This window comes from Streptomyces amakusaensis (assembly GCF_039532665.1).
Taxonomy (GTDB): domain Bacteria; phylum Actinomycetota; class Actinomycetes; order Streptomycetales; family Streptomycetaceae; genus Streptomyces; species Streptomyces amakusaensis.
In genome coordinates this window covers 338,078-382,405 of sequence record NZ_BAAASB010000007.1, presented here as the reverse complement: position 1 = coordinate 382,405, position 44,328 = coordinate 338,078, and the positions used below count along the sequence as shown (strand labels likewise).

Annotated in this window: 45 protein-coding genes (1 of these 45 running past the window's edge); 21 read left to right on the top strand and 24 right to left on the bottom strand. The window is 70.7% G+C overall.

The annotated features are described in order from the left end of the window. The first annotated feature begins 335 nt into the window (after window positions 1-335). From ABD371_RS15815 to ABD371_RS15730, 18 genes are all read left to right on the top strand, one after another. Window positions 336-1,076 carry a DUF2786 domain-containing protein gene (locus ABD371_RS15815; protein ID WP_344477215.1) on the top strand — a complete coding sequence of 247 codons (741 nt, stop codon included), beginning with the start codon at window positions 336-338 and terminating at the stop codon, window positions 1,074-1,076. Window positions 1,077-1,132: 56 nt separating this feature from the next. Next, entirely contained in the window at window positions 1,133-1,621 is a 489-nt protein-coding gene (locus tag ABD371_RS15810; RefSeq protein WP_344477213.1) for a DUF6197 family protein, read from the top strand. A gap of 99 nt (window positions 1,622-1,720) precedes the next feature. Then, window positions 1,721-3,640 (top strand): ParB N-terminal domain-containing protein, encoded by a 1,920-nt coding sequence (locus ABD371_RS15805; protein ID WP_344477211.1) that lies wholly within the window; start codon window positions 1,721-1,723, stop codon window positions 3,638-3,640. A 67-nt stretch (window positions 3,641-3,707) separates the two neighbouring features. Next, window positions 3,708-4,130 carry a hypothetical protein gene (locus ABD371_RS15800; RefSeq protein WP_344477209.1) on the top strand — a complete coding sequence of 141 codons (423 nt, stop codon included), beginning with the start codon at window positions 3,708-3,710 and terminating at the stop codon, window positions 4,128-4,130. A 140-nt stretch (window positions 4,131-4,270) separates the two neighbouring features. Then, complete coding sequence (locus ABD371_RS15795; protein WP_344477207.1) at window positions 4,271-5,488, top strand: hypothetical protein; 1,218 nt, start codon at window positions 4,271-4,273, stop codon at window positions 5,486-5,488. Between the two features lie 372 nt (window positions 5,489-5,860). Continuing rightward, window positions 5,861-6,964 carry a hypothetical protein gene (locus ABD371_RS15790; protein WP_344477206.1) on the top strand — a complete coding sequence of 368 codons (1,104 nt, stop codon included), beginning with the start codon at window positions 5,861-5,863 and terminating at the stop codon, window positions 6,962-6,964. A gap of 459 nt (window positions 6,965-7,423) precedes the next feature. Further along, on the top strand, window positions 7,424-8,056 hold the full coding sequence (locus ABD371_RS15785) for a hypothetical protein (protein ID WP_344477204.1): 633 nt from the start codon (window positions 7,424-7,426) through the stop codon (window positions 8,054-8,056). Between the two features lie 67 nt (window positions 8,057-8,123). Continuing rightward, on the top strand, window positions 8,124-8,483 hold the full coding sequence (locus ABD371_RS15780) for a hypothetical protein (protein WP_344477202.1): 360 nt from the start codon (window positions 8,124-8,126) through the stop codon (window positions 8,481-8,483). Between the two features lie 125 nt (window positions 8,484-8,608). Beyond that, window positions 8,609-9,475 (top strand): hypothetical protein, encoded by an 867-nt coding sequence (locus tag ABD371_RS15775; protein WP_344477200.1) that lies wholly within the window; start codon window positions 8,609-8,611, stop codon window positions 9,473-9,475. Window positions 9,476-9,595: 120 nt separating this feature from the next. Further along, window positions 9,596-10,009 (top strand): DUF6409 family protein, encoded by a 414-nt coding sequence (locus ABD371_RS15770; RefSeq protein ID WP_344477198.1) that lies wholly within the window; start codon window positions 9,596-9,598, stop codon window positions 10,007-10,009. Between the two features lie 327 nt (window positions 10,010-10,336). Further along, complete coding sequence (locus tag ABD371_RS15765; protein ID WP_344477195.1) at window positions 10,337-11,350, top strand: DUF3560 domain-containing protein; 1,014 nt, start codon at window positions 10,337-10,339, stop codon at window positions 11,348-11,350. A 71-nt stretch (window positions 11,351-11,421) separates the two neighbouring features. After that, window positions 11,422-12,066, top strand: a complete 645-nt coding sequence (locus ABD371_RS15760; protein ID WP_344477191.1) for a hypothetical protein — start codon at window positions 11,422-11,424, stop codon at window positions 12,064-12,066. A gap of 56 nt (window positions 12,067-12,122) precedes the next feature. Continuing rightward, a complete protein-coding gene (locus ABD371_RS15755) occupies window positions 12,123-12,551 on the top strand; it encodes a DUF6197 family protein (RefSeq protein WP_344477189.1) in 429 nt (142 codons plus the stop codon). A 40-nt stretch (window positions 12,552-12,591) separates the two neighbouring features. Continuing rightward, a complete protein-coding gene (locus ABD371_RS15750; RefSeq protein WP_344477188.1) occupies window positions 12,592-12,993 on the top strand; it encodes a DUF6181 family protein in 402 nt (133 codons plus the stop codon). Next, on the top strand, window positions 12,990-13,595 hold the full coding sequence (locus ABD371_RS15745) for a DUF6349 family protein (RefSeq protein ID WP_344477187.1): 606 nt from the start codon (window positions 12,990-12,992) through the stop codon (window positions 13,593-13,595). Before ABD371_RS15750 ends, ABD371_RS15745 begins: the two co-directional genes overlap by 4 nt. A 202-nt stretch (window positions 13,596-13,797) precedes the next feature. Next, window positions 13,798-14,076 (top strand): DUF6211 family protein, encoded by a 279-nt coding sequence (locus tag ABD371_RS15740; protein WP_344477185.1) that lies wholly within the window; start codon window positions 13,798-13,800, stop codon window positions 14,074-14,076. Window positions 14,077-14,114: 38 nt separating this feature from the next. Next, window positions 14,115-14,771 (top strand): hypothetical protein, encoded by a 657-nt coding sequence (locus ABD371_RS15735; protein ID WP_344477183.1) that lies wholly within the window; start codon window positions 14,115-14,117, stop codon window positions 14,769-14,771. 3 nt (window positions 14,772-14,774) lie between these two features. Beyond that, on the top strand, window positions 14,775-14,951 hold the full coding sequence (locus ABD371_RS15730) for a hypothetical protein (protein WP_344477182.1): 177 nt from the start codon (window positions 14,775-14,777) through the stop codon (window positions 14,949-14,951). 75 nt (window positions 14,952-15,026) lie between these two features. On the opposite strand, the gene ABD371_RS15725 is transcribed toward ABD371_RS15730, so the two are convergent. After that, the gene (locus ABD371_RS15725) at window positions 15,027-16,235 is read right to left on the bottom strand and encodes a Shedu anti-phage system protein SduA domain-containing protein (RefSeq protein ID WP_344477180.1); all 1,209 of its coding nucleotides are present in this window, start codon (window positions 16,233-16,235) and stop codon (window positions 15,027-15,029) included. 309 nt (window positions 16,236-16,544) lie between these two features. Here ABD371_RS15725 and mobF point away from each other — a divergent pair, with 309 nt between their 5' ends. After that, entirely contained in the window at window positions 16,545-20,897 is a 4,353-nt protein-coding gene (gene mobF, locus ABD371_RS15720; RefSeq protein WP_344477179.1) for a MobF family relaxase, read from the top strand. Here mobF and ABD371_RS15715 read toward each other — a convergent pair. The 13 genes from ABD371_RS15715 to ABD371_RS15655 form a co-directional block, all read right to left on the bottom strand. Beyond that, the gene (locus tag ABD371_RS15715; RefSeq protein WP_344477176.1) at window positions 20,894-22,009 is read right to left on the bottom strand and encodes a hypothetical protein; all 1,116 of its coding nucleotides are present in this window, start codon (window positions 22,007-22,009) and stop codon (window positions 20,894-20,896) included. The genes mobF and ABD371_RS15715 overlap by 4 nt on opposite strands. Before the next feature lie 31 nt (window positions 22,010-22,040). Beyond that, window positions 22,041-22,898, bottom strand: coding sequence for a thiopeptide-type bacteriocin biosynthesis protein (locus tag ABD371_RS15710; protein WP_344477174.1), 858 nt, complete (start codon window positions 22,896-22,898; stop codon window positions 22,041-22,043). A 16-nt stretch (window positions 22,899-22,914) separates the two neighbouring features. Next, window positions 22,915-24,144: a lanthionine synthetase C family protein gene (locus tag ABD371_RS15705; RefSeq protein WP_344477172.1), complete on the bottom strand. Its 1,230-nt coding sequence runs from the start codon at window positions 24,142-24,144 to the stop codon at window positions 22,915-22,917. Further along, window positions 24,141-27,194 (bottom strand): lantibiotic dehydratase, encoded by a 3,054-nt coding sequence (locus ABD371_RS15700; RefSeq protein WP_344477240.1) that lies wholly within the window; start codon window positions 27,192-27,194, stop codon window positions 24,141-24,143. Before ABD371_RS15700 ends, ABD371_RS15705 begins: the two co-directional genes overlap by 4 nt. A gap of 78 nt (window positions 27,195-27,272) precedes the next feature. Continuing rightward, on the bottom strand, window positions 27,273-27,464 hold the full coding sequence (locus tag ABD371_RS15695) for an FxLD family lanthipeptide (RefSeq protein ID WP_344477170.1): 192 nt from the start codon (window positions 27,462-27,464) through the stop codon (window positions 27,273-27,275). Window positions 27,465-27,535: 71 nt separating this feature from the next. Further along, complete coding sequence (gene fxlM / locus ABD371_RS15690; protein WP_344477168.1) at window positions 27,536-28,756, bottom strand: methyltransferase, FxLD system; 1,221 nt, start codon at window positions 28,754-28,756, stop codon at window positions 27,536-27,538. A 48-nt stretch (window positions 28,757-28,804) separates the two neighbouring features. Further along, complete coding sequence (locus tag ABD371_RS15685; protein WP_344477166.1) at window positions 28,805-29,311, bottom strand: NUDIX hydrolase; 507 nt, start codon at window positions 29,309-29,311, stop codon at window positions 28,805-28,807. Between the two features lie 11 nt (window positions 29,312-29,322). Beyond that, a complete protein-coding gene (locus ABD371_RS15680; protein ID WP_344477164.1) occupies window positions 29,323-30,243 on the bottom strand; it encodes an endonuclease/exonuclease/phosphatase family protein in 921 nt (306 codons plus the stop codon). Between the two features lie 104 nt (window positions 30,244-30,347). Beyond that, entirely contained in the window at window positions 30,348-31,196 is an 849-nt protein-coding gene (locus tag ABD371_RS15675; RefSeq protein WP_344477162.1) for an SAM-dependent methyltransferase, read from the bottom strand. Continuing rightward, entirely contained in the window at window positions 31,193-31,786 is a 594-nt protein-coding gene (locus ABD371_RS15670) for a DUF6624 domain-containing protein (RefSeq protein WP_344477160.1), read from the bottom strand. Before ABD371_RS15670 ends, ABD371_RS15675 begins: the two co-directional genes overlap by 4 nt. Next, window positions 31,783-32,361 carry a type 1 periplasmic-binding domain-containing protein gene (locus tag ABD371_RS15665; RefSeq protein WP_344477158.1) on the bottom strand — a complete coding sequence of 193 codons (579 nt, stop codon included), beginning with the start codon at window positions 32,359-32,361 and terminating at the stop codon, window positions 31,783-31,785. Before ABD371_RS15665 ends, ABD371_RS15670 begins: the two co-directional genes overlap by 4 nt. Before the next feature lie 63 nt (window positions 32,362-32,424). Continuing rightward, window positions 32,425-32,949: a DUF6415 family natural product biosynthesis protein gene (locus tag ABD371_RS15660; RefSeq protein ID WP_344477156.1), complete on the bottom strand. Its 525-nt coding sequence runs from the start codon at window positions 32,947-32,949 to the stop codon at window positions 32,425-32,427. Beyond that, entirely contained in the window at window positions 32,946-33,458 is a 513-nt protein-coding gene (locus tag ABD371_RS15655) for an ATP-binding protein (protein WP_344477154.1), read from the bottom strand. Before ABD371_RS15655 ends, ABD371_RS15660 begins: the two co-directional genes overlap by 4 nt. Before the next feature lie 302 nt (window positions 33,459-33,760). Between ABD371_RS15655 and ABD371_RS15650 the strand changes: the two genes are divergently transcribed. Continuing rightward, entirely contained in the window at window positions 33,761-34,573 is an 813-nt protein-coding gene (locus ABD371_RS15650) for a DUF5753 domain-containing protein (RefSeq protein WP_344477152.1), read from the top strand. After that, a complete protein-coding gene (locus ABD371_RS15645; RefSeq protein WP_344477151.1) occupies window positions 34,570-34,791 on the top strand; it encodes a DUF397 domain-containing protein in 222 nt (73 codons plus the stop codon). Before ABD371_RS15650 ends, ABD371_RS15645 begins: the two co-directional genes overlap by 4 nt. Before the next feature lie 125 nt (window positions 34,792-34,916). Here ABD371_RS15645 and ABD371_RS15640 read toward each other — a convergent pair whose 3' ends face one another. From ABD371_RS15640 to ABD371_RS15595, 10 genes are all read right to left on the bottom strand, one after another. After that, a complete protein-coding gene (locus ABD371_RS15640; protein WP_344477149.1) occupies window positions 34,917-35,366 on the bottom strand; it encodes a hypothetical protein in 450 nt (149 codons plus the stop codon). Then, window positions 35,363-36,805, bottom strand: a complete 1,443-nt coding sequence (locus tag ABD371_RS15635) for a type IV secretory system conjugative DNA transfer family protein (protein WP_344477147.1) — start codon at window positions 36,803-36,805, stop codon at window positions 35,363-35,365. Before ABD371_RS15635 ends, ABD371_RS15640 begins: the two co-directional genes overlap by 4 nt. A 31-nt stretch (window positions 36,806-36,836) precedes the next feature. Further along, window positions 36,837-37,097 carry a hypothetical protein gene (locus tag ABD371_RS15630; protein WP_344477145.1) on the bottom strand — a complete coding sequence of 87 codons (261 nt, stop codon included), beginning with the start codon at window positions 37,095-37,097 and terminating at the stop codon, window positions 36,837-36,839. Further along, window positions 37,097-37,411: a DUF6238 family protein gene (locus ABD371_RS15625; RefSeq protein ID WP_344477143.1), complete on the bottom strand. Its 315-nt coding sequence runs from the start codon at window positions 37,409-37,411 to the stop codon at window positions 37,097-37,099. Before ABD371_RS15625 ends, ABD371_RS15630 begins: the two co-directional genes overlap by 1 nt. A gap of 61 nt (window positions 37,412-37,472) precedes the next feature. After that, a complete protein-coding gene (locus ABD371_RS15620; protein ID WP_344477141.1) occupies window positions 37,473-38,909 on the bottom strand; it encodes an ATP/GTP-binding protein in 1,437 nt (478 codons plus the stop codon). Further along, window positions 38,906-40,432 carry an SCO6880 family protein gene (locus ABD371_RS15615; RefSeq protein WP_344477139.1) on the bottom strand — a complete coding sequence of 509 codons (1,527 nt, stop codon included), beginning with the start codon at window positions 40,430-40,432 and terminating at the stop codon, window positions 38,906-38,908. Before ABD371_RS15615 ends, ABD371_RS15620 begins: the two co-directional genes overlap by 4 nt. Before the next feature lie 3 nt (window positions 40,433-40,435). Beyond that, complete coding sequence (locus tag ABD371_RS15610; protein ID WP_344477137.1) at window positions 40,436-42,265, bottom strand: hypothetical protein; 1,830 nt, start codon at window positions 42,263-42,265, stop codon at window positions 40,436-40,438. Next, a complete protein-coding gene (locus ABD371_RS15605; protein WP_344477135.1) occupies window positions 42,246-43,322 on the bottom strand; it encodes a DUF8175 domain-containg protein in 1,077 nt (358 codons plus the stop codon). The genes ABD371_RS15610 and ABD371_RS15605 overlap by 20 nt, the downstream gene beginning before the upstream one ends. A 237-nt stretch (window positions 43,323-43,559) precedes the next feature. Further along, the gene (locus ABD371_RS15600; RefSeq protein WP_344477133.1) at window positions 43,560-43,898 is read right to left on the bottom strand and encodes a hypothetical protein; all 339 of its coding nucleotides are present in this window, start codon (window positions 43,896-43,898) and stop codon (window positions 43,560-43,562) included. Between the two features lie 48 nt (window positions 43,899-43,946). Then, window positions 43,947-44,328, bottom strand: the 3' end of a protein-coding gene (locus tag ABD371_RS15595; RefSeq protein WP_344477131.1) for a bifunctional lytic transglycosylase/C40 family peptidase. The gene runs 596 nt beyond the window's last position; 382 of the gene's 978 nt are visible here — the last part of the coding sequence; its start codon lies beyond the right edge, outside the window; the stop codon is at window positions 43,947-43,949.

The following is a 44,328-nucleotide window of genomic DNA, read 5'->3' as shown; positions in this document are numbered from 1 at the left end:
CGGCCGGACACCCGGGGGGCGTGCCAGGAACCCGGGTGGGGTGTCCAGGCCGGGCCGCTTCGCGGTCGCTGCGCGAGCCTGGACACCCCACCCGGAACCCTGAAACGGCGGAGCTGTCCGACCGAGGAGGGAACCCCGCCCGGGGTGTGTTGTGGCCGGGCCCGGCCGGGCGGGTGCGGGTTGGCGGGGTGGGAAAAGTGCAGGTCAGGGGGTTGTCTGGCTTGACCCGACCTCTAGAACATGGTTTAATTAGTCATGTCGGAAGGGGAGGGCAACGCCCCAGCCGGCCGGAGGGCCGACCGGCCCCCGACACCACCTCTCACCAGGAGAACCAGATGACCGGCACCAAGGCACCCCGCAAGCTCGAAACGATCCGGGCCCTTCTCGCCAAGGCTGAGGACCCCCGCACCCCCGAGGCGGAGGCCGAGCTGTCCCGGAAGCGGGCGTTCGAGATGATGGCGAAGTACGGCGTCGAGCAGGCGATGCTCAGTGACGGGGACCCGTCGAGCGACGCCCCCGCCGACCGCAAGATCGTCATCGGCAACCCGTGGGCGATGGAGCGGGTGCGGCTGATCAACCGCATAGCCCTCGCCATGGGCTGCCAGCTCATCCACCTTGGACGCGACGGGGACGGCCCCGCCCGCCGGGTGCACGTCTTCGGCTATGCCAGCGACCTTGAGCGCGTCGATGTGCTGTACACCTCCCTCCTGCTCCAGATGGACAGCGGACTCAGTGCCCAGACCGTGCCCGTGCGCGACGGCGTGCGCGCCTGGCGGCGGTCCTGGCTTCTGGGCTTCATCAGTCGTGTCGGTGACCGGATCGAGGAGGCCGAGCGCCGGGCGCGCGACGAGGCCAGCGCCGAGGTCACGGCCATGGGCCGCAGCGCCGCCCTGGTGCTGGCGGACCGCAAGTCCGTCGTTGAGCGCAACTACCGCCAGGCGTACCCGCGAGCCCGCAGCGGCGGCCGGACGACCATGGCGGGCAGCGGGTTCGGGGCGGGTTGGGCCGCCGGAAGCCGCGCGGACATCGGCGGCACGCGGATCGGCCGCGCCGGGGTGGGCGCGATCGCGGCGTAGCCGCAGCGGCCGGGGCGGCAGCTCGTCGCCCCGGCCGCGCGCCAGAACAGGACTTCTTGACCGTCGACGCCCAGGAGAACGCCGTGCCCTGGAAGCCCCGCGCCACCCCCGCCCGCATCCTCACCGCCGCCGCCGACCACATCGAACGCGTCGGCCTGTACCAGGGTGACCACCTCTGGCAGCCCGGCCGGATGGGCAACACCGCCCCGTGCAACCTCCTGCACGCATGGGGGCGCGGCGTCCGCGCCGCCCGGCCCCGCTGGTCCGAGCGCGGCGAAGCGTGGGACGTCTTCCAGCGAGCCCTGTTCGACTCCCTCGTGGTGCTCAGCAACGAGGCCAACGGCCGCCCCGTGTCGCCCGCCCGATGGCGGACGCTGGGGCTTGACGAAGACGCCTACCGTCGCACCATGCTGTGGTGCTGGACCGACACCCCCGGGCGGACCACCGCCGAGGCCGCCGCCCTGATCCGCACCGCCGCATCCCTCTGCCGGAGTGACGCCGATCACGTCACCCCGGGTTGCCCTACTCTTCAGAACATGGTTTAATTAATGATGTCGGAAGGGGGAGGGCAACGCCCCCGACCGACACCCCCCGCCGGGGCCGACCGGCCCCGGTGGAACCTCTCACCAGAAAGCACCACGACGATGACCACCAAGACCCAGGCCGGCGTCCAGACCGCACCCGCCCCGTGGCCGACCATCGCCACCGCCGAACTCCTCGCGCACTCCGGCAACGTCCGCTCCATCGAGGCCCCGGCCGAGCTGCTGGCCGACGTGACGGCCAACGGCATCCAGGAGCCGCTGTACATCGTGAGCACCCATGGCGGGGTGCCCCAGGTCATCGACGGGTTCCAGCGTCTGGCCGCCGCCGTTGACGCCGGGTTGGAGTCCCTGCCGTTCACGCCCCGTCCGGTGATCCGGATCGACGCGCTCACCCCGCACCCGGAGAACGCCCGCGAGGATCTCGACATCAACGCGCGGTTCGTGGAGAGCTTCCGCATCGAGGGCTGCCGCATCCCCGTCAAGATCCAGCGGCTTGAGGGCGGGATCATCCAGGTCAACGACGGGCACCGCCGTTTCTGGGGAGCGCAGGACGCGGGTCTCACCCACCTGCCGTACGAGTGGGACGACGAGGACCGCGACGCCGCCGGGCAGTTCCTCGACATGATCACCACTTCCCAGCAGCGCAAGGGCCTGACGACGCGCGAGATCAACCAGGCCATGTTCAGCGCCGCCGAGGCGGGCGCGCAGGTCGGCCGGATCGCCAAGGCGGCGGGGGTGCGGCAGAAGGACGTGCGCACGCTCGTCAAGGTCCGCAACGACGAGAAGCTCAGCGCCGCCGTCAGCGCCGCGAGCGGCTACGTGTGGACGTTCGAGCACATGGCCGCCCTCTCGGAGTTCGCCGACAGCCCGGAGGCGCTCGCCGCGATCACCGAGGCCGCAGCCGCCAGGGGGGCGGACGAGTCGAAGGTTCAGTGGGCGATCGAGGTCGAGCGGGTCAAGCGGGACAAGGCGGCGAAGGCGGCGGCCCACCGCGCGGAGTTGGAGGCCGCCGGGCAGAAGATCCGCGACGTCGAGGAGCTGTCCGAGCGCGCCGTTCGGGTGTGGCGGCTGAGCGGTGTCACCGAGGAGGAGCACGCCGGGTGCCGGGGGCAGGTATGGGTGTTCGACGACCGGCGGGGCGACCGGTACGAGCCCTACTGCTCGGCCCCCGGACTGTACGGTCACGTCACGCCGGAGAGCGCCAAGGGCAGCGGGACCGGCGGCACCAGGACCGCCGCCGAGGTCGAGGCCGAGCGTGTCGCCCGCGCCGCCGTCAAGGCCGGAAACATCGACTGGGACGCCGCCGAGGTGATCCGCCGGAAGTGGCTCGCAGACCTGATCAAGTCCCGCACCCTCCCGAAGGCCAGCACCAACGCCCTGATCCGCCACGTCAACGAAGCACTTCTCAGCGGCACGTGGGGGATCTGTGACGACCTGAACAAGGAACCCACCACCGAGATCCTCGCCAACTTCCTGGGCTTGAACACCCAGCAGGCCAAGGACCGCAGCGCCTACGCCGAGCACGCCGCAAAGGACCCCCGCAGGGCCCCTCAGCTCCAGTTCGCGGCCATCGCCGCTGTCCGCGAGAAGTGCGCGAACCGGTCGGCGTGGCGGACCGACAGCCAGCACGCCCCGTGGACGCGGAAGCCCACGGCCGCATGGTTCCGCGTGCTGGAGTCCCTCGGGTACCAGCTGACGCCCATTGAGCGCTCCGTGGCGGACGAGACGCCGTACGACCCCGCGAAGAAGGAGCCCCGCACATCCCTTCTCAGCAGCGAGCCGGAGGCCGAGCCGGACGCGGAGCAGGGCGACCAGGAGTCGGACGCCGAGCCTGCCGAGGGCGAGGGCGAGGGCGACGCCCACGACGCCCGACCGCAGCAGGCCGACGAAGCCCCGGAAGGTGAGGCCGAGCCGGAGGCCGGGCAGGTCGAGGGCGAGCAGCCCGACGCCGAACCGGAGGACGAGGAGCCGGAGCCCCAGGCCGCCCCGGACGCCGAGCAGCCGACGACCGAAACCGCCTGATCCTCCCCACCGAACCAACGCCGGGGGCGGGAACCCGCCCGCCCCCGGTCACCCCAGGAGCCCCGCCGTGACCCGTGCAGCCCTCACCGAGACCACCGCCGACGACTACTGCTGCGGCTACGCCGCCGCCCCGGCCGAGCCCAACCCGGGCGTTGCCGCCGACCTCATGCAGGCCCGTGCCATCGCGGGAGGGCTCGCAGAGTTCGGCATCGGGTCCGCCCGCTGGTCAGCCGCCTACGACCCGGAGGCCGCCGCCGTCGTCCTGCGCGTGGACACGCCGCGCGGACTGTACGCCCTCGCCATCCCCGAGCCCGGCCAGCCGTTCCCCGTCCGCCACCACGGCGAGCGCATTGGGGCCCTGGACTGCCGACGCACCTACGGCACCGCCGACAGCTACATTGCAGCCCTGTTCGCCGCGTTCCTGCGCGACCGCGCCGCACTCGATTTCCCGGGGCGGGACGTTTGCCCCGCTCGTCAAAACATGGTTTAATTAATGGTATCGGAGGGGGGAGGGCAACGCCCCCTCCGGCCCACGGGCCGCCAGCCGGCCCCGACCCGACCCCGGCCGCACGCGGAGGGCAACCCGCCCGGCCGGGGGCTCGATTCCTCTCACCAGCAGGAGCACTCACGATGACCAGCGCAGCCATGCGGTTTTCCGTCCCCGCGACCGCCGAGCCCCGCGTCCGTCAGCTTGTCGAGGCCACCAACGCCCGCGCCGCCGTCCACCGCCTCAGCCCGTACGCGCTGGACATCTCCGTCCCGTTCCTGTCCGACTACCGCGACGTGGACGGCCGCGTGATCGGCAAGCGGCCCACCGTCACCGTGACGATCAGCGGCGACCTCCCCCGTCACCAGGGCTGGACCGTCATTGCCCGACTGGACCACGACGAGGAGGGCGAGACGATCACGAGCCTTTTCCCGGGTCTGCCGGAGCAGCACGCCGAGGCCGCGCGCCAGCACCGGGCCGTCGAGAACCTCTGCCAGGGGTGCGCCGTCGCCCGGCACCGCACCGCCACCTATCTCGCCCGCCACGAGAACGGCGAGACCAAGCAGTTGGGCACCACGTGCGTCGAGCCGTACACCGGTCTGCCGATCAAGGGCCTTGAGGCGCTGTGGCGTCTTGGGACGCTCAAGGACTCCGATTGGGACGGCGACGAGGGCGGCGTTCCGGTCGACCTGCGCGTGCCGGTGACCGAGGTGCTGCGGGTGGCCGCCGCCGTGGTGGCCATGGACGGCCGCTTCTACAGCCGCTCCGAGGAGTGGAAGAACCGAGTGCCGACCGCCGGTTCGGTGGACGGCTACTTCTTCGACCGCAAGGCGTCGGAGGAGTGGCGGGCCGCAATCGACGCCGAGCCCGGCGCGGCCAGCACCGCCGCCGCCGTCCGCGCGTGGGCCCTCAAGGGGTACGGCAGCCTCTCCGAGTACCGCCACAAGGTGGGCCAGCTGGCCAAGGGCGAGACAGTTGCCCCCCGCCACCTGCCGACGCTGGTGTCCGCGATAGCCGGGTGGCACCGCGACCAAGAGAAGGAAGCCATCGAGCGGGCCGCCCAGAACTCCCGACCGCAGGGCACCAAGGGGGAGCGGATCACCGTCCCCGCCACCGTCACCACCGTGATCGAGTTGGAGGAGCGGCACTACGGCTACCACGCCCAGCGGCGCAGGCTCGTCAAGTTCCAGGACGCCGAAGGCAACGTCTACGTGTGGTTCAGCAGCGCCGCCACCGTCCCGGGCAAGGGCGACGAGGTCGAGCTGACCGGCACCGTCAAGGAGCACAGCGTCTACGGCGAGACCGCGCAGACCGTGCTCACCCGGTGCCGCGTCACCGAGCGCGAGCCGGTCGCCGCTTAGGAGGCCCGGCCGGGCGGAGGCCACCGCCCGGCCGCCCCCGGCCGCCGGGCCGTGGGGCCGGGCGGCATCGAGCCGCCCGCCCCCACGCTCGCCCACCGTCCGCCGGGGCGACCCCCGACCGGCGGCCGGCCCGCCCCGTGGCCCCGGCCGAAAGGACGTCCCTGCGGGACGGCTCAACCCGGCCCCGGCTCGCAGCCGGCCAAGACGTCCGGGCCGCAGGCGGCCCTCCCGCCCCGCCCGGACGCCGGGCCAACGGACGTGCCCTGCGGGCACGACTGCACTCTCCGTCGCGCTCCGCGCGACCACGGCGGCACCCCGACGACGGGGCGCCGTCCCGCCCCCGACCGCACCACCGAGACCCGAGGACCACCCATGCCCGCGTGCGCCGTCCGCCCGGCCGCCCCGTTCGGAGACCCGTCACCGCAGACCTGCCTTCAAGTCGCCGGGGAAGCAGCCCTCTTCGCCATCATCGCCGCAGACGACGCCATGGCCGCCGTCTGCCGCAGCCGCTCTGGCAGCACCGCGCACCTGGAGGCCGCGATGCACGAGGCCCACCGGGAAGCCACCGAGGCTGCCCGGCACGCCGACCGCGCCGAGCAGTACGCCGACGACCCCGAGATGCCCGCCAGCGCGCTCGCCTACTGCGCCCGTAAAGCCGTCGACCACGCCGTGCGCGCCCAGGCCGCCGCCGGAGCCGAGACCACCGCCGTCGGCCTGCGCACCGAACTGGACCGGGTCCTCACCCCCGCGGAACAGGCCGAACGCGAGAGCACCCGCCGCCGGGAGGAGGCAGAGCACGAGGCCGAGCAGCGGGCCGCCACCGGCATGGACCACGACAACCGGCAACACGCCGCCTCGAACCGGTACCTCGCCGAAAGGCATGTCGCCGAACTCGGCTGGACCACCGGCCACCTGCGAGTCATGGAGGCCGCCGCGACCGGCCGCCTCTACTGGCACGACCGCCGAGCCCGGCTCGCCCCACAGCACGGCCAGTGGACCGGCGGACGCCGGATCAGCCAGGAACGCACCCGGGCCCTGTATGCCGCCCGCTTCCTGATCACCACCGCCCGCACCGCCGACGGAGCCCGCGTGCTCGCCCCCAGCCCTATGGGCCGGGTGGCCCTCGAACTGGCCCGGCTTCACCAGACCGCACTCCACGACACCGACCAGGCCGCCTATGAAGCCCGCTTCGCCCGGGTCCGCCGCCGCCACAAGCGCCGCGACGACCAGAAGGCCGCCGCCCGCCGCCTACCCGAACTCGATGCCAGCGCAAGCAAGTTGTACCGGCACCCGGTCACCCTCGCCGAACAGCAGGCCCTTGCCGACCGCGAGGCGACCGAACGATGGGAGGGCGAAGACGGGTACTGCCCCGCAGTCCGGACTCCCCGGCCGACGGCCACCCCCACCCCGGCCCGACCCGTGCCCCCGGCCGCTCGCACCGGCCAGCAGCAGGCCGTCCAACCCGCCCTCTGGTGACCACCATCCGTTCCGGTTACAGACTTTGTGCCTCCGGCGGGTCCTCTCTCGGAGGGGGTGGGGGCGGGTTGGTTGGGTGCGGGTTGGTGGTGGTTGGGGTGGTGGGGGGGCGGGGTTCCCTCCTCGGCCGGACACCCGGGGGGCGTGCCAGGAACCCGGGTGGGGTGTCCAGGCCGGGCCGCTTCGCGGTCGCTGCGCGAGCCTGGACACCCCACCCGGAACCCTGAAACGGCGGAGCTGTCCGACCGAGGGGGGAACCCCGCCCGGGGTGTGTTGTGGCCGGGCCCGGCCGGGCGGGTGCGGGTTGGCGGGGTGGGAAAAGTGCAGGTCAGGGGGTTGTCTGGCTTGACCCGACCCCTAGAACATGGTTTAATTAGTCATGTCGGAAGGGGAGGGCAACGCCCCAGCCGGCCGGAGGGCCGACCGGCCCCCGACACCACCTCTCACCAGGAGAACCACATGAACCAGCGACCCACCGTCGCCGACCTCGTCCACCCGATCGCCGTCGCGCTCGGCGGGAACTGGCGGCCGACACCGGTGTTCCACGGTGTCCGGGAACTGGACCACGCGGCCATCCTCACCCACCGCAGTAACCGACAGCTCCACCTCTCCGAGCGCTTCGACGACCCCGGCCACCTCCACATCCGTGGCCTGTACCCCGCCACCGACTACGAGTTCCGCCGGGGCGAACTCGACAGCGTCCGCGTCGCCACGGGCGAGGCGGCCGAGGCCATCGCCGCCCTGATCTCCGGCGAGTTCATCGACGCGCACCGCGACGTGCACCGGCGTGTGAAGGAGCACAACAGTCAGCAGGCGAGGACGCGGCAGCACGTCGAGGAGCGCGCCCGTGACATCGCCGCCCGGCTCCCCGGGACCCGTACCCGGATCGACGGAGTCAGCGCCTATCTCTGCATCGATCTTGAGCCCGGAACTGTCCGGATCGGAATCGAAGGCGACGCCGTGAACATCGTGCTCAACGACGCACCCCAGATCATCGCCGACGCCGTCGTGTTCGCGGTGAGCCGATTCCTGCCTCACATCCAGACGCCCAAGGGCGAGTGCGGCCACCTCGCCGACGAATTCACCCCCTGACCCTCCCTCAGAAAGCCGGGCGGCGCGCTCCCGGGCGCGCCGCCCACCCCCTAGCCGAAAGGCCGCCATGAGCGCCGACCTGTTCGTCATCCGCCCGAAATGGACCGTCCAGGCCCCGAACCTCCGGTGCACCCTGAAAAGGGCCCTTGCCGCCCAGCCCGAACAAAACGTGTGGTCCGGAACGGAGCACATCAACAACGCCAGGGCAATGGCCTACGGCAGGGACCTCCCCGATTCCGGTCCGTGGTACCTCGGTCGCTCCCAGCTCTGCACGCTGAAAATCGCCATCGAGTGGCGCAGGGCCAAGCGTGCGGCCAGCCAGCAGAAAACCGCCCCGGACATCCTCGAACACTGGACGGAAATTGAGGACGAGGTCATAGCGGCGTACCGGGATTCCTGCCACGCGGAAGGGCTTCATTGGATCTGAGGACTTGCCGAACCCTCTAGAACATGGTTTAATTAAATATGTCGGAAGGGGAGGGCAACGCCCCGAACCGACACCGGGGCCAGCCGGCCCCGGACGCCCGAAATCTCACCAGAAGGAGCCCGGCCATGCCCGGCAAGCCGAAGATGACCCCGGACGAGCGACGCGCCTACAGCGCCCGAATGCGCGGCGAACTCGAAGCCGTCATGGACCGCGCGTACGGCGCGATGGTCACCGACGAAGGATTCTGGGCCGCCGTCCTGCGCACGGCCGCGACCCTGGCCGACCGCAGCCCCGTGAACTCCATCGCCATCGCCGCCCAGTGCCCCCACGCCACCCGCGTACTCAGCTCCGGGGACTGGCGCAAGGCCGGGCGCTTCCCCGCCAAGGGCTCCACCTCCATCCGCATCTGGACCCCGATCCGGCGGCGGACCGACGACGCCCAGGGGGCCGCCGAGGCTGGGCGCGGAGAAACCGTCAGCGACACCGCCGCCGAGGGGGAGGGGCGCGCTGTGTCCGGATACAAGGCCGGTCCCGTGTTCGATATCAGCCAGACCGACGGCGACGCCTACGAGCAACCCGCCGCCGCCCCGCTCACCGCCGAGGCCGTCCGGAGCACCCTGCTCGCCCAGTACCGCGACTGGTACCGCGAGGACCCCGAGCAGGCCGGAGGATTCGACTTCACCCGCGAGACCCCCGATGCCGCCGCCCGCATCCTGCTGTACGGCCACGCCTGGCGGCGCATCACCGAGGAGGTCGCCCCGCTCCCCGGTCAGCATCTGGCCGAGGTTGCCTCGGCTGCCCATGTCGCCGCTCTGATCCTCGGAATCGCCCCCGGACCGGCCGTCATGCCCCCGCTCGCGGGCATCATCACGCAGGACAGGAAGCCCCCCGTTCACGCGTCCGCCGTCCGGGCCATCGAGGCCGGTCGCGCCATCGCCCAGGCCGTCACCGCCGCCGCCGAGCGTCGCGGCGAACTCGCCGCCGCCGGTTGACCCAAGACTGAGAACGTGGTTTAATTAATGATGTCGGAGGGGGAGGGCAACGCCCCCGACCGACACTCCCCGCCGGGGCCGACCGGCCCCGGCGGGACCTCTCACCAGACAGGACGCGACATGCTCACCACCGACCAGGCCCCCACCGCCCAGGACTTCCCGGCCGCCACGCTCGTGACCGCCGGACCCTGGTTCCGGGGCCACCAGCTCGACATCCGCCCGGCCATCGTCGTCGGCCCCTTCGGCGGAACCCAGTTCGCCGACACGGCCGAAATGGTCGTCGTCTGGTACTTCACCATCGGTGCCCCGAAGCCCGGGGACAGCCTCCAGGCGATGTTCCCCCACGAGCTGACGCCGCTTGACGACACCCTGACCACCATGGACCAGCGCGCGTTCTGCGACATCGCCGCCAGCCTGCCGCTGGGCCGGTTCGCCTTCAACGACGACGGAACCGCCCTCATCGCCGCCGTGAACCACGCCGTCCGCGAGCGGATCGAGCAGACCGAAGCCACCCCGGCCAGCCGCCACAGCTGACGAAGGCCCCGCCGGTCCGGGGGAGGGCAACGCCTCCGGACCGGCGGGCCTCCACGCCCGAGCGGACACCCCTTCGGGGCGGCAGCAGCAGGTCCGGTGCGTTCACCACCGCCGGCCGACTCCGCCTAGCGGCTCCGCCGACCGACGGCGGGCACCGGACCGCGAAGGACGCGCCCCGCGGGGGCGCGGCGGCCTCTGCCGTCGCGCAGGGCGCGACGGCGGCGGACCGCTCGTCCCTCACGGCCCGCCCCTGGTGGTGCTCACCGCTTTCAGCACCCCGTCCGCCCTCCGGGCGGCCACAGACTCTCACCAGAAAAGACCAGTTCAATGACCATCGAGATCACCCACACCCGACGGGAAGGAACCCTGGTCGACGGCACCAGCCGGGGCGACGGATCTGCCGAGATCCTCAAGCTCCGCGAGTACGGCCGCACCCTGCGCCAGCCCTTCCGCTGGAGCCGTACCCTCGGCTGCTGGTACCTCCCGCACAGCCGCGACCACGCCGCCTACACCCCCTCGCTCGAACTCCTCGCCCAGCGGCTGCGGGACGCCGGCCTCGACACCACCTTGACCGTCGACAACGCCGACCGCCGCACCTTCGCCGAGGCCGAGCAGGACCGGGAAGAGCGCGCCGAGGCCCGCGCCGACCGCTTCGCCGGGTACGCCGACAACGCCGCCCGACACTCCGAGGCCGCGTGGAAGGCGAGTCACGAGATATCCGAGCGGTTCGCTTTCGGCCAGCCCATCATCCGCGGACACCACTCTGAGCCCCGCGCCCTCCGCGACCGCGCACGCATGGACACCTCGATGCGCAAGAGCATCAGTGAAGGCGACCGCGCCCAGCACTGGGCCGACCGGGAGAAGGCCGCCGCCAACTACGAGCAGCTCCGCACTAACCCCGGCCGCACCCTCCGCCGCCTCGACACGCTGCGGGCCGACCTACGGGCCGTCGAGAAGTGGCAGCGTGGCGAGTCCGCCAAGGGGCACTCCCGCAACCCCGACGACCCGGAACTGACCATCCGGCACGAGGAGCTGACCGAGGAGATCGCCCACTGGGAGCAGGTCATCAAGGACGCCGAGGCCAAGGGCTTCAAGGTGTGGACGCGCGCCGACTTCAAACGCGGTGACTTCGTGCTCCACCGAGGCACCTGGTACGAGGTCCTGCGCGTCAACCCCAAGTCCGTGACCATCCCGCACATCTCCAACGGCACCGGTAAGTCGATCGTCCGTACCGCCGACGACGGATACGACGGCTGGACCTCCACCGCTCCCTACGACGACGTGTCCGGTCGCAGGAGCGCCGACGAGATGCAGCCCGCCGCGCAGGCCCAGGCCGCGTAAGACCGCCGTTCCCGCCCCGGCGGCCGAGCGCCCCGGGGCGGGCCCCTCTCCCACCAGACAAGGGCACGACCATGACCACCCAGCTTCTCGAACGACCCGTCGTCCTCACCGCCCCCGGCGCCGAGCCCGACGACCAGCACCCCGCCGCCCTCAAGACCGTCATGCCCTACCGCATCGGCACCCCCGACATGGCGTCCCGCTACCCCGTGATCATCGGGCAGGACCTGGTGATCGGCCGCGCCCACCGGTGGCACCGGGACTGGTGGGTCGAGACCAGCGTGGGGGAGAGCAACATCGGCCGCCCCGAGGACGGCGTCCCCGGCGTGGAGAAGGCCGCAGCCCACCTCGCCCAGGAGTACGCCGCCGGACTGATCACCGCCGTCCCCCTGGAGCAGATCCGCGCCGAAGAACCCCGGCCGCTGACCGGCCCCGTGCCGCTGCTGCACCTGCGGATGCCCGCCAACGACCGCAACGTCAAGAGCGCTCTCACCGCGTTCGCCGGACTCGCGAACCTCCGGTGGCGGGCCGTCCTCACCGGATTCCCCGGCAGTGACAACCACTGGGTTCTCGCCTGCGAGCTGTGCCCGTGGGTCGGCCCCAAGTTCTGGTCGCACCTGCGCGGCCGAAACGGCGGCCTGCCCAGCCTCCACCGCCACGAAGGCGGATGCGTCGGCCCAGACCGCGTCCGCGAACTGATCCCCGCCTACCAGAAGTAGGCAGACCCCGGGGGCGGCACGACGCCGCCCCCGGGCAACACCGAACGGACACCACCATGCCGATTCGCTACAGCCCCGAGAGCATCGTCATCGCCGACACCCCGGCCGCCATCCTGGAGTGGGCCGCCCACCACATCGAGCACGTCGGCATCCACCAGGGCCCGCACCTGTACGCCGGCCCTGGCCGCATCGCACTCCTGCCGTGCTGGCCCCGCGGTGCGCTCGAAGTCGCCGCCGGCCACGCGCGGGGAGCTGTCGGCCGCACCTACGACTGGGCCCGCATCAACCACGCCCGCGACGAGGCGTTCGCCCTGCTCGCCGAAACCCTCACCGGCCACCCCGCGGACGCCGCCGACCCCGCCGACGCCAAGGCTGTCCACCGGGCCGTCATCGACCGGTGGAGCGCCGAGCCCGGCCGCACCGCCGCCGACGCCGCCACCGCCTTCCGCGCCGCCGCCACCCGCGCCGACCACACCCTGTTCTGACGCCGCCTCCCCGCCGCCCACACCCCCGAGAGCCAGCACGATGGACCAGACGACCACTCACCGCAGCACCACCCGCGAACCCAGCCGCCGAGGAGCCGCCACCCCCAGCAAGGACGGCGTCCACCGGATCGGCGTCCCCCTCCAGCCCCGACTCAGCGCGGCCGAGCTGATCCGCGTACTCCTCGAGGCTCAGTCGGAGACCGACGTCCCGAACCTCAACCCCGTACAGGTCCGCACGGTCATCGCCGACGTCCTCACCCAGCACGGCTACGAGGTGCTCTACCGGTCGCCGTACGACCCCGGCCGCGACCGCGACCAGGACGCCCGCCGCGCGATCCGCCGCGCCTACGGCCCGCGCTTCCAAGACTCCCCGGCCGAGCAAGCCGTCCTCGCCGACCCTCTGCGCGAAGTGCTCGCCGCGTCCCCGGGCGAGCTGCCGTGACCGCGACCACTGTCGAGCCGAGCGGCGCCCGGCCACGGCAGACGAACTATTGGCGGGTGCGCAACGGGCGGACGCGCGAGCCCATCGAGAGCGCCCCGCGGACGTGGCACATCCGCCCCGGCCACCCCGGGGGCGAGTACAGCGACCTCGGCCACGAACTCGACCCGCCCGAGCACCACACCCCGACCCTGCTCACCCGCAGCCGGCGGACCGGCCGCCGGGAAGAGGAGGAGTTCCGGGGCGGATGCCTGGCCTGCGACTGGGAGGGCGCCGTCCACCGTGGCGACGGATACGGCGACGGAGACAACGAGGCCGTGGAGGACGCCCACGACCACGCCTTCCCCGGTTGGCGCGAGCTGCCGCCGCTCACCACCGTCGAGGACCGGTGGGCACTCCCGCGCGACCGGGGGCGGTGGACACAGCTGATCTCCCGCTACCCGCCGGGGTGGCCGGACCGGGGCGCCCCGCTGGTGGCGTGGAGCCGCCACCGCCGCGAAGCCCACGCACCCCCGCACCGCGGACGCCCCCGCTACGAACTTCACGTCGCCCGGCCCCCGGCCGGACCGCGCCCCCGCACCGTTGATCAGGAAACTCTGTTCTGATGACCGCCACACCCCGGGCCAGAGCCCCGCCGCCCCGAACCAAAGATGGTTCAATTAACTCGCCGACGGCGGAGCGGGCAACCTCCGCCCCGGCGGGTGCCGAACCGGCACCCGCACCACCAGAACGACAAAGGACGGCCAGCGCGAGTTTGGCAACGTGGCGCTGGCCGTCCGGCGTTCTCTCACCAGAAAGAACATCACCATGATATGCGACCGGCACGCCGACTGTCCTTGGCCCGGCGATACCGTGCAGCTCAAGGCGGGTAACAGCATCGGCGCCGACGACATCGCAAGGTTCGTCATCGTCGAGGACTTCCCCCGCACCGGCCGGCACATCGTGCTCAACCTCCCCGCCGGCCACGCCGCCCATGACGACTGGGCCGCCGCGGTTCCCCTGGAGGAGATAGCCACCCTCACGCGGCTCGAATCCACCGGCAGCCGTACCTGGACGCCCGTCCCCGACCCGGACGAGCCCCAGTGACACCGGCGAACAACCACGACCCCGAACAGGAGGCGACCGTGTCCAGCGAGACCGGCCGCAAGCTCTACTCACGCGCGGGCCTGCGCAAGGCCCATGGCATCAGCGAATCCACCCTCCAGAACCTTTGGACGGACCGCGAGAACAACGGGCACCCTCCCGCGGAGATCATCGACGGCGTCATGCACTGGGACGGCGAGGTCTGGGCGACGTGGCACTACGAGCTCCAGCGCCGCCGTGCCGCCGCAGCCACCACGAACGCCCCGAAGCTCGACGGCGACCCGGAAGAGATGGTGGGCCCGGCCGAAGCCGCGAAGATCTGCGGCTTCGCCGACTCCGCCACCATCTCCCACTACGTCAAAAATCCGCCCGAGAGCTGGCCCGCCCCGGACGACTGGGACGAGCTGCCGACCCGTCGACGCCCGAAGTGGAAGCGCTGGCGGCTGTGGCAGTACCTCGCCGACCGCAAGGGCCGCGGCCACGCCGGCGGACGCCCCACCGGCCCCCGCGCCCGGGTCGCCTACCCCTACCAGGGGGACGAACGGCTCACCCTTGCCCGGCAGGCCATCGCCGCCAACCCCAAGGCCACGAACGCCGAGCTGATCCCCCAGCTCCTGGAGCTGACGGAGAAGACCTACTCCCGGCCGACCTGGAACAACATCCTCAAGTCCGCCCGCGAGCACCCCGAGGGGGACTGACCGGTGCCCAACACTCGCTGCCCGCGCTGCGGCGGCCCGCTTGGCGACCGGCCCGCCCGCTCCCGGCTGACCATCGGCCGGGACGTCGCGATCTGCACCACCTGCGGCACCGACGAAGCCGTGCGCGAGGCCGCCGGACTGTCGCCAGTGCCCTTCGGGGAATGGCCACTGACGGCCTGATCCCCCCCACCGCGAAGCGTGGTCAGCCCACAGGGCTGACCACGCTTCGCCGCGTTCCGGGCGTCGTCCCAGGATTCAGTCAGACCAGGCGTCTAGGTCGAGTTCGTCGGTCTCAAGATCCAGAAGCCCTAGGAGCGCGATCCCCTCACCCTCGACTGCACGGAGAAGCCAGTCGTAGGTTCGGATCTCAATGCGGGACTCGCGGGAGTGCCGGTCGCGGATTCCCTCCGCGCGGTCGGTCGGGTCCTCCCTCCCCATGATGATCAAACCGCGTGACTGAGCCGTAATCCCGGGCAGTTCAGTCCGCGCGGACAGGAGGTTGTTCGTCAGCCACTCGCGCCAGTCGTGGATCTGGTTGATGGCTGTGCGGAGCGTAGGCGACTCCCTCTGATTCCCGGCGTTCGTCAACCGGGCCGTAGGACTCTCCAGCTCCACCAGATGCCAGCTGACCCCGGCCGAGGTCTCGCTGGCCATGAGGAAGTCCGGCACGTAGGAGTTGCCGAGCCGAACCTGGCGACGAACCCATGTCCCGTGGTTGCCCTTGACTGTCCCTGCAAGAAGAGAGGGGTGCCTTTCCAGCAGTACCTGCATGTCCCTCTCCGACGTGGCCGTGTCGAGAGCCTCCCGAAGTGCTTCCCGGTCGGCCGGCGAGGGGCGGCGCTTGACCTTGAAGGGTTCCAGGGCAGCCTGCTGAGCACGGGTGAGCCGCTCGGGGAACGGGTTGGCCTGGGCCACTTCCTCGCGCGCCTTCAAGGTCAACTTGTCGTAGTCGGGTTCGTTCGGCCGGACGATCCGCAGCACTCTATGAATTCGCGCTCCCCCGTTCCGCCCCCCGACGAAGTTCAGCCTCCCGTCCGAGCGGATCGAGTTGATGACACCGTGGCGGTTCTCTTCGCCATGACGCAGGGGAGGGGCCACCACCACGTCCCCTACACAGGGTTCCAGTCGCTCCAGGTGCTGAATTGAGCGTCGGGCCCAGGCCGCCGCCAGCCAGGCATCCAGAACGTCTCGATTGGGCACATCCGCCCGTGGCGGTGCCGGTATGCCGATCTCCGCGCAGATCCGTTCGAGGTATTCGTACGCGGAGTCGTCAAATCGCCGGGGGCCTGGAAGAAGTAGCGCCGCTGCTGATCGGAGACGGAGGAAGGCAGCGGCAACGTGCACCGACGTCTCCGGCACGAAGGAGAAGCCGAGGCACGCGGCCAGAGATACCTGCTCCGATGTCGGCCCGTCCAGCCCGAGCCGTAGCTGGGCCACTACCCGCTTCCAGTCAGATTCCGCCACCTCGCATGCCTCCTGTCGTCCTGAAGCGTCAGCATGCCACCCAGCCCCCTCAGCAACAGTCGGTCCCGTCAGATTCGATCAGCCGCCAGGTAACAGCCTCACCCTGAAAACATCGAGGTCCAACCAGTCCGACAGCTACGAGGCAACCAGCGCAGTGTCCTCATCAGCTCTTCCTGCTGATCGAAGATGAATTTTGAGGACCAAGGTATCGTCACTTCGTGACGATACGATGAGCAAAGACGGCCGGATCTGATCGAGGGGGTGGGTCGGTTGGGTTGGGTGACGATGATCGGCCCGTCCGATGGGCAGGTGGAGTACCGCCTGACCGGCGGCCACGGGTGCGGCTCCGTCACGACCGTCGATGCCGCCGTTCTCGTCGCCGCCGTCGAGGCCCGCGCCGAAGAAGCCGGGACCACCGTCGCCGCCCTGCTCGGTTCCGCCGAGGCGAAGAAGGCGTTCTTCCGCACCCGGACCGCGCTCCGGAACTCCCAGGCAGCCCGGTTCACCGGGTTCGACGCCGTCGAGGTCGCTGCCGCAGCCGGGCTGGACGCCCGCGAGCTGTACGGCGATGTCGTCCTTCCCGCTCCCGCCGCCGATGGGCAGGTGGACTACCACCTCGACGCCAGTGAGCGCCCGCTCGTATGGATCGGGCGCGGTCTCGCGGAGTTCGACATCGCGCCTGGGAGCGTGCTCACCCCCGAGCAGTTCCAGAACGCCCGCCGCCTCATGCGCGGTGAGGACCCCCGTACCGGCCGGACCCTCGTGGAACCCAAGCTCGCCATCGCGCCTGCCGCGAAACTGGCCGCCGCGCCCCTGGTCCGGGCGATCCGCCGAACCGCCGCCGAGCGTGGGGTGGACCCGGTCGAGCTGTTGGACTCGAAGCGCAAGAAGGACGCGTTCGGGCGGATGGAACGCCAGCTCAACAGGTTCGGCGAAGCACACAGGGTCCCGGCATCGACGCTGCTCAAGCTGGCCGAGGCCGTGGGTATCGACGCAGTCGGGCTCTACGGAGAGGAGCCCTTGGAGAAGGCCCTCACCACCGAGGCCGGCGGACGACTCGACGCCCGCGCCCTTCTGCTGGCCGTCGAGACGGCGGCCCATGAATCGGGACAGCGGCCCGAGGAGCTGTTCACCTCCGAGTCCATGAGGCGGCGCTACACCCAGATCGCCGCCGAAGGAGACCGTCGTCTCCGCGATCTCCCGATGGCCGTCCGCGATGCCGTCGCCTTGGCCAAGGCGACGAGACTCGTTCCCGATCAGGTCTGGGACCCGGAGGAGATCAAGGCTGCCATGCGGGAGGGCCGGGTCGAGGTCGGCAACCGGGGCGCGGACGTCACCCTGGACCTCCCCAAGTCGTACTCGGTGTTCGGCGCGTACGCCCCCCAGGAACTGGCGGACGAGGTCGAAGACATCTTCACTACCGCCGGCCGCGAGTCGATCGACGCGCTGGAGCGCTGGACCTCGTACGCGATGCGCGGCCGACACGGCGACGGCCAAGAGGCCGAGACGATCGAGACGAGTGGGTTCTCGGGGTGGATGATGATCCATCGAGCCGCCCGGCCCGTGGGAGGCGCCCCGCACGGGGACCCTCACTTCCATCTCCACTTCACCCTGGCCAACATGGTCAAGGGCGCTGACGAGCAGTGGTCCACCATGGCCGCGGGCGGCCGGGACCTCCACCGTCACGCCCGCGCCACCCAGTCCCTCATGAACGCCCGCATCCGCCGGGAACTCGGTGACCGGTACGGCATCCGCTTCCAGCGCGACGAGCGCACCGGGGCGTGGGAGATCGCCGCCATCCCGCCGCGCACCATCAGGCTGTTCAGCAAGCGGGACAACCAGGTCCGGGAACTGCTCACGAAACTGGGGCTCGACTACGACAGTGCCACCCAGCGGGAGCGTACCGCCGCTTCCGCCGCGTCCAAGGCCGCCAAGAACGGCGAGGCCGCAGGCGTCGGTGACGATGTCCTTCGGACGTACTGGCAGACCGAAGGCCGGGCAGCCGGGGACGACCCCGACGCCATCACCAACGGTGCCCTCCACGACACAGCCCCGGACCACAACCCGGGGCTGGACGAGCTGTGCCGTGTGGTCTTCCACCCGAAGACCGGTCTGACCAGCAACTCCAAAACCTTCACCCACGCCGCCGCCATCGCCGCCGTACTGGACGCCCTCCCGTACGGCGTCGGCACGGCCGCCGAGGCCGAGCAGCTCACCACGGCCGTACTCCAGCACGCCGGATACGCGGTCCAGCTCGTGCCCAAGGGCGCCCAGCACTACAGCCACGCCGACCGCTACACCACCGCCGACATTGTCGCGGCGGAGACACTCATCGTCTCCGAGACCACCCGCCGCCTCGGCGAGCGGACTGCGGTCGTCGGCCCGGACACCGTGGCGATGACGCTCTCCACCGTCGAGGCCCAGCAGGGTTTCGCGTTCTCCGGCGAGCAGCGCGCCGTACTGGAGCGCCTGCTCACCGCAGGGCATGGCGTGGACGCCGTGATCGGCGTCGCCGGCGCGGGCAAGACCACGATCATGGACGCAGCCCGACAGGCATGGGAGGCACAGGGACTCGTCATCGCGGGCACGAGCACGGCGGCCGTCGCCGCCGCCAACCTGAAGGCCGAGGCGGGCATCACCTCCCGCACCCTGGCCTCCTGGCTCACCGGCATCCGCAGCGGCGGCCCCGGGCTGGCCGGAGTGGATGTCCTGGTCATGGATGAAGCCGCCATGTGCGACGACCGCGACGTGGCCGAACTCCTCGCACACGCCGCGAAGACCGGAACCAAGATCGTGGGAATCGGGGACCCGAAGCAGCTCCACTCACCCGGAGTCGGCGGCCACTTCGCCGCCGTCCACCACCTGGTCGCCGGACTCGAACTCACCGAGAACCACCGCCAGCGCGACGCCGTCGAACGCCGCGCGCTCCGGTTCTGGCGAGAGGACCTGCGCACCGAAGCCCTCCGCACCTTTGCCAGCACCGGCCGCGTCCACGCGCTGCCCACCAAGGACGAGACCCTGGCCGCGATGCTCACCGTGTGGGCCGACAAACGCGCCAACCACACCGACGACCACACCGCCGTGCAGCAGTTGCTCATGCTCGCCGCCACGAACGGCGTCGTGGACGAACTCAACGTCGGCGCCCGAGCCCTCCGGAAGGCGAGCGGCCACCTCACCGGCCCGGAGCACACCTACGCCCTCCCCGGCGGAGGCGAACTGACGATCTCCGTCGGCGACCAGGTCCTCCTGCGCGCCAACGACTACCGGGCCAAGAGGACCGGCGGTCGGCAGCAAGACGTTCTCAACGGTCACCGCGGACTCGTCCGCGCCGTGGACGAGCAGCACCGCGTACTGGTCGAGTGGCGGGAGAAGACGCCTGACGGGCACACCGACCACGCCGAGTGGATCGAGCCCGACTACATCGCCCAGGGCGGGCTGAGCCTCGGGTACGCGATCACCGGCCACAAGAGCCAGGGCCTCAGCGTCCAGGAAGCCCTGGTCTACGGGCCCGGCGCCGGACCGAACGCCCTCTACACGATGATGAGCCGGGACAAGAAGGAGAGCCACCTCTTCCTCCCGCTCGCCGTCTACGAGACCGATGCCGACCGCGCAGCCGCGGGCGACCCGGCGACCGATCAGGAACGGCTGGACCGCGCCGTCGCCGGACTCATCCGCGAGATCGAGAACGGCACCGAGGAGCGCATGATCCTCACAGAACTCCCGGCCGACAAGGTGCCCGCCCACATCCGCGAAGTCGTGGAAGACCTCCCCGTTCCCCGGGCGCCCGGCACTGCCCACGACCACGAGGAGCCCACGGTCACCTCACGAACTTCGGACCCCGATGACGACCGGAGCGCCCGCCCCATGCAGTCGACCGGCCGACCGTACGCCCACCTCGGTGACGACGCCCTCCGGGAAGCCCTCCGCCGGGCGGTCACCGCGAGCCGCGCCACCCGCCGGGCAGCGGAGGAAGCGGAAGTCCGGGCGGTCAGCGCTGAACAGCAGGCCGCGGCCGGAGCCGGCCCCGAGACACTCGCACTCGCTGACCGTCAGCAGCGGCTGACCGAACGGGCCACCGCGATCCACGACGTCCGGTCCGTCACCGAGGCGATCACCCAGCGGGCCGACGCCGACCGCCGAGACGCCGAGGCGCTCGGTCGGATCGAGCACCAGCTCACCACGACCCGCTTCGGCCGCCCCGTCCTGCGCGGGAACGATCGGACCCACGCGGAGATCGAACGCGAGGGGCTTCGCCGACAGCGCGCCACCGCCGCGCGAGAGCTGGACGAGCTTCGGGAGAAGCTCCGCCGGGCCCTTACGGTCGCGGGGCCAGCCGAGGCTCACGCAGGCGTGCTCGCCGAAGCCGATGCCATACGTCACGGAGGGAACGGACCCCGCCGGGACGCTCAGCAGCGAGACCTCCGGGCAGCGGCCGACCTCCGGACCGCAGCGGTCAAGGCCGAGGCCATTGCGCAGTCCGCTGCCCACCGTGATCGGGGACTCCGCGACGAACTGAAGACCAGGACACCGGCTGACAGCCGGCCTTCAGCGACCGATCCTCGTCTGCGAGCGGTGCCCGAGCCCTCGCAGTATTCGGTCAACGCCCCAGGAGAGATCTACCATCAGCCTTCGGCAAGGCCACCTGCCGGACCCGCGTTCTAGAGCGGAGGGAGAGCGGGGCGGTCAGGGACAGTCCTTCGGATCGTGTGATCGCTTGTGCTCACCGCCGTCCTCAGCAGTTCGCGCAGTTCGTCGGGGAGCTTTCCATCCCCAAGGGCGCAAGCGGTCAAGACTTTTCGGCACTCCCTTTGCTGTTCTTCGGTGACGTGGGCTCTGAAGCGGGGATGCCGCAGATTCTCAAGGGCGGCGTATCCGTCGTTCTGTTTGGTCGCCCGCTGGTGCAGTTCGTTTGCGACGTGACGCGCGGTAGAGGTGTCGGCTTCGATGATGTCCAGGATTGTCAGCCCGAGGCGGATGTTGAAGACGGCTGTGCCGGGGTCGGACTCCAGTGCCTCGTACATGCTCACCAGGTTTTCCACATCACGATCAGCGGTTTGCTGGGCGGCGCGGTGGCACAGTGCAGTGAGACACGCCGTCACCACTTGCTCCCACGGTTCGTCAGGTGTGGTGCCGTGTAGGAGGACGGCTGCATGGTCCGAGGCACCCCCGGTGAGCGCGGCGAGGACAGCGACCTGCCGTCCGTCGAGCATGCGCTTGCCCACGCCACGATGTTCCTGGATATGGGCGAGCGCGTCGTTCCACCGACCTTGGATGGTCAAGGCCCGTGTTCCGTCAGCGAGGAGAACTGTCCACAGCCAGGCCCGGACTTCCCGGCGTCCCTCGGCTGTCGCGGTCAGGTGGGCGGGGACGGTGATGCTGTCGAGCTGCGCGGCCGTGCTCGTGCCGACCGCTGCGTACAGCGTGAGGAGGTGCTGTCGAGCAGTGTCGCCCCGCCCCGCGCGGATGTGGAGGCGGGCGAGGTTGACAACTGGTTCGAGTGCTCGGATGGCGCTCTGTCCGGGGAGCGGGCCGGCCTGGAAGTAGGCGTCGGCGTGCCGGTAGCACAGGTCACGGGCGAGGGTGGGTAGGCCGAGGTCGGAGGCGAGGAGGGCCGACTGGTTGTAGACGGCTGAGGCCCGTGTCGGATCGTTTCCTTCTGCCGCTGACCGGGCGAGGTCGAGCAGCGCGTGGACGCGTTCGGTGAGTGGCGGGCAGGCGGGCCGGGGCCGGGCGACGAGTGGGAAGCGCTGGGCGATGGGGTCGTTCGGGTCCATGGTTCCCCTCTGGACGAGCGGGCCGATGCTGTCAGCGGCGCGGCTGGGCGGGGTCGGGAACGCCGGCGCTCGTCACGGCAACACCGTCGTGCGCGGTGAGGTCGGGGCCGAAGACGACGTTCCTGGCGGTGGCGGCGAGGGCGGCCTGTGTGGCGTACGGCAGACCGAGGCGGTTCCAGGCGAAGACCACATGGTGGGCGAGGACATCGCGGAGTCCGCGATGGAGGGCTCCGGCAGTGGTGAGGTCGCTGAGTTCGTGCCCGGAGGTGGTGTAAGCACGGGCCCATTCCCTGGTGCGGGCCAGGAGAGCGTTCTCGCGGATCTGGTCGTCCGTGTCCACGGTGAGCAGCCGTTGTACGGCGGCGCTCTGTCGGGCGGTACTCCGCTGGCCGACCGATAGAGGGCGGTGGGCGGCGACTCGTGCCCAGACGTCGCCCTGCTCGTACCAGTCGAGGCCGGCCGCGCGCATCAGGGTGCTGCACAGCAGGAGGGATATCTCCCGCCGATGTCCGCCCGCGGGTTGGCCCTCGTCGCGGAGATGGGTGAGCAGTCCACGGCTGTCGAGGTGGAAGAAGCGGTGGGCCGTTTCCATGGCTTCTGGTCCGCCGAAGGCATGGATCTCGGGTTCGTAGACGATGGGAGTCCAGCCGGTGATGTGCCCGGCGGCGGTCAGTGCGTCGAGTTCCCGGCGGATCTGCGGGGCGGTGTCAGTGGACGGCAGATAGCGGAGGCGCCAGCACGGGCGTTTACGGATGTGGAACCACGAGGCGATCGCGCTGGCGTCCTCGGCGGCGAACAGGATCGGAGCGAGGTGCGTGAGCGCTGTCTGCTCGGCGCTGTTCCAGTCGGGGAAGGAGATGTTCACCTGCTGCCACACGGGGCTGTCCATGTCGTCTCCAGGGGGTTCAGGCCAGGGCGAGAAAGGTGTCCCAGTACGGGGCGGCGACGGTTCCGGTGCCGACGGTGTGCAGGACGAGGGCGGCTCCGGCGGTGCCGTCGAGGAGTTCGGGGTCGCGGTCGGACCGGTTGAGCGCGGCTGTCAGTCGGTCGGTCATCTGCGGCAGCTCCGCCGCGATGGCCGGGTTTTCGGTCTGGTCGGCCATCCGCCACGCAGCATGGAGGAGACCGGCGGTTCCGTGGCACAGCCCGATGCCGGGGATCTGGTCCAGTTGGACGGGGTCGCGCAGGGCGGCGAGCATCGCGTTCTCGGCGGCGCGGACGCGGGCGGGCTCGCCGAGGGCGAGACCGGCGAGTTGCTGGGCGCGGGCGGTGCCCGCCACTCCGTAGCACCAGGAAGGCCGGGGACGGAGAGCTGGCTCGATGTGCCCACCGGCCGCTTGATCAGCCGTGATGAAGCCGGGCCACCACGGTTCGGTGGCGTCTCCCTGTCGCCATCGGTCGGTCCAGGCGCAGATCCGTCCGGCGGCGTCGGCCAGCCCTGGGACGTCGGCACCGTGCAGGAGCGCCAGTGAGAGGACGGACAGGGTCGCGCCGATGCCGTGGGCCAGTCCGAAGTTCCCGTGTCCGCCGGGGAAGTCAGGCGTCGGCTCGCCGCTGGGAGAGACGTCGGTCCACCACGGAGGCAGGGCGTCGTCCTGGTTCGGAAGGGGCTCGGTCAGCCGTACAAGGTAGGTGAGCGCGTCGGCGGTGATCTTGTGCTCCGGGTGGCGGGTGAGGTGCTGGGCGGCGAACCCGGTGAGCCCACGGATCAGGTCGAACTCCTTCATCACGGGCCGTTCGCCACGGTCGATACGCGCATGGGCCTCGGCCAGACGGTGCCGGGTGATCGAGACGGTGGCGTCGTCCAGCTTCTCCAGGGCGCCCCGGTAGCGACCGGTCGAGGCCGCTGCGGTGTGCAGGACGAATGCGAGGGCCGGAGCGCCGAGGTAGAGACCGGCGTTGGGGGCGGCGGTCAGGTCGTCGGACGCCGCCCGGGAGATCCAGGCGCGGGCTGTGTCCCAGTTGCCCTGCCCCGTGCGGGCCCGTACGACGTGGAACAGGGCGATGCCGGCCGCACCCCCGGCCAGGGACTGCGGCCACGCTCGGCCGCCGGACTTGGGCGCGGCAGGGCGCGGGGCAGACAGGTCGGCGGCGAGGACGTCGGCGGCGGCCAGCGCCTTCGGTATCGGTTTCACGACCTGGTCCTTCCTCGTGCGGTCCAGCTCAGCGCGGCGGCGCGGGCGAGGTGTAGGCACTGACCTTCGGAGTCGAGGTCGATCCCGGCGACGCGGGTGTGGTGGAGATGCAGCAGCTCGGGCAGCAGGATGCTCACGTCGGTGGTGCCCGTCGTGTTGAGTACGGCCCGGTAGTCGGCCAGGGTCTCGCGCCGCCGGGCCCACGCGGCGGCGATCCGCTCACCGCCGGGATGGCGGGTCAGGGCGTCGTGGTCGTACGGGTTGCCGAGGGCGACCGCTTGTTCGTATACGTCGCGGGCGGGGGCGGTGCTGGTGGTGCGGGCGTGGTCGATCAGCCAGGCCATCGCGTCGGCGGGGTTTCCGATGAGGCCGGTCGTGAGGTCGATCATGCTGGCGGCGGTGACGGCTTGGGCGTCGGGGCCGCCGTTCGCCGTGCTGAAGGCGAGCTGCGCGGCGGCGGCCTCGGAGTCCGCCGCGAAGAACGCCTCGGCGGCGTCGATCGCCGCCGGGCCGCCGAAGCGGGCCGTCTCGGGGAAGTCCGTGTCCCACCGCACCCGGGAGATCAGCCCGGCCCGGCGCAGTGCCCGGGTCCAGCCGCCGATCGCCGCCGGGGCACCCTCGGCGTGGTCGGCCGGTACGACGAGGCGGAGCCGCAAATGCTCGTCGGGGTCGCGGTAGGGCAGGAACCACCACCGAGTCGTGCCGCCGAGTTCCGCCAGCAGTTCGGGCAGACGGTTCAGGATGCCGCTGTGGCGTTCGGGGCGGGTGTAGAGCTGGACGTGGAACCGGCCGTCGCAGCCGGGGAGGCGCCCGTGCCCCTCCGCCGTGCCGGCCTCGCGGTCCAGCCACCACGGTGTCCTCCGTCCCGGGCCGGTTCGGGCGAGGGGGATGACCAGCTCGTGGGGGCGCCCGCCGATCCATCCTGTGCCCGGGGCCGCTTCCGCGCGGAGCACGGCGGTGCCGGAACGCTGTACCTGCGCGCGCAGCAGCACCCGGTGCGCGGGTTCGTCCAGGTCGAGGCGGAGGCGCTGGTCGCCGTCGCCGACGTACACCGTGCTCGGAGCGGCGACCTGGTCCCGCCACACGGCCAGGGACGCATCCCACTGCGGCTGGTCCGCCTCACGGGCGGCGAGGTCGGCGGTCGTCAGCAGCCACCGGGCCGGGGAGAGAATCGTGCGCCCGTAGCGCACCGCAGGGAGGAACGGCAGTGTTGTCGCGGCACCCCAGTCGAAAACCGCGCACGGGGCGCTCATCGCGTTGGTGGCCTCGGTCAGGAACCGGACCAGCGGATGGGTGCGGTGGACCGGCTCCACCGCGTTGAGGGTCACGAACTCCAGCGGGCGCCGCCGGGACCGCGACACCAGGTAGAGGCGGTGGACGTCGGCGGTCACCGCGATGTCGTCCAGCAGCACCCGCTCCCCGGGGTGGTCGTGGCACTCGCCCCAGGCGAGCACCGCGGGCACCACGCCCGGGGCACGGGCGACGTTCTCGGTCGAAGCGTGGAGCGGGGGCGCGGATATCTGTACGGTCAGGGTGCCGTCAGTCGCGGTCGCCGCCGTCGCGTACGCCGCCGTCATTCGGTCGCGGTCGTCCGCACCGAGGAGATGGAGGAACCGTCCGGTCACCGTCCCGGCGACCCGGGACACCCCGGTGACCGCGAGCGTGAACTCCCCGGCCCCGAGGGCGTCGGCGCTGGAGGCGTTCACGCGGGCGATCAGCTCCGTCGTCGGCTGGACACCGGAGTCAGGGCCGATCACGGTGAGAACGTTGATCATGGCGTCATTCACCACGATCTCGTGTTGACGGCGCAGGGCCGCGTTCTGCGCGAGCGCCAGCAGTTTCCCGTCCCGCTCAGTCAGTGGAGCGTTCGCCGGGGCGGGCGGTCCGCCCAGGAACCCGGCCGGATAGCCGATGCCGGTGTCACCGTCCACCGCGTCCAGGGCCGGGACTAGGGCGCGCGGGCCGTACCGTTCCAAGAAGCGGCTGTGCCAGTTCGCCCACGCACGGCTGAGGAACGGCTGGCGGGCCAGCTGGACGAGTGCCGTCGCGGCCCGCGCCGCTTCCTCGGCGACCTCGGTCGGGACCGCCACCTCCCCGTCGATCCGCAAGTCGACCCCCAGCGTCGGCCCGGCGCCGGGGGCAAGGTCGCGCATCTCGGCTGTGAGCCGGGCTCGGTGTACGCCGTCCTCCGAACATGCGATGCGGGGTCGGGCCAGAGCATGGGTGAGGGACCGGAGCCGTGCAGCGGTGGCGGTGACCGGTTGGAGGTCCTCGGCTTCGGCCGCGTCGAGGGCGTTCAGGAGGTGGTCCAGCGGATTCGTCGTGGTCATCGGGGCACGGAGGTTGGTGACCAGGAGGCGTTGGGCGGTCAGATCCGCCAGCAGCTTGCCGATCACCTCGGCGGGCACGCGGGGGAAGTCGCCGGCCAGCTTGGCAGCGAGGTCCGCGACCCGGATAGGATGGCGGGCCGCAGCCAGGGCCGAGGTGATCGGCGGGGTGACACGGACCCGCACCCGGACCGGGGCGCTGCCCAAGCTGCCGCTGCCCCGGTGGTCGAGCACCAGATGCCCGTCCTTCTCCGCCACCAGCACATGGGTCCGCACCATCAGCTGCGGCAACAGGATGCGATCCGCCTCCAGCAGCTCGATCACCGTGGTCAGCCACACGGCGTCGGGCCGGACGACAGCCCGGTGCCGGGAGCCGATGCGTACGGCCGCCGCGCCAGCCAAGCTCACAGGTGCCACTCCGGCGAAGAGGCCGAACGGGGTGGCCCTGCTCGACGCTCGCAGCAGATACCGCAGGACCGCGAACGTCGCCTTCCGTACGGCGCGTTCCGGCAGGTTCTGTTCGCTGCGGATGTCCCGAACCTGGCGGGCCAGCGCGGGACTGGCCTGGTCGAGAGCTTCCGCGAAGCCGGGTATCCGAAGGGTTTGCTCCAGCCACTCCCGCCAGGAGTCCGTGCCTCCGCCCGGGTCGGGCCAAGGCTGGATGAGATCGGCCGGAGCCCAGGCCCCGGCCCGCAGCAGCGCGGCATCGACGTACGCGTACACCGGCAATTCCCCTCCGTGGAGCGCGGTGCCCGGCCGGCCGAAGCCGACCGGGCACCGCGGTTCAGTCCTTCGGGCCTGCTACGGGCAGGTGGTCGAGCAGGCGGACTCGCAGGTCACACCACAGCCGTCGTCGGTCATCCGGATGAGCCGGTCGGCCGACGGGCCGGACTCCACGATCGAGACATCCAGGTCCCAGTTCTCGAAGCTCTCCGCTTCGCCCGCGGTCTGCGGGTGCGCTTTCGCCGCTTCCTCGATCTGCTGTACGGACACAACAACCTCCCTGATAGTTGGGTGGTGCGAATGCCCCGTGCCCCTGTGACGTGCCGCAGGGGCCGGGGAGCCTATGACCAGGAGAAGGCGACTGCTCCGAGCCGCTTCGCCACAACCCCCTGGGACGGTTCAGCCGTGCCGACGGGCATCGGCCGGTACGCGATCCGCGCCGCGCCGCGCCGCTGGTGGTCCGACGCCCATCGGCGCAGCAGCTCGGCATAGCGCGCGGCGACCTGTTCGGCGTCGGGACCGTGGGCGAGGACGCCGCTCTCGAAGCCGCCGGCCGCCTCGTTCGGCCGCTTCGTGCGGTAGGCGAAGCTCCCCCCGCTGACCAGAGCCGGGACGCCGCGCGTCACCGACAGCGCGAGGAGGCCCTGATCGACCAGGTCCTTGCTGCCGTGGAGCATCACCATCTCCGGCGTGTTCGTCGCCAGGAACAGCTCCAACTCGTCCGGCAGGTCGAAGGCCGCGCCGGACCACACCTCCAGCCGGGGCGAGCGCACGGCGGCAGCCAGGGCGTCGGTGTCGAAGTCCTGCTTCTGGTCGTCTACCCGCAGCGCGAGGCCCTCGGTGACGTGGACGAGCCGCTCGGTGTACGCGCTGGCCCCCTGCATGGGCACGAAGCCGCACAGGCGGTAGCTGTCGCTGACCAGCTCCGCTTCCGGACCGCCGGCCCGGTCGAACGCGATCGACCGGGTGAGCCCGCGCATCCGGAGCGGCACGACGATTCGCCCGTGCTCGGAGAGCTGCTCCAGCCACGCCGACGGGATGTCCCAGGCCCCGGCGGTCACGACGATCCGGTCGAACGGAGCCAGCTCCGGAACTCCGGCGACGGCGTCCGCCCGTACCACCTCGACGTGCTCATACCCGGCCGCGTCCAGACACTTCCGGGCACGCTCGACGATCTCCGCGTCGATGTCCACCGAGATCGACGCGCCCTCCTTGCCGACCAGCTCGGCGATCAGCGCGGCGTTGTAGCCACCCGAGCCGACTTCGAGGACCCTCATGCCGGGCTCGATCCCGGCCTGCTCCAGCATCACCGCCTGAATGTGCGTGGCCGACAGCGAACTGAGAGCCGTTCCGTCCTCATCCCTCTTGATCACCAGGGCCCGGTTGGCGGCGTACGCGGCCTCCAACGGCTCACCGACGGCGAACAGATGCCGAGGCACGGCAGCCACCGCGTCGGCGACGGAGTCAGAGGTGATCGCCCCCAGATCGCGCAGCTCACGCACCATGGCCGCCCGCAACGAGGCCGCTTCCTCATCAATATTCTTGTCTCGTACCGTAGTCACTTCGTCACCCTACCGATCGTGTTTCGTGGTCCTGCCCTATTGCCGGAATCACTGCGGTTCCCCCAGGAGACCGCCCCGAACCGGCCCGTCGTCGGGCGCCGAGCCGCCCGGCGCGGCAGCCTGTTCGGGATGGCCGACGGTGGTGCACAGGTACTGCTGAACAGGCAGAAAGAGCCCATCAGGGATGTAGTGGAATACGTCGCGGACAGGTACCCAGTTGATGTCCGCGACTTCGTCGGGGGCAGCGCGATGGGCGGTGCCGGACCGGATCGCGCAGGCGAAGTAGAGGATGCGGACGCCAGTGTCCGGGTGGATTCGCTCTCTCAGCTGTTCCGTGACGGCGACGGCGAGGCCGGTCTCCTTCTTCACCTCCCGCACGACGGCTTCCTCGGGGGACTCGCTCAGCTCGATCTTTCCGGCCGGGAACTGCCAGGTCAGCATTCCTTCCGGCACGCGCCGTTTGACGAGCAGAAGGCGTCCGTTCTGAAGGATCACGCCGGCCGCGATCGTGGTCGTCCGGTGATCGCTGGGCGGTGGCTGGGGCGGATCTTCCATCGCTGTCCGCCTCACCTGGCGAAGGAGAGGGAGTCGACCGGCTGCCGGTTGAGAATGTCCGCGAGGAGGTCGCCGTCCAGGGTGAGCCGCAGGACGTGGTGATCGGACATCACCAGAGGCACCGGGATGACGTCCACGTCGGTGACGGCGGGCAGCAGCTCGGCGGTGACGTACACACGGTCGATCCGGGCTTCGGGGCCGTGCGTGTCGCAGGCGTCCACCGTGGGGGCGAGCGCGTCAGCGCTTCCTCCTCCCAACCGGTCGGCGTGATGCTGGGCGACATCATGCAGTCCGGCGGTGTACAGAACTTCGTCTGGGCGGGTGTCCATACGCCGTCCCTCTGGCGCGCGGTAGGAACGGTGGGCCCGGTGCGGTTCGTCGTGGATGGCGTCCAGGACGGGGAGGGCGGGTTCGCCCAGTCCGCAGGCTTCGGGGTAGCTGTTGGTGTCCCCGCCGAGCAGGGCCGGGACGCGCACGGTCTCGCCGTCCGCCGTGGTCCACCGTTTGTCGGCCCAGGTGGTCAGCCACTCCGCCTCGGCCAGCCGAGTCGTCGTGGAGGCGTAGTTGAGGTGGAAGGACGCGACGATCAGGGGCAGGGCGTCGCGGCCGGCGGGCAGGTAGCGCATGGTGAGCGCGGTCGGCGGCAGGACCCACATCGGTCCGGTCTGGGGCCAGGTCCGCACGGTGCGGAACACGTCCTGGTCGGCGAAGACCGCGGTGCAGGAGCGGGGGCCGAGCCAGCCGCGCATGCCGAGGATCTCCTCCAGCTCGTACATGACTGCGGCGCCGTCGTCGTCCGCGCCGGGCATCTCCTGGCGGAGGACGAGGGCGGGGTTGTCGCGGACGAGGAGTTCGTGGGCCTTCTGCCGCAGGGCCGGGTCCTGCTTGCCGTTCCGCTCCAGATTCCAGCAGTGCACGGTGAACGCGGACATCCAGATCCTTAACCGTTGAGGGTGTTGGGTGGGAGCCGCCCCGGGGGCCCGGGACCGGTGTCAGCCCGGGCCCGGGGCGGCGGTTCGAGGGTCGGCCGGGACGGTCAGCGGCGGCTGTGGTCGGTCTTGACCGCGATGCCGGCGAACGCCGGGGCGTCGGAGGCGCTGGCGGGGTACGGGGTGAAGTGGCGGACGTTCGTGCCGTGGGCGGACCAGCGGCTCACGGCCGCGAGCCCGTCCCCGAGGTGGGCGAAGCCGCCGAAGAACGCTCCGATCTCGGCGCGGCTGCGCGGGCGGACGCCGATGCCGTGGTGCTCGTAGACGGAGACGACCTCGGACACCTGCCTCGGGTTCAACTCCGCGGTGAGATGGGTGATCGACAGGGTGCTGCCCACCGGGAGCCAGGCCCGCAGGGCGGCCATCGCGTCTGTCACCGCAGTGTCGTCCGTGTTCCACGGGAGCACGTCGTGGACGGTGACCGCGATCGGCTGCGCGAGGTCGAACGACCCGGTCACCTCTGGGGCCCTGAGCAGCTCCTCCATATCAAGAAGGTCTCCGGCCAGGACGGTCGTCGCGTACGGGGGGCCGGGGTCGAGCCGGGACTTCGCGTGGGCGAGGACGCCGGGGTCGCGGTCGATGTAGACGACGGGGCAGTCCCGGGGTACGAGGTGGTGGAGGTCCGGGCGGTTGGGCAGGCCGCAGCCGAGGTCGAGGAACTGCCGCGCCCCCCGGCGCAGAACGGTGTCGGTGGCCACCTCGGTGAACCAGCGGTTCGTCCGGGCGGCGAGCATCACCCAGGGCGCGGCCATGTAGAGGTCGAGGGCCGTATCCCGGTCGCACTGGTACGTCTCGGTCCCACCGAGCAGGACTTCGTACACCCGGGGTGCGCGGGGGAAGGCGAAGTGGTCGGGCCCCAGCTCCTCCAGTCCCACCGGACAGGGGATCGTCGTCATGCCGCCACCCCCGCCAGCTCCATAGGAACGTCCGGTAACCCGTGGCCGGGGTCCGGGGCAGCCGTCGGCCATCCGAGGCGGCGCCGCAGGGCGGCCCGCGCTTGGACGTGCGGCGGGAGGCCGACCGCGGCCCGGCGGACGTCGAGCTGCTCGGGGTCCTCCACCGGGGCCGGCTCCGGGCCGTCCGGTCCCAGGAGGTACTGCGTGCCGTAGCGCTGAAGGTTCCCGGCGTTGACCGCGCACCGGTCGTGCAGGTGCGCCCACTGCTGGATGGTCGCCTCGCCCCGGACGACGGCGCCGTCGAGCAGTCGAAGGGCCAGGCGCTGGAAGTCGGCGAGCGCGTCGGCGCGCAGGACGATTTCCCATACTGCGGTGAGGGCTTCCTCTCCGAGCAGCTCGCGGGTGGGCCAGCCCAACTGGGAGACGATCCGCCGCAGCACGTTGGCGTTGGCGTAGTCCTGGTGCCGGGCCTGTCTGGCCTCGGCGGCGGGGAGATGGACGCGGAGGAGCCGGTTGCGGTCCCGGCGGGCGATCTCCACGCGGTGGAGGAGGTCCCGGGCTATGTGCGGTCCGGCGGGCGGTTGGATCATTGCTGGCCCCCGTACTCCAGGGCGCTCACGAGCCGGCGGGCGGTCTTGACGCAGATGGGCCCGGTCGAGATCACCGGCTCCCCTCCGCAGCGGAGGCAGTCGGAGAGGAAGAGCAGGTCGAGGAATCCGCCGCCGGTGGCGTCGCGGAACGCCTTCTGGAGCCGGGCGAGGACTTCCTGTGCTTCGGGCCAGTCGTCCAGGGCCGTCGTGACCGGTCGCGGGGGAGCCCCCAGAAGCTGGGCAAGTCGCTCCGCTGCCGCGACGGTGAGGTTGCCGAGGGCGATCTCACCGTCCTCAAGTCCGAGGTCCGGAGCGTCGATTCCGTGGGCGTTCAGGGCTCGCCGGAGCCGGTCGCGGGTCTTGTATGTGCGCTTCATGCCCCGGCGCAGCAGGTCGGTCAACTGGAGGACGGTGTCCTCATCGACGGTGCCCAGCTCGATCCGGCGCGCGGGGTCCTCGGTGCTGGGGGAGACCGGGAGCGGCAGTCCCACTTCGCGGCACACCGCGTTCAGGTCCCTGATCGCCCCGGGGAGGGAGGTCGTGATCGGGCGCGGTTGGAGGGATAAGACGTTCACGGGGTACTCCAGGTAGTGCCGGGGCGAGGAACGGGGACTGCGTGAAGGCGCGGGGCTGTTCTGTCACTTCGGCTCCCGGTCTTCCGGGTCGCTGACGAGGTCGAGGAGGTCACTGACCAGCGAGGCCAGGAGTCGGGCGTACGACTCGGTCGGCACGAACTTCGTCGCGGCGCCTTGGGCGTCGAGCCGGGACGCGGCGCCGACGAGCTGACGGAGGAAGTCGTCCGGCCGGCCCTTCGCTTCGTGCAGCGCATCGGTCACCAGAGGCCACAGACATGCATGGAGGGAGCGGACGAGATTCCGGATCTCCTCCGGGGACAACGTCGCGGCACCCCAGCCGAGAATCCGCTCCAGAACCTCGTCCACACCGTCCTCGATGAAGGACTTCCTCAAGCTGGCACCCAGCCGTAAGAGCAGGTCCCGGGGGACGGGCCGGGCGGGTTCGACCTGTCGCGCCCCGCCCGTGCCGTCTCGCACGGGCGGGTGATCGACGCTCGTCGGCACCGTTAGGTCCTTGACCCGGACGGGCATTGCCAGGGGGGAGGGGACAAGGCCGAGTGAGTAGAGGTCAGACGTCTGCGCGGTCATGAGGCCGCCTCCGGCAGGTTCAGCACGCACCAGGTAGTAGTGCGGTCCGGAGTGACACCCCAGTCGGTCGCCAGGGTGGCGACGAGGAGAAGACCACGTCCGGACTCTTGATCGTCGCCGACGGCCTTTACTTGCGGGGTGACACCGGAACCGTCATGGACCACGATGACGATCCCCCGTTCGGTGATGACGAGGCGAACTCCGACCGAGGGGCCTTCTCCGTAACGCAGGGCGTTGGTGACGAGTTCGCTGACCAAGACTTCCGCGTCCGCGCGCAGCCGCCCCAGCCCCAGGTGAGTCAGCTTCTCCGCGGCGATGCGACGGAGGCGTCCGATCCACTGAGCCTGGGGGTCCCGCTCAAGGGCGCCGCTCGTGGTGATCCGGGCGCCGATCGTCACGGTTAAGTCGTAGCGGGGCGGCTCAGCGGGGATGGGAGCGACGGCGATGGGGGTGGTGGTGGGCTCCCAGCCCAAGATCGGACTGACCGTGCTGCTCTGGTGAGTCGTCATCCCCAGTCCTCCGCAGCTCATCAAGACACGCTTCCGGCCCGTAACTGAGAGAGTGCAACCCGTAAGGCGCCCTCTGCACGGAAAGCATGTCCTTCTGACAGGCGAAGTGGCAAGCTTGGAACCGGAATTAGCAGAAGAATGAATGCCAGTTCTATCGACTTGCGCACCCTGGGGTGCGAAAATGCACCCACAGCCGCGCTTAGCGCACCTCGGAGGGAGTGTTCAGCACCCGATGCCGAACGTGAGGGCAGTCCCCACTCTGCGTCGTCGGCGCCTCGGCGACACGTTGAAGGCGTACCGATTTGAAGGTCCGCCTCAGCGGCGAGGCGGCAGCCGCCGCGATGGGGGCGGGCTGGAGCGAGAGCAAGATCAGCCGCATCGAGAACGCGAAAGCGCGGATGCCTCCGGGAGAGGTCGCCAAGCTGTTGGCGGTGTACGGCGTCGAGGACGCCGCCACGGTGGCCGCCTTGGAGAACTTGGCCAAGGACGCCGGCAAGCAGGGCTGGTGGCAGACGTACGGCGATGTTGTCGCGCTGAGTTACACCGACTACCTGACTCTGGAGTCCGACGCCGAGAGCGTGCACGTCTACACACCCAGCCTCATTCCCGGTCTGCTCCAGACCGGGCTCTACGCCCGCGAGATCATCGCCGCAACGGCCATCACTCGGTCTCCCGCCGAGGTCAACGCGCTGGCTGAAGTACGCAAGACGCGGCAGGCCATCCTCACCACCAGGCCGGACGGCCCGCCTCTGAAACTGTGGGCCATCATTCACGAAGCCGCGCTTGCGCTGCGGTCGGCTTCGCATCCGAATCTGATGCGAGACCAGCTTCGCCATCTGTTGGACATGGCGGACCTACCGAACGTCACGATCCAGGTGATGGACCTTCACGCTGGCTCGCACCCCGGGATGCTCGGTCTGTTCGAGGTCGTGCGGTTCCCGACGCCGTGGCCAACCGTCGTCAACCTGGAGAACCTGCGAGGCGGGTACTTCGTGGAGGGCACGGATGACGTCAAGGTCTTCGAGGAAGCTTTCGAGCAGGTGGTAGCCGCAGCGCTTCCCGTGGACGACTCACGCGTGAGGATCAAGGAAATCATGGAAGGAAACGGGACGTGACTCCCAACAAGGAAGACCTGTACTCCGTCGATCTGTCCGCAGCGGAGTGGCGCAAGTCGCCATTCAGCAACGGCGGGGAGCAGTGCGTGGAGATCGCCGACATCCCTGGCGGCGGCATCGCGCTGCGCGACTCCAAGAACCCGTCCTTCCCGGCCTTGCGCTACACGGCCGAAGAGTGGGACGCCTTCCGGAAGGCCGTGGTCGCCGACTGCCTGTAGAGGGTGGCCGCATTGAGTGCAAAGCGCAGTACAGAAGCCAGGTGGTCCTCCCCGTGCAGCAGGGAGGACCACCTGGCTTCTACTCGTGAGGGTGGCTACTCAACGACACCTGAAGACGGCTAGACCTAATGAACCCAGGCGGCGAGCTGGAAGCGTGCGGGCCGGTCGTCGTGCCGTCCAAGGCGGCACTCGTCACCGGCCTTGCCCAGCGCCTTGTTCATCCGGCTGAGGAACCGGTCGTACTGCTCGTGCCAGACGACAGTGGAACCCGCGTTGGCATAGGCGTCGTCCCGGGCGAAGGCCAGGGCGGCGATCTCGTACCCCAGCCCTTCATGCCTCATCCAGCAGGGCGGGATCACGTCCTGCGGCTGCCAGGCGTACGCCTCGTTCAGCCAGCGGCATACCGCGTTCAGCCACGCGGGTAGCGGCTCGATCAGCTCGGCCGAGAGGGCGCCGAGGTCCCACGGCGGGGGGCCGTCGACCACCGACTCCTCCGCGCTTCGCTCCGCGATGTACTCCAGGATCAGCGCGGGCGCTTCGGGGAAGGGCTTGAACTGCGCGAGTGGATTCGTCACGCGGCGGCTCCGTGCGCGGCCCAGGCGGCGGCGTGGTCGGCGGCCTGCTTCTTCTTCGCCGCAGCCCGCCGACGGCGCTCCGTCTCGTTCTCCTCGCGCAGCCGGCGGATGTGGGCTTCGATCTCCGGCCAGGACTCCCAGGTCCACATGCCGTCGAGGCGGGTGACCACCGGGGGCAGGTTGTCGGCGAGGACGAGCGCGTGGCCTTCCGGCAGCGACCTGATCTCGTCGCTCCGCAGCACCGGCTCCAGCGCCATGTGGGTCGCGGTCGAGCGGCTTCCGCGGTCGCCACCGCTGGTCGTCTTCGTGGTGCGCTCGCGCTCGACCTGCCCGCATAGGTCTGACAGGTCCTTGAGGAAGTCGACGTCCTTCGCCCCGCCGAACACGACGACGTTGTTGGTGAACGAGGCCAGCTCGTTCGCGGTGTCCTCGCCGAACCGGGCGCGGGCCGATGCCCAGCCCTGGAGGCCGATGATCACGGTGAGTCCGCGGCCACGGCCGTCGGCGACGCGCTGCCGCAGGGAGGGGATGGGGGCGATGTTCGGCGCCTCGTCCAGCGCGCCGAAGAGGGGCGGGTCGAGTCGGCCGGCGGCGGAGGCGATGGCGTGGGCCTCGGCGATGTCGAGCAGGTCTTCCGTGATCGCGGTGGTCAGTGGGGCGACGCTGTTGACCTCGGAGTCCTTGCCGAGCAGGTAGACGGTGCCGCCCGCGTCGAGGAGTTCGGCGAAGTCCGTGGGGTCCTCGCCGTCTCCGAGCAGGGCCTGGACGACCGACTCGTGCATGAGGGGTTCAAGGGCCGCGTCCAGGGTGGAGGCGGTGTTGCCGACGGTTCGACTGTCGCCCGTGGTCGCGGTTCGGAGCATGTCCGCCCACCCGGGGCCGGCGCCGGGGTGGGCGTTGAGGATGCCGACCGGCGCGGGGTCGGTCAGCTTCCGTGCCCACTTCAGTACCCACTCCAGGCCCGCGCCGTCGAGGGCGGCGGCGTGGAGGTAGGCCGCCAGGATCTTGGCAGCCTGGCCCTTGTAGAAGGCCGCGCCCTCGCTGGACTGCGAGGCGGAACCGGGGGTGCGCGAGCCGGCGATGAACGCCTTGGCCCGCATCATCGCGGTCTCGGTCTCAGCGGCGCCGGTGATCGGCGTCCACCGGAACCTCGGTACGGAGGGGGCGATGTCCTGCGGGTCGAATGCGAAGACCGGACGGCCGCCGGTGCGCCGGGCGTCGAGGGTCAGTTCGACCAGGTCCGGCTTCGTGGAGGTGGCGAGGACCGGTCCGGGCCACCGGCGGATGGTCGGGGCGAAGAAGCGCAGGGTCTTGCCCGAGCCCATCGGGCCGATGACCCGGCACGCCTTGTCAGCGCGGGACCAGAGGTCCACGCCCTTCGGGCGCTGAGAGGTCCCCAGCGAATAGCCGAAGTCGTGAGGGGAGAGGGAGTGTTGCATGACGTGCTCCTGGACGGGAGAAAGGGGGTGGTCAGCGCCCGGCGGATCGCTTCTTCACCAGGTCCACCGCCGTGCGGGGCGGGTGGTTGCTGCCGCTGGTGAGGGAGGGCCGGATCTCCGTGGCCTTGAGGACGGCGGCGGCCGACAACTGCCGCTTGAGCACGGCCTTGCTCGCGAACCCGGCGTCGCGGGCCGCCCGCTTCATCAGCAGCCAGACGGTGGCCATCGCCACCGCGCACACGGTGGCGACGGCGTACAGGGCCACGGAGATCCCGTTGGGCAGGAATTCCACTACTCGGCCCTCTGCCCGACCCGGGCCGCGAGGTAGCGCATGCGTCGGCCGCAGAGCTTGGGGATCGCCGCACCGGGCCCGGCAGAACGGGGCGGCGACTGGTGGAACGCGCCGTGGAGGTCTTCGGCCGCGCGCCAGAGGTGGGCGACGGCGGTACGGACGCGGCCCCCGGCGGCGGAGTAGTCGCCGTGGTCGAGGCTGATGGCCAGCTCGTTCGTGCGCCGGGCGAGGTCGAGGGCTGCGGCGTGCAGCCGGTCGATTTCCCCGCGCTCCGTGTGCTGGCCGGCCGGAAGGTCGGTGCCGATGGTGGTCATGGAATGCGTCCGTTCCGGATCTGCCTGGACGGGCCGACGGCGACGAGATGACGGGAGCCGTTCACGCGGCGTCCGGGTAGCTGGTGGAGACATCGGTCATCGACCCGGACGAGAAGCACAGGTGCTGCTCGGCCACCACCAGCAGGTGCTGTACGGCGGGGTAGATCACCTCTCCGACCACCCACAGCGCGATTCCCCGACGCAGACGCACGATGTGGTCCGCCGTCCACGCAGGCAGCCCCAGTCTGGCCACGGCGGCTTCCGCTTCGGCCTTTTTCATTGAGTAGATGACGACAGTGTCGGCCATTTTCAGCGCCGCCTGCGTCTCCGGGGAGTCGTCGATGTCAGACAGGTGATGGACGATGAAGATGCACGACAATCCGAGGCCGCGCGCGAATTTGAGGAACTTTTCGAGCAGGGCGGCCAGCTGCGGGGTGCCGAGAATATGCCAGGCTTCTTCGGCGATGAGGATGCGCTTGCGCTGGCTGTAGCGTCGGCAGCTCGTCGCCGGGTTCGGCCCTACCTCCCAGGCGCCGGAGTCAGCGTCGACCACCACTCGCTCGTGCTGGCTCGGTTCCGTCCCGCACTCGCACAGGGGTCGCAGCCAGACCTCTTCGAGGAAGACGCTGATCACGGCGACGAGGATGGTCATGGCGACGCCGCCGGACGGGACCTTGGTGAGGTCGAAGACGACCATGTCGGTGTCGAGGCCCACGCCGAGGCTGGTCGGCCCGTCGAGCATGCCGACCAGGTCGCCCGTCGAGTCCTGCTCACTGCCGCACAGCCGGTCGAGAACGTAACTTGCTTCGAGCCCGTCGGCGAGGAGTTCGTCCCGCGTCCGCTGCTTCGCGACGGCGTCGGACTCCTCGGGGGCCCGGAGCGCGGCGGCGACGTCCGCCAGCACGGGGGTGCGGCCGAGGGAGTCCGCCCGGTGGTGGGCCCGACGGATGGCGATTCTCAGGGCGGAGCCGGCGAACTCGTCCAGGGTCTTGCCCAGGCCGAGTTCAACGATCGTCCTGACCAGCTCGGCCTGCCGCTTGCCTGAGATGGAGGGGTCCATGGGGTTGATGCAGGAGGCGCCGGGCCCACCGCCCGGGGCGAACTTGACCGGCGCCATGCCGGTGAGGGAACGTCCGAGCGCGGCCCATTCGCCTTCCTCTCGTTCCTTTTGCTCTTTCGTGTCCAAGACCACGACTTTCCTGCCGAGCCGAATTTGCCGGGCGGCATACGTCTTGGTGAGGGAACTCTTTCCGCGGCCCGTGTCCCCCATCACGATCATATTTCCGCCGGGCAATCCGTCGCCGAATGCACTGAAAGGGCAGTAGATGAACGCCTTTCCGGAATACAGTTCGCGGCCGATGATTGCGCCCGCGCTGCCGAGCGTCGGCGGCGCCACCGGCAGGTACAGCGCCTGGCTGGTGGTCGTCTCCGTGTGGAGCGGGCGCCGCACGGTCTGGTGCATCGGGGTCAGCGGAGCGAGGTTCAGCAGGTCAGTCACTTGATGCCTCCGGCGAGGGGAAGGGTGTTCGCAAAGGCCCTGGCGTGTTCGAGGTCGAGCCACTCGATCCGCAGGTTCGCGTTGCGGGCGCGGCTCCCGGTCGTTCGCTTGGTGCGTTCCAGCTCTTCGGGGCTGCGGGCGGAGATGGTGATGTAGCCGACGACCGCGGAGCCGGCCGCGCCGGAGGCGGCCAGGGCCATGCCGCGTGAACCGGTGGCGCTCGCGGCGATCTGGTCGCGGGGGTCGATGTTCTTGCCGCGCTGGTGGTTGCGGTGCATCTCCGCCTGGTTGTTCGTGTCCTCGGCGAGCATGCGTTCCACGGCCTTGTCGTTGGGCTCCAGCTGTTGGGTGATGGAGAAGGTGCGGATGACGTCGGGCATCCCGATCAGCAGGGGTGACAGGAACCCGGGACCGACGGGCGTGGTGGGCCAGCTGGCTACGTAGGCCGTGGCGTGGAACCAGCTGTCGGTGCTTCCCGCCGCGCGGGTGGCCACGTGTGTCCCCTGCCGGACGTCGACGTTGCGGGGGAAGGCGTGGGCCCGGGGGAGGTCGGTGTCCCAGATGGGGTGGTCAGGGTCGTACGAATTGCGGATGAGGGCCGTCATCGTGCTCTCGTCCAGCGGGGCGACCACCGAGAGGTCGGCGTCCTCACAACGGGACCACAGCTCGTCCAGGTAGACGGCCACCGCAGCGGCGATCCCATCGTCTCCCGCCCCCCGGGCGGAGCCCTCGGCGGCCAGGTCCCGGGTGAACTGCGCGTGGATGGTGACGTAGTACCGGTGTTCCTCCGCCGAGGTCGACACCGCGTTGGCCAGCTCGTTGTAGGAGTCCTTGAGCCATTGCGGGGCGTTGACCGTCGCCGCGGACTGGTCGCGCTGCGAGACGAACCGCTGGTGCGCGTACGGGTCGCTCTTCATCTGCCGGGCCAGGACCTGAATCCGCTTGACCGGGTGGTCCTCGGTGTTGCCGAAGGCGTCGAGGAGTTCGCCCCAGCGCTCCAGCGCGACGACCTGTTCGCTGATGTCCTTGCCGCCCAGGCCGGGGGAGGTGACCTCCAGCGCGGCGGTCACACAGCCGGCCTCCGGCTGGAGGATGACGACGGCCTGCTGCCCGCGGACGGTGGTCGGCACCCAGGTCATGCCCGCGATGCCTTCGGGCTCCGTCAGCGCGGCGTCCGGCGGCGTGCCGTCGCGGCGCACACCCGCCTCGACGGCGGGCGACACCCAGACACCGCCGGTACGGCGGAGCGCCTTGCGGTGGTAGCGGTTGATCCGCCACCAGCGGTAGAGCGAGCGCCGCTGTGACGTGCCCTTCGGACGGTACGGGGCGTACACGATCACCAGGGCGATCAGGATCGGCACCACGAGGCCCGTCGCGGCGAGGGCTGTCGCGCCGTTGAAGGCGAAGCCGAGCAACAAGCCGACCACTGCTCCGCTGCCGAGGACGACCTGTTCGCCGAGGTCGCGGCGGCCGACCAACCCCGTGGGGCGGTGCTTTCCGAACTGATACGTACGAGTTGCCATGGCTCATTGGTCCTTGCTGGGGTCCGGCCGGCCGGGTACCTGTCCACCAGTCGGCCGCGAAGGCGGCGTGGGCGAGACGGAGGGCCCGGGACTCGGGGTGGTCCGTGGTGCGGGGGAAGGAGAGGAGGGCGCCGCTGAGGGATGGGATGTCGGGGCCGGCGGCGCGACCGGCCGTGCGGCGGACGGAGCGGACGGGGGTCCGGCGAACTCGTCCCAGTTCAGCGCCATCCGGGCCCGCGGTGCCGAAGGTCGGGCAGAGGCCGAGCCGACGACAGGGCCCGAACTCGTGCCCTGCGGGCGGGCGGTCGGCGGTGCGTTGGACGCCGTGTTGCCACCAGACGGAGCCGGGGCCGGTCCGACGACCGGGCTGGGAGAGGTGCCGCCCTGCGGGCGGGCGGTAGCTGGAGCACCGGACGCTGCGTGGCCGCTGGCCGCGGACCAGTCCGGGGCCGAGCCGACGACCGGACCGGACGCCCTGCTCGCCGGAGCACCCGGTGCTCCGATGGGACCGCTGTCCTCGGGCTGACCCTGAGCCTGGTCAGAGCCGAGACCGCTGTTGGCGGCTTCCGCGCCCTGAGCGCCGGGGGACCCTGCCGCCTTGTTCTTCGCCACGTCGAACCCGGCCTTGGCCACCGCTGCCCCGACTGCGAGGGGGCCAGCGGCAGCGGCGGTGCCGCCGCCCATCTTGGCCCCGGCCGCTTTGGCCCCGGCCGTCTTGGCACCAGCGGACTTCCCGCCGCCAACGAGGGCATCCTGAACGCGGGAGTTGATCGCGCGGTTCGCGTGCTGCGCCGGGCCGTCGATCGCGGCGGCCGGCCCGGAGGACAGAGCGGCCTTCCGGTCGTGCTGGAGCTGGGCCATCTGGTCACCGAACGCTGGCACCCACTTGTAGAGGGTCGCCGATGCGAAGACCGCCAGCAGGAGGATCAGGGCGCCAATCAGGGTCTTGGAGACCGCATCGGACATGCTGCCCGTGGTGTCGCTGAGGACGGCGCCGCCCAGGCCGAGCAGCGCGAAGAGGATCGGCTTGCTGAGACCGATGGCGAGGATGCCACCGATCCACTTCTTGCTCTTGCCCCAGAGATCACGGTCGACCAGACCGGCGTTCACCACGGGGCCGAGCGCGACGGCCACGTAGATCGCGGCACCGCGGATCAGCAGCTCGATCCACATCAGGAGCGCGCCGGCCAGCATGATCAGGTTGACGACCAGCAGCTGCCCCACACCGTCCGTGGGGTTCGCCGCCATCACCTTGAGGATGTTCTCCAAGAAGGGCTTGAAGTTCTCCGTCGCGTAGGGCTCGAAGACGGCCGTGACCTCGTCGATCGCCTTGAGCAGGAGCGCGATGGCCCCCGGCGTCATCGCGTTGACCACGAACTGGAGGAGGAGGAAGCCAATCGCCTCGCCCACGGCGGTGGTGATGCCGACCCCGCGGACCGCCCGCTTGGCCACGGCGATCAGCCACAGCGCCACGGTGAGCAGGCTGGAGACCGCGAAGATGATCGCGTACTGCCGCAGGAAGCCCGGGGAGGTGAGGTCGATCTGCGTCGTGGCCTGCATCAACTCCAGCATCTTGCGGAGGAACCACATGTTGGCCTCCACCAGCTTCTGGAGCAGGAAGCCCAACGGGTCCCTCACGAAGTCGATGGCGGCCTTCGCCTCGCACACCATCGGGATGTAGCAGAAGGGGTTCGCCACCGCAGCCGGGACGAAGAGGAACCCGACGACGATGTTGACCACCGCGACGGTCCGAAGCCTGTGCCGCCAGCTGCTCGGAGTGCTCCGCTCGACCCGCAGCAGCCCCGGGGCGTCATCACGCAGTCGCAGGCGCATTGCCGACACCTCCCACCTTGGAGAAGCTGTCGGCCGAGTCCGCCTGCTGCATCGCGGGCGGCGCCGGCACGAGCGGCGCGGACGGGGTGACAGCGGTCGTCTTCCACGTGCCGTCGGCCCAGACGAGGTCCACGGTCATCCGCAGAAAGGCGACCTGCGGGCGGCGCGTCTCCTCCGCCCCCGCGACCCCTCCGGCCGACGCGGTCCACAGCTCGATGCTCGCGGCCTGGCGGGAGTGGGCGATGACACGGGTTGCCAGAACGGCAGTCCGGGTGATCAGCTCGCTTCCGTCCGCGGACTTGCCGTCCGTGCCGACCCCCCGGTTCTCCGAGACCAGGCGGGCCGTCGCGTCGGAGTCCGACGTGACCGACTTGAGCACGCTCGGTGCTGCGGTGGCCGCCAGCATCCGATGCCGCCACCCGCTATCGGTGAAGAACCGCGTGTCGCCGTAGAGCATGACCGCGCTGACCGCAGCGGCACGGGCCCCCCGCTCGCTCCGTTCGTAGGGTGCAGGAAAGCCGTCCGGCCCGGTCGCACCGGTCACAACCGGATCGTCCGCAGCGGCCGGCACGTAGCTGGAGAAGTCCTCGGCGACGTTGGACGTCTGCCGTGCGTCGATCGGCGCGACCAACCCGGCGGTGCTCGAACTGTTCTTGAGCTTCCAGTCGTTGGCCTCCCACACCAGCGTGACCGTCACCGACCGGTACCCCGCCGCCGGGGTCGAGTGCCCGGCCGAGCTGCCGCGGACCGTGGTCGTCCACAGCCTGACCATGGCCTCCTGGTCGTCGTAGCCCAGGACGCGGGCGGAGAGGACCCCGGTGCGAGCGATGGCCTGATCGGCGGAGACCGCCGAAGCGTCGCCCCGCAGGGAGGCGGCAGCCTCGGCGGCGGCCAGGTCGGCCTTCTTACCGGTCGAGTCGATGGAACCCCGGGCGGCCATGGCTGCCACGGCGCGGTGCCGGTGCTCGCTGTTCGTGAGGAAAGGGGCGCTGCCGCTGACCACGGTGAAGTTGGCTGCCGCCGCCTTCGCGCCGTTCTGCGTGCGCGGGTAGCCCACGGGGACACCGTCGACCTTCCGGGCCCGTTCCACGTTCGTCTGCGGGGCCGCGTGTGCGGGCGAGGACACCGAGGGGGCTGGCGTCGGCGGGGAGCCGGTGGCGAAGCTGACCACCACACCGGCAACGGTCACGACCGCGACCCCGCCAGCGGCTATGCCCGTGAGCCTGGCGGTCGACCGGGGAGGCCCCGACGCCTGCGAAGAATCGTTTCTCCTGCGAAATCGAGAGGTCACGGGTCACACACCCATGCCGTAGGTGATGCCGAAGATCGTGCCGAAGGAGGCGACCAGGAAGACGACGGTCAGGCCGCCGACCATCAGCCCCTTGCCGTGCGAACTCTCCATCGTGGAGTGGCCCTCGCCGAACCAGCCCTTCGACTTGCCGACACCGGCGAGGAAGGCGCCGGCCCCGACAACGAGGACGATGGCGGCGATGACGCCCAGGATCGTCTTCGCCGTCCCGCCGAGCTTCCCGAAGGGGCCCCAGTCCGGCTTGACCCCGGAGACGACGTCGGCACCGGCGGCGAGGGTGGTGTGCAGGGAGGGGTCGGCGGCAGTGGCCAGGAAGTTGTGCATGGTGAAGCCCCTTGGTGTGTTTGGTATGTAGTGAGGTTTTTATGGTGATTAGCCGACGCGTCGGATGGCGATGATCTGCGGCGTCCAGATGCTCAGCGGCTGGATGCGGACCTGGACGCCCGTGCGCGGGGCGTCGATCACCTCGTTGTTGCCGATGTACATGCCGACGTGTTCGGGACCGGACGGCCCGGGACGGGTGAACAGCAGGTCACCGGGGGCCAGCTGGGAGACGCCCGCGATGGCTTTCCCGGTCTTGACCTGGTCGTAGGTCACCCGCGGGATGTTCACGCCCGCCGCGGCCCAGGCCATCTTGGTGAGCGACGAGCAGTCACAACCGCTCGCGCCGGTGTACGGCGACTTGCAGGTTCCGCCCCACTGGTACCAAGTCCCCAGCGCAGTCCGCGCGGCCGAGACCGCGCGGGCGGCTCCC

Coding starts and splice junctions, on each gene's coding strand:
- ABD371_RS15815 (WP_344477215.1), top strand. CDS start 336: ATGACCGGCACCAAGGCACCCCGCAAGCTCGAAACGATCCGGGCCCTT.
- ABD371_RS15805 (WP_344477211.1), top strand. CDS start 1,721: ATGACCACCAAGACCCAGGCCGGCGTCCAGACCGCACCCGCCCCGTGG.
- ABD371_RS15795 (WP_344477207.1), top strand. CDS start 4,271: ATGACCAGCGCAGCCATGCGGTTTTCCGTCCCCGCGACCGCCGAGCCC.
- ABD371_RS15790 (WP_344477206.1), top strand. CDS start 5,861: ATGCCCGCGTGCGCCGTCCGCCCGGCCGCCCCGTTCGGAGACCCGTCA.
- ABD371_RS15785 (WP_344477204.1), top strand. CDS start 7,424: ATGAACCAGCGACCCACCGTCGCCGACCTCGTCCACCCGATCGCCGTC.
- ABD371_RS15780 (WP_344477202.1), top strand. CDS start 8,124: ATGAGCGCCGACCTGTTCGTCATCCGCCCGAAATGGACCGTCCAGGCC.
- ABD371_RS15775 (WP_344477200.1), top strand. CDS start 8,609: ATGCCCGGCAAGCCGAAGATGACCCCGGACGAGCGACGCGCCTACAGC.
- ABD371_RS15770 (WP_344477198.1), top strand. CDS start 9,596: ATGCTCACCACCGACCAGGCCCCCACCGCCCAGGACTTCCCGGCCGCC.
- ABD371_RS15765 (WP_344477195.1), top strand. CDS start 10,337: ATGACCATCGAGATCACCCACACCCGACGGGAAGGAACCCTGGTCGAC.
- ABD371_RS15760 (WP_344477191.1), top strand. CDS start 11,422: ATGACCACCCAGCTTCTCGAACGACCCGTCGTCCTCACCGCCCCCGGC.
- ABD371_RS15755 (WP_344477189.1), top strand. CDS start 12,123: ATGCCGATTCGCTACAGCCCCGAGAGCATCGTCATCGCCGACACCCCG.
- ABD371_RS15750 (WP_344477188.1), top strand. CDS start 12,592: ATGGACCAGACGACCACTCACCGCAGCACCACCCGCGAACCCAGCCGC.
- ABD371_RS15740 (WP_344477185.1), top strand. CDS start 13,798: ATGATATGCGACCGGCACGCCGACTGTCCTTGGCCCGGCGATACCGTG.
- ABD371_RS15715 (WP_344477176.1), bottom strand. CDS start 22,009: ATGGACCCGAACGACCCCATCGCCCAGCGCTTCCCACTCGTCGCCCGG.
- ABD371_RS15710 (WP_344477174.1), bottom strand. CDS start 22,898: ATGGACAGCCCCGTGTGGCAGCAGGTGAACATCTCCTTCCCCGACTGG.
- ABD371_RS15685 (WP_344477166.1), bottom strand. CDS start 29,311: ATGGAAGATCCGCCCCAGCCACCGCCCAGCGATCACCGGACGACCACG.
- ABD371_RS15680 (WP_344477164.1), bottom strand. CDS start 30,243: ATGTCCGCGTTCACCGTGCACTGCTGGAATCTGGAGCGGAACGGCAAG.
- ABD371_RS15675 (WP_344477162.1), bottom strand. CDS start 31,196: ATGACGACGATCCCCTGTCCGGTGGGACTGGAGGAGCTGGGGCCCGAC.
- ABD371_RS15670 (WP_344477160.1), bottom strand. CDS start 31,786: ATGATCCAACCGCCCGCCGGACCGCACATAGCCCGGGACCTCCTCCAC.
- ABD371_RS15660 (WP_344477156.1), bottom strand. CDS start 32,949: ATGACCGCGCAGACGTCTGACCTCTACTCACTCGGCCTTGTCCCCTCC.
- ABD371_RS15655 (WP_344477154.1), bottom strand. CDS start 33,458: ATGACGACTCACCAGAGCAGCACGGTCAGTCCGATCTTGGGCTGGGAG.
- ABD371_RS15635 (WP_344477147.1), bottom strand. CDS start 36,805: ATGCAACACTCCCTCTCCCCTCACGACTTCGGCTATTCGCTGGGGACC.
- ABD371_RS15625 (WP_344477143.1), bottom strand. CDS start 37,411: ATGACCACCATCGGCACCGACCTTCCGGCCGGCCAGCACACGGAGCGC.
- ABD371_RS15615 (WP_344477139.1), bottom strand. CDS start 40,432: ATGGCAACTCGTACGTATCAGTTCGGAAAGCACCGCCCCACGGGGTTG.
- ABD371_RS15610 (WP_344477137.1), bottom strand. CDS start 42,265: ATGCGCCTGCGACTGCGTGATGACGCCCCGGGGCTGCTGCGGGTCGAG.
- ABD371_RS15600 (WP_344477133.1), bottom strand. CDS start 43,898: ATGCACAACTTCCTGGCCACTGCCGCCGACCCCTCCCTGCACACCACC.